Below are 57,671 nucleotides of genomic sequence, written 5' to 3' on the forward strand. Positions count from 1 at the left end.
CTTCAATAGGATCAAACAGTTCCGAGGCATCGCAACCCGATACGATAAGCACCCGGAAAACTACCTCGCCGCCGTAAAGCTCGTCGCCGCGAGGATATGGTGTCAGAGTTTATGAGTCGACGTCCTAGCGAATGCAGTTCGCCAGCACAGTAAATATGCTGTCGTTGTCAAGATTATCTTGTTGCCGGATCGGCCTGATTTTCCAGATCAACGATTTCGATATTGAGTTCGGGAAGCCGGACCTTGAGGGCGCTGATATCGCTCTTGCTGTGAACGGTTTTAAGCTCTTCAAGCTCCGCGAAGGTTGACTTCCCCATACGATCAGATTCCTCGGCTATCGAGGTTATGCTGTTTTTGGTTGATAAAGGCCATGTCGACAGGAACTGTCGGCCCCGAATTCGCAGGATCCAAATCGACTTCCCGCGACGAAACCAGTCAGTTTTGCGGCGCGCACGCCGGATCGCGCTCAGCCGAGTGTCTCGAAACGCAGTCTGTCACGGCGATCTTCTGCTTGCCATCCGACTGTCCCATCGCCGCGCCGACGTGGTTGGCGTAGTTGCCCCTGGTATGCGGATCGATGGCGGCGACCGGAGCAGCGAGGATCAGGCCGGCAGCGCTGCCAGCTGCTGCGGCGGCTCCCGTCGTGCCCGCAATGAGATGGTCTCCGAGACCCATCCGGCTGTCGGTCAGTGGCTGACCTTCGGAGATGCGAGCCCCAATGAGCCGGACGACTTCCGGGGACTCGGCGAACTTGCCGTGATGCATGCCGTCGCCTGCCTTGATCTTGGTAAGATCGATGACGGTGATCTCGTTGTTCGCCAATTCCTGCTTGTAGGGATCGGCCTCGGGGTCGATCGAACCGAGCCGGGGAATGTCGCCCCAGACCCTGCGCGAGAAGGCAAGAGCCCGGTCGTCACGGGATACGAACAGGGTGAACCGGGGGTGCTGGCTGCCCATGTCCTCGATTTGCGAGCGGAAGACGTCGACATCGACATCCGGAGCCGCAAGCATCACGTTCTTGAATTTGGCGGGCAGGCCGTCATTGCGGATCGCCATCTGGCGGAGAGCCTCGAGCGTGAGCCAGTTCCCCATCGAATGCGCGAGGATCGACACCTCCTTCACCTCTTTATCGGCGGCGAGGTACTGGAAGAGCGATTCCAGCGCATTGCGGGTGTAATTGGTGCTTTCTCGGTCATAGCCATAGGCAAGCAGGCTGCCCCGCGACGGCCATGTCACCAGGACAGGGGCGCTGTGGACGCCGGAATCATGGACGATCTGGGCGAAGCGATAGACGGAGTCCTCGAAGCGGTTGTTGAAGCCGTGAATGAACACGAGCACACTGCGGTCAGGGCTCTTCCTGACCGTGGCATTGAGCCAGGTCTTGGCTCCATCCCTGGTCAGCTCGTCCGCCTTCAACGTCGCGAAATCAGTGGCCGGATTGGACGGAAGTTTTTTCGGCCAGGCAACCTCGCCGACCTTCCGGACAGGCGGGATCGAGACCGTTATGTTCGCGAAGGCTGCCGCGCGTGCCCGCTCGCCCGTGAACATCTCCCCGGGCACTTCTGAACGGCCACGGGTGGTAGTGATCAGCATGTCAACCCGGCTCGTTGCAGGCATGCTGTCGGCGACCGGCGTCAGCACGCCTTTGGGATGCCCGCCGCATCCCGCAACGACAACGAGCATTCCGCAGACCACGATGCTTTGCAGAGGCCGGAAGAGTCCGGAGTGAATCGTGCGGCGATTTTGACCGGTCACTTGTTTCCCCATGTTAAGAGTGAGTCCCGCGAGATGCGGTATGCCGTCGATCAGCCGCCCCCGGCCCACACACAGAACTAGCTGAAGACAGAGCGGTGCGCCCGTAGCATCAGGGAGGTTACGGATCGGAAACGCGAGCAAGGACACGCATATCTCTAGCGCGACTTCGCATCGGCTGCTTCCGCTGCCGCAATCGATGCCTCCACGCCGTCCGGTATCGAAAATCCCGCCTTTCGAAGTCCCGAGACCAGACGGAGCTGGTCCTTTGGCTGGAGATTTCTCATCTTGAACTCGGCCTGGAGGTTGGGAACGAAATCCGGGCGCCTCCGCATGAACGTTTCGCCCGCTCGCCGGGCCTCATGCAGCATCCCGGCCTCCGCATAGATGACCGAGGCCACGGCGTGGAAGAGCGGGAATTTCTGCAGGTCGGCCTGTCTAATCCCGGCGACCGCGGCCGGATGGTCTCCAAGCATGTGGGCCGCGAGGGCGCGAGTCCCGTGGTAGTATCCCGCTCCACCTGGATTGAGCGCAATCGCACGGTCCAGAAGCGCCGCGCCTCGCTGCCATTGGCCGCCCATGGCCACTCGAGTTCCGAGCTCTCCCATGAGCTCGGTGTCGTTCGGGTTCATGGCGAGCGCCTGCTCTCCGGTGCGCATCGCCTCGGCATACTGCCCGTTGAAGAACAATGCGGTCATAAGCGCCTGAAGACCGCGAGTGTTGCCTGGATCAAGCTGGACGGCCCTGCGCGCCGCCTGAAGCGCCCGTTCCATGGCCGTCGGAGCGCCGGACTTCGGATTGAATTTGAACCGCTCCTCGTCGAGATGGGTAATCGACAGCATCGCCCACGCCGTCGCATAGCCTGGATAGCGGGCGACAGCGCTTGCGAGGCATGCACTGACCTTGGCGTGGCGTTCGACGCTCAGTTCGGCGCGGTATTCGTAGAAGCTAAGTGTGCACCTGTAAGCCCCGAGATCGTCCGGCGGAGGATTGGCGGCATCCGTCTGGGCAATAATGCCGTACGGCTGCGCAACGGCCGTCGCGACCTTGCTCGCTACATCGGACTGGATTGCGAACAGATCGCGCGACTGCAGATCGTTGTCATAGTCCTCCGACCATAGGATCGCTCCGTCGGAGGCATCGACGAGCCGCGCGGTCACTCGGATGCGGCTGCCAGAGACCCGCACGCCGCCCGCGAGCAGATAGCGCGCACCCAGCTCATCCCGGACCTGCGATACGTCTACGTCCGGCGGTAGCGATTTCGACGTCTCGCGACCGAATACCTTGATCTCCTTGAATCGAGGAAGTGCGGTCAGGAGCTCTTCCGTCACACCATCTGTATAGAGTTCTGCATTCGGCCCTTCTCCAAGATTCGCGAAGGGCGCGATCACTAGCGTTGGGCCATCGGGCACCGAAACACTGCCCGCTGAGGAAACCGACCCCGGCCGATCAATCGTCCAGTAGCCGAGGATCGCGGCGGCCGCGACTGCCACGACGCCTACGGTCAACAACACCCGGCCCCGCCGTCTCGCAGAGACGATGGGGCCGGACGCATCCGGAACCGCCGTCCTGTCCGATTCGGCACGCACGGCTTCCTTCCAGCTAAACGTCGGCCCATACCCGCCCTTGGGAACCTCTATCCGCAACGGATCGTTCTGCCCCGCCACCAGATAGTAGCGCTCGAGCGCCCGCCGCAGACGTGCCGCCTCGATACGCACGACCGGATCGTCCTGCGTGAAGCTCTTATCCCGCTTGAAGACCTCGATGGCGATCGAGTAGCCCTTGATCCGCTCGGCGCGGCCGGCGAGCGTCTCCTCGATGATATAGCGCAGGAGCGCGTCTCCTCGCCCGCCACCGTGAAATTCCTTGCTCGATACTATCCGCTCGAACTGGGCGCGAACATCATCCGGACCCGGACCCGGACCCGGACCCGGACCCGGAGGCGGGCGCGCGGCAACGGGCGAGGCATCGCTGGGTCCTGCTGCCTGAGCCTGCATCGTCGGCATCGAACTTTCCGCCGCATTAGCGTCTTCCGGCGAGCCTCGCTCAGAGAAGGTGGGGAGATAACCGCCCTTGGGAATGCCGATGACAATAGGATCGGATTTCCCAGCCGTTAGGTAATAGCGCTCGAGAGATCGGCGGAGGTGGCTCGCAGCGATGCGCACGATCGGATCGTTCTGCGGATCGAACGTGCTGTCCCGGCCAAACACTTCCACGGCAACGGTATACGCCTTTATCCGGCTGCCGCGCCCGGCGAGGGTCTCCTCGACGACATACTGCAGAAAGCGGTGCTCGCGGCCGGTCGCGTCGAACTCGGCGCTCTGCCGGATGCGGGCGAGCTGGGCGAGACACCTGGAGTCCGTGGACTGCGGTTTCTCCGCTTCCGATGCTGCAAGGTGAATCACGGCACCCCCGTACGTGAAAGAGAAGACGCCGGCCTTCCCGCCAGCCGGAGGACGCATCCAGTAGCACAAGCTATACATCAAGGGTGTGAAACGCAACTGCGACAACCGGTGATAGATCATCTTAGTGCGACGGTGACCGCAAGAACTTGGGGAAGCACTGCGCGATCGCCTCCCGGTAGCCGGCGGGCAACAGTTTACCACGTAAGTTACAGCAGTTCTCCTGCGCACATACCGAAACTCCGCATAGGCTGCCTGCTGATGGGAGCGGCGATGACCAAGATCAACGACCTGACGGGCAGGGAGCAGGCATTTTCAGCGGCGGCGCGCCGCTTCCCACAGGCCGAATTCACGGTCCGCCGTCTGATGAGAATGAGCGAGGATTTCTACGACTTGTGCGGTGAGCTCGCAGAGGCCGAGGACGCGCTGGCCCGGGTTCCGCAATCCGCCAGGCAACCTGAAGAGCGGCAGCGCGAGTGGCAGGAGCTTATCGATTGCCTCGCCAACGAAATCGGCCAGGCGCTTGCAGAGCACGGAGCGTGGAAGCCGGGTCCGGGGAGCCCCGGGTGAAGCGACCGCCCGATAAGTCATTGGCGATGCACCCAAGCATCGTTCTAGGTGAGAGAGAGTGACATGAAGCAACAGAATGTGGGTGCCAATCTCGTTTCCGGGACGAGACGTCGAGCGGGGGGACTGGCGGTCGCCGCAATGGCCGTCGCGCTGTCGAATGCGCCGTCCCGAGCCCAGAGCGTAATCAATCCGGATGCGGATTCCGTCCTGCGCGCCATGACCGATCAGTTGCAGGCACTGCAGGAGTTCTCTGTCGAATACGATACAGACCATGAGGTCGTCCAGCTGGACGGGGAGAAAATCCAGTACAGCGCGTCGGGGCGGATCGCGATGTCCCGATCCGCGGGGTTCCGCATGACGCGGCAGGGCCCGTATACGGACACTGAGATCAGCTTCGATGGCAAGGTTGTTTCCCTCTATGGCAAGCGGCTTAACGTCTACGCCCGGATCGACAGTCCTGGCCCCTCGATCGACGAAGCGGTCGCGGAGATTCAGGCGGCGACAGGATTTGACGCCGCCGGGGCCGACTTCCTGTCCGCCGATCCGTATGCAGCGCTAGCGGAAGGCGTGCTTTCGGGATCGTTGGTCGGCACCGCCTTCGTGGGCGGCATGCTGTGCGATCATCTGGCGTTCCGGAACGATGACGTGGACTGGCAGCTCTGGATCAGCAAGGGCGAGCAGAATCTGCCATTGAAATACGTGATCACCACAAAATGGGTGACAGGTTCGCCACAATACACGCTGCGGTTCCGAAATTGGGCCACAGGCGGCGTTAGCTCGAAATCGTTCGAGTTTAAGCCGCCGACCGACGCAAGGAAGGTGGACGTGGTCCACACTGATGTCGTTGGCGACCTGCTCCTGGAGGCACAGCAATGAGCATGAAACGGACGTCGCACAGATACATCTCGGCTGCGGCCATGATCGCCGCCCTTGTGACCGTTGACGGATGGACTGCAAGGCTGTCGGGCCACGGCGCGGTCTTCATCGGCAATGCCCAGGCGCGCGTCGGCCGGCCGCTGACCCCCGCCAGCGTCGCCGGCGTCGCGCGGCGCACCACGCGCCGGACGATACGGCGTTCGGCGATCTACGTGGCCGCCCTGCCTGCCGCATGCGTGAAGACGAGCGTCAGCGGTACGGTTTTATGGCAGTGCGGAGCAACCTATTACCAGCCCTATGGCGGCCGCTACGTCGTCGTCTACGTGGACTGATTCCAGCAATTAGCGAAAATCACATATCGAATTGATATTGAAGGACAGGATCATGAAAATCGCCCGCAAATACGGCCCCATTGCCGCAGCGTTCGTTGCCGCGTTGGCCGTCACGACATCGTACGCGCAATCACCGAGGCCTGGCTACAACACCAAAATTCCCGAGCAAATCCTGACGCCGGACAAAGTCGAATCGAGCATAGGGACGCTGAATTTCGCGGATGGCGTGCCCACCGCAGAGACCGCCGGGAAAATCTACGACTACCTCGACACTCTCCGCGGCGTCGAGGTCTTCCTCAATTTCATGCCGGCAGCGAGCCTGGAGGCCCTTCGGATGGGCAATGCCGAAATGGGCGCGACCAAGGCCAACCAAGCGCTCATCTTCGACCAACTGCTCGACTCCAACCCCCTTCTGCTCACCGGCAACACGGACACCGTCTACTGCTCCGTGTTCCTCGACCTGGAGACCGACGGGCCGACTGTCGTCGAGGTTCCGCCCGGCACCGGACCCGGCACTGTCAACGACGCGTTCTTCCGCTTCGTCATCGACATGGGCGCGCCCGGACCGGACCAGGGCAAGGGCGGCAAGTACCTCATCGTCCCGGCGGACTACAAGGGCGACCTCCCGAAGGATAAGAGCGAGGGCGGCGACTACTATGTGGCGCGCTCTCCGTCTCATGTGAACTGGCTGATCCTTCGCGGCTTCCTCGTCGACGGCAAGCCGGACGCAGCGTCAAAGCTGTTCCGCGAGGGACTCAAGGTCTACCCGCTCGCCAAGAAGAGCAATCCGCCGAAGATGGAGTTCCTCGACGGCTCGAAGGTCGCCTTCAACACGGTCCACGCAAACACTTTCGAGTTCTACAAGGAGCTCGACCACGTCATCCAGAAGGAACCGATCGACCTGTTCGATCCCGAATTGCGGGGCCTGGCGGCTGGCATCGGCATTCGCAAGGGCAGATCGTTCGCCCCTGACGATCGGATGACGAAGATTCTGACCGACGCCGTCGGCATCGGCAACGCCACGGCGCGGTCGATTGCTTTCCACAACCGCGATCCTCGCTCTCCGTTGTATCCGAACAGCCAATGGAGGAGCGGTTTCGTCGGCAGCGATTATCGCTGGATTGACCTCGACGGCGTCTCTGGCCGCAACAAGGATGCCCGCACCAACTTCTTCTATATGGCCACGGTAAACACGCCGGCAATGGCCGCGAAATTGATCGGCAAGGGGTCGCAATATGCCCTGATTACCGCCGACGCTACCGGTAACGCCTTCGATGGCGCAAAGACCTACCGGTTGAACGTACCGTCCAACCCTCCGGCAAAGGACTTCTGGTCGGTCGTGCTCTACGATCCCCAGACACGCTCCGAACTGCAGACGAGCCAGCCCTTCCCAAGCAGGAACAGCAAGCGCGACAAACTGGTCGCCAACGCCGACGGCTCGGTCGATCTCTACTTTGGACCCAAGGCTCCCGCGGGCAAGGACAGCAACTGGATCGAGACGGTTCCGGGCAAGGGCTGGTTCTCGCTCCTCCGCCTCTACGGTCCGCTCGAACCCTGGTTCGACAAGACGTGGCGGCCGGGCGAGATCGAAGAGGTGAGATAACTGCGAGGAGCGGCACATCCGGGTGCGGCGCATCTACGAACCCAAAGGAAGTCTAGAATGATTACGAAACGCGATCTGCTTCGCTCTGCTGCGATAGGGGCACTCGTCGCCGCGACGGCGAACTCCACTACGGTGATTGCGCAGGACAAGGCCGAATGGCCGAGTCCGCTGGAGGCCAAGGACATCGCCGAAGAAGGTTTCATCTACGGCTTACCGCTGGTGATGAACTATGCGGTCATGCAGGAGTTCGCTGTAAACAGGGACTCGGGTCAGTTCAAGGCACCGTTCAACGAAATCAACAACATGCACCAGGTCGCCAGCCCCGAGGATACGGCAATCATCACGCCGAACAGCGACACCCCTTACTCGATCCTCTGGCTGGACTTGCGCGTTGAACCGGTGGTGGTCTCGGTGCCGGCGGTCGACAAGGAGCGCTATTACTCGGTTCAGCTCATTGACGGCAACACCTACAATTTCGGATATATCGGCTCTCGCGCCACCGGGACCGAGCCGGGTTCCTATCTCGTTGTCGGACCCGACTGGAAAGGCGAGAAGCCCAAGGGCATCAAGCAGGTCTTCCGATCGACCACCCCGTTCGTATTCGCCAACTTTCGGACCCAGCTTATCAACGTAGAAGACATGCCGAACGTGGAAAAGGTGCAGGCCGGCTACAAGGCGCAGCCGCTTTCCGCATTCCTGAAACAACCCGCCCCGACCGCCGCGCCGGAGATCGCGTTCGTTCCTGCCACCACCGCCGGGATCAAGGACAACTTCTTCCAATATCTGGAAGCAGCCCTGCAATTCGTTCCTGAGACGCCAAGGGACCAGGCGATCCGTGCGAAGCTAGCCACGATAGGCATAGGTCCCGGCAAGACCTTCGAGTTCAAGGAACTATCGCTCGAACACAAAGCCGAGATGCTGATAGGCATGAAGCTGGGTGACGATAAAATCAACAAATGGCTGGCCAGCGGAAACAAACCCATCAACGGCTGGAACGTCAGCTCGCTTCTCGGCGACGAGGTCTTCTTCAACGGCGATTGGTTGAGGCGGGCCGGAGCTGCAAAGGCAGGCCTTTATGGCAACGATGCAGTAGAGGCCATGTACCCCTTCACCAGAACGGATGCGACCGGGGAACCGCTCGACGGCAGCAAGCACAAGTACACACTCACCTTTCCACCCGGCCAGTTGCCGCCTGTGAATGCGTTCTGGTCCGTTACGATGTATGACGGCAAGAGCCAGTTCCTGGTCAAGAACCCGATCAATCGCTACCTCATCAATTCTCCGATGTTGCCGGGGATGAAGACGGAGCGGGACGGCTCGCTGACGCTGTACATTCAAAAAGACAACCCCGGTGCGGGCAAGGAAGCAAATTGGCTTCCGGCCCCGGATGGCACAATCTATCTGGTGATGCGGCTATATTGGCCGAAGACTACGCCACCCTCGATCCTTCCTGCGGGCAAAGGGACATGGCAGCCACCCGGCGTGAAACGGGTCTCTTAGAGACATGCCGGCACGGTTCAGCCAATTGCGGGTGAAACTTGGCCTCGCCCCGGAAGCCCTGTCACGTGCCTCTTCGGCGCTTCGCCAGTCGGGAGTGACCGTAAAGCGTAGAATGATCGAGATTTACGACAGGCACGCGCTGGAGCGCTTCTGACGCGGCGCTACACGCGATGGTTAGAAGGATCCAATGCGATCTTCTTGCGTCCAGAGCCACGGAGTCGCATCTTTCGGTGAGTCCCGTCCCAGACGACTGCGGTTGGCTGGTCTCCTAACCACGTCACGCGCGGATGGGGGAACCATGTGCCGTGCCCCGGAGCACCGAACCACAAGTCTAGGTGCGTATCGGCAAGAGATCGACTGAAGCCTTGATTTGTTCCCTCGGGAAATAGATGATCGTTGTCAGGGGGCGTTCACGACGAGGGAGCAACTTCATGGGACAGTTGACGACGCGTGAACGTGACCTGGCCGCGGCAATACTGCTCGTCCTGGCTATTGTCGGTATTGCCATGGCGGCGGCCGGCCGGTTCGACCCGCTCGGAGTACACGGAGCGGTTGTCCTCTTTTATAGCCTTGCATTGCTGTACCTCATCATGTCCAGCTCGTTTGGACCTCCCCCGGACCCGTCGCGCATCTCGCGCTACTACGACGATCCCATCAAGGTCGGCGTCTGGTTCACACTGTTCTGGGCGATCTTCGGCATGTTCATCGGCGTCTGGGCGGCGGCGCAGCTAGCCTGGCCGAGCCTCAATTTCGACACCGCCTGGGCGAGCTTCGGGCGGATCAGGCCGGCCCACACGACCGGCGTCATTTTCGGGTTCGGCGGCAACGCCCTGATCGCAACCTCTTTCCATGTTGTTCAAAGGACCTCGCGCGCCCGGCTGGCAGATCAACTCAGTCCGTGGTTCGTGCTGTTCGGCTACAACCTCTTCTGCATCCTGGCAGTGACCGGCTATTTCATGGGTGTGACGCAATCGAAGGAATATGCCGAGGCGGAATGGTATGCCGACCTCTGGCTCGTCATCGTCTGGGTCACCTATTTCGTCCTCTACATCCGAACGCTGGCGCGCCGCAGGGAGCCGCACATCTACGTCGCCAACTGGTACTACATGGCCTTCATCGTGGTCGTGGCGATCCTGCACATCATCAACAACCTGGCAGTTCCGGTCTCGCTCGGCCATGCCAAGAGCTACACGATCTGGGCGGGCGTGCAGGACTCGATGGTGCAGTGGTGGTACGGGCACAATGCGGTCGCCTTCTTCCTGACGGCAGGCTTCCTGGCGATGCTCTACTACTACCTGCCGAAACGAGCCGAGCGGCCCATCTTTTCCTACCGGCTGTCGATCCTCAGCTTTTGGGGCATAACCTTCTTCTACATGTGGGCCGGCTCCCACCACCTTCACTACACGGCCCTGCCGCACTGGGTGCAGAACCTCGGAATGACGTTCTCGGTGATGCTGCTGGTTCCCTCATGGGCATCGGCCGGCAATGCCCTGCTGACGTTGAACGGGGCCTGGCACAAGGTTCGCGACGACGCGACGCTGCGCTTCATCATGATGGCCGCCTTCTTCTACGGGCTCTCGACCTTCGAGGGATCGTTCCTCGCCGTTCGTCCCGTCAATTCGCTTTCGCACTACACCGACTGGACAGTCGGCCATGTCCACGCAGGCGCCCTGGGTTGGGTGGCGTTGATCACCTACGGTTCGCTCTACACGCTCGTGCCGGCGATCTGGAAGCGCGAGAGGATGTATTCGGCAGCCCTCGTTGAGGTCCATTTCTGGCTCGCCTTCGCCGGCACCGTGATATACGTCTTCGCAATGTGGAACTCGGGCATCATTCAGGGCCTGATGTGGCGGACCTATACCGGGGAGGGGACGCTCGCCTATTCCTTCGTGGATTCCCTGGTGGCGATGTACCCCTACTACATTGCACGCGCCTTCGGCGGCCTGCTGTTCCTGATCGGAGCCGTTGTCGCCACCTACAACATCTGGATGACCGTTCGCGGCGTCCCTGTCCTGGCTGAACGACACGATGACGTTCCGGTCGCCGCACCGTTGCCGGAGGGCGCGGCAACGGGACCGGCGGAGTAGCAACATGCGCGAACTTATCCATCGAAAGCTCGAGCGGACGGCCATCGGATTCGTGCTGGCGATCATCTTGGCGGCCAGCGTCGGCGGCATCGTGGAGATCGCTCCGCTCTTCACCATCGACGAGACGGTGGAGGACGTCGAGGACATGCGTCTCTACACGCCTCTGGAACTGGCCGGCCGCAACATCTACATCCGCGAGGGCTGCTATGCCTGCCACAGCCAGATGATCCGCACGCTGCGCGACGAGGTCGAGCGCTACGGCCCCTTCTCGTTGGCGGTCGAATCCAAATATGATCACCCGATGCTCTGGGGATCGAAGCGGACCGGACCGGATCTCGCCAGGGTAGGAGGCAAATATTCCGATTTCTGGCATGTAGCCCATCTCACCAATCCGCGGGACGTCGTGCCGGAGTCGAACATGCCGGCCTATGCCTGGCTGGCGCGGGCGCCGCTCCGGCTGGACGACCTCGGCTCCCATCTGGAGGCGCAGCGACGCGTAGGCGTGCCCTATACCAACGAGATGATCGAGAACGCCGCGCGGGACGCCTTCGGTCAGGCGGTGCCCGACAGCGAGCACGCTTCCGGCGTGACGGAACGCTATGGAGAGGAGACGCAGGTCAGCGCCTTCGACGGGGTGGCAACTCGGGTCACGGAGATGGATGCGCTCGTCGCCTATCTGCAGGTCCTGGGAAGATTGACCAAGGCGGCATACCAGAACACCGTGGCGCCGGAACAGGTACCCGACCCCAGCGATTGAGCGAGAAAGGACAACGTCGTCATGGACGTGACCCACGAGACATTGGTGGAGGCGGCGAAGACCTGGGGGCTCTTCTACCTCATCGGGTTCTCGATCTGCGTGATCGTCTACGCGTTCTGGCCCGCTAACCGCGAGCGTTTCGATCGTGCCAAGAGGGACATTCTCGATGAGGACGACCAGCCATGGACGTAGAGGAAGTCGATCCGATCAGCGGCCGCAAGACCACCGGACATGAGTGGAACGGCATCAAGGAACTGGACACGCCGGTTCCCCGAGGAGTGCTGCTTTTCCTGGTCGTCACCCATGTCTTCGCGCTGATCTGGTGGGTGCTGCTGCCGACGTGGCCGCTCGGCACCACCTATACGAAGGGCCTGCTCGGAATCGACGAGCGGAATGTCGTCGAAGAGAAGCTTACCGCCGCGGCTGCAGCCAGGGCGGTTTGGGAGAAGAGGATTGATACGCTCTCCTACGAGCAGATAAGGGCGGACGAGCAGTTGATGGAGACTGTCCGCTCCACCGGCCATCAGTTGTTCGGCGACAACTGCGCCGTCTGCCACGGCGTCGACGGAAAGGGCCGGAGCAATTATCCGGATCTGACCGACGACGATTGGCTTTGGGGCGGCGGACCGGAGGATATCGCACAGACCCTCAGGGTCGGCATCAACACGCGCCATCCCGAAAGCCGCGTTGCGCAGATGCCCTCCTTCGGACGCGACCAGATGCTCGAACGCAATCAGGTCCGCGACGTCGCCGCCTATGTCTATTCGCTGACCAATCCCGGATACTCCACGCCTGAGAACATTGGCCGGATCGAGGCGGGCAGGGAAGTGTTCCTCACCACTTGCGCCGCCTGCCACGGCGAGGACGCGAGAGGCAGTCGGGAGGTCGGCGCTCCGAACCTGACCGACGCCTATTGGATCTATGGCGGCACGATGCAGGGTATCATCGAATCCGTCCACGGCGGGCGCCAAGGTCATATGCCGACATGGGACGAGCGGCTGACACCCGCGGAGATCAAGATTTTGGCGCTCTACGTCAACTCTCTGGGCGTGGAGAAGCCGTAATGACGAAAGCTGCCGCAAGACGAAACAGGTCGCTGCTAGCCTGGTGGGGTCTCGTCGCCGCGGCCATCTTTCTCGGTGCCAACGCCCACATGCTTTACATCGCGATCGACAGCGATCCCGGATGCGTCGCTCACCTGAAGGAAACGGGATCGGCTCCGGGACGGTACAGGGCCGCGAAATCATCCTGCTGACGTCATGGTGCACCCGTGGAGAGACATATGTCAGGGACTGGAAAGTTACAGCGGTGGGTAGGCGAGGTCTCAGGCATAGAGGAGACCTGGAACCCGAAGTGGCAACGCCATCTGCCGGCCCAGGCACCCTTTGGGTGGCTCGCGAAAGGTTGGCGTGATCTGATCACGTATCCGATGCTCAGCCTGAGCTACGGGGTAGCCGTCTTTGTGGTTTCCTTCCTGATCATCTGGCTCCTGTTCGCCACCGGACGCGACTATTTCCTGTTCCCCGCAGTTGCAGGTTTTATGATCATCGCGCCGCTGTTCGCGACGGGGCTCTATTTGAAGAGTTCGCGCCTCGAGCGATCCGAGCCGGTCAGTCTCGGGAGCATGCTGCGCGTCAGGCCGGTGGCCGGCGCCCAGGTGTTCTTTACCGGCCTTCTGCTCTGCATGCTCATGCTGCTGTGGATGCGCGCGGCCGTGCTCATCTATGCCTTGTTCTTCGGGGTGCGGCCGTTTCCCGGCCTGGGGCATGTCACGCAACTGCTGCTAACGACGCCCACCGGCTGGGCCATGCTTGCAGTCGGCATTTTCATCGGCGCGCTTTTTGCCGGATTTTCCTTCGCCATCAGCGTGTTCTCCATCCCGATGCTGCTCGACCAGCGCATCGACGCGTTTACGGCCATGGGCGTCAGCGTGGCGCTCGTCTGGAACAACCTCCGTCCGATGCTCGTCTGGGGCGCTATCGTGCTGGGACTGTTCCTGTTCTGCCTCGCCACCGGTCTGCTCGGTCTGGTCGTGATCTTCCCCTTGCTCGGGCATGCCACCTGGCACGCCTACAGAGCGGTGCGCTAGCCATGTCCTGCTGCTCGGGCATTGCTGTTCCAATCACCGCGGGCATCGGCGGCAACACAGCGCGCGCCGAGGAGATCCGGCTGGCGAGCCGCGACCTAGGCGACGGGCTTCGCCAGACCATTTTGACGCTGCCCGATGTGCATTGCGCCGCCTGCATCGCTGCCGTCGAAGGCGCTCTCCGAAAATTCCCCGGTGTCGAGCTTGCCCGAGTGAACCTGTCCGTCCGGCGGGTCACCATCAACTGGCGGGGCAATGACGACGAGTGTCCGGATTTCGCCGCTGCGCTTGCGAAGATCGGCTATGCTTCGCATCTGGCCTCCATCGAGGAGGAGACACAGGACCCGGTGCTTGCCTCCCTTTTGAAGGCGCTCGCGGTCGCGGGTTTCTCGGCGATGAACATCATGATCCTCTCGGTATCGGTTTGGTCCGGGGCCGATCCCGCGACGCGCCATGCGTTCCACCTGGTGTCGGCGGCGCTCGCTCTGCCGGCGATCGTCTATTCCGGGAGGTTCTTCTACCGCTCGGCCTGGGCGGCGCTGCGGCATGGTCGCACCAACATGGACGTTCCGATCAGCGTCGGCGTTCTCCTCGCCTTCGCCCTGAGCGTCTACGACACCCTTCACAACGCGGCCTTTGCCTATTTCGACGCGAGCACGTCCCTGCTGTTCGTTCTGCTGGCAGGCCGAACTTTGGACCATCTGATGCGGGGCCGGGCGCGTTCGGCCGTGGGAGCGCTTGCAAGGCTCTCGCCGCGTGGCGCGAGTGTCGTCCAGACAGACGAGGCGATTGACTACGTCCCGCTTTCCGAGATCCAGCCGGGCATGCGTCTGCTTGTCGCCGCCGGCGAGCGCGTGCCGGTCGACGGCGTTGTCGTCAAAGGCGCCTCGGAGCTTGATGCTTCGATCGTTTCAGGGGAGAGCGAGTGGAGGCGTGCCGCGCCGGGAAGCGCATTGCAGGCGGGCGTGATGAACCTCGCCAATCCGCTGACCCTCTTGGCGACCGCATCCGCCGACGGTTCCTTCCTGGCCGAGATGACCCGCATGATGGAGGCTGCCGAGAGCGGACGCTCCACTTACCGTCGCATCGCGGATCGCGCTGCAAGCCTGTATGCGCCAGTCGTGCATGGCGTCGCCCTCCTTTCCATGGTCGCATGGCTCTTTGGAACCGGAGACCTCCACAAATCCGTCACCATTGCGATCGCCGTACTTGTCATAACCTGCCCCTGCGCCCTTGGACTTGCCGTTCCGATGGTGCAGGTAGTGGCGGTAAGGCGCCTCTTTGAACGCGGCATCATGGCGCGCGACGGATCCGCATTCGAGCGGTTGAACGAAATCGACACCGTACTCTTCGACAAGACCGGGACGCTGACCCTCGGCGAGATGCGCCTCGTCAACGCGGGCGACATTCAGCCCCGGCTCCTGTCTCTGGCAGCCGCGATGGCGAGGGTCTCACGGCATCCCGCGTCCGTCGCCATCGCCTTGGCAGAGCCTCGACGGCCCGTGACCCCTGTGGAATTCGACAGCCTCGAGGAGGTTCATGGCTGCGGCATCGAGGGGCGGGCAGGGGACGCGGTCTACCGTCTCGGACGCCCGTCCTGGGCATCGACTGCAAAGCAGGTCGATTTGGGAACGTCGTCGACAACCGTGCTGTCGAAGGACGGCGAAACGATAGCGGTTTTCGCGTTCGAGGAAACCGTTCGTCCCGGTGCTCGCGAGCTTGTCCAGACGCTGCGCTGGGCCGGCCTTTCGGTGCGCATCTTTTCGGGAGATCGTAGTGCCGCGGTTTCGTCCATCGCCGGGCAATTGGACATCGAGGCGTTTTCGGCTGAGCTGCTTCCGGGTGAAAAGGTCGAGGCCATCAGGGCACTCGCGGCGACAGGCCGCAAGGTGCTGATGATCGGCGACGGTCTGAACGATGCGCCGGCGCTGGCGGCCGCGCACGTGTCGATCGCCCCCTCGTCGGCAACGGACGTCGGACGGAGCGCATCCGACTTCGTTTTTCTCGGTCAGAGCCTGCTGGCTGTCCGAGACATCATCCAGACCGCGGCGAGGGCCGACGTGCTGATCCGCCAGAACTTCGCAATGGCAATCGCCTACAACGTCGTCAGCGTGCCCTTCGCGATTGCCGGACAGGTCACGCCGCTCGCTGCTGCGCTTGCCATGTCGCTGTCCTCGATCGTCGTCGTTGGAAACGCGCTGCGCCAAGGTGCAAAGGTTAAAAAGGGGCCGCGCACCTTCGGCGCGACCAAACCAGCCACGGTAAAGATATGAATTATCTTGCTCTCCTCGTTCCGGTTGCCTTGGCGATGGGCTTCGTCGGACTACTGGCATTCTTCTGGTCGCTGCGCTCCGGGCAGTACGATGATCTCGACGGAGCGGCCGAGAGGATCCTGCTGGACGATGAGGAGGACGAGGGACCGTTGCCGGACCGGGTCCGGGACGGAACTGCCAGCAGACGCCAGCGTTCCCCGAAAGAGGACGGTGAATCGAAGCTCTACTCCGGAGTATCCAATGCCAAACACGGATGAACGTCTGGACAACCGCCCACTGGAGCGAGCCACGGAGGGGCCGGATACGACACAAAAAGAGGTTCCCGACCGGCAGATCGATCCGTCGGAGTCTGTCACCCTATTTGCAATTGCCCTTGGAGCGATCGGTGCTCTGGTCGGACTCGTCGCGGGTATCGTTTTCCTGTCGGGTTCCGCTTTGGGGGCTGCCGTCCTCAATTGCCTGATTGCGGTCCTTGCTGGCGGCTCTGCGGGCGTGGTCGCCGGGGGGACTGTGGGAGCTGCGATTGGCGTCATGCGTGGGGTCAGAGTGCCCAAGCAAGTTGACGGGTGACAGCCGCAATCACTTTGCCGCCTATCAAGTGGCCGCGGCGAAGGCGGATATCTCTACGACACCACGGTTGTTGATCTGGAACAATGGTTGGTTCCGGAGGCTCGTCTATTTGTAATCGCAGCGCCAGAATGGAGAATGGATGATGGCGAGACAAACGGACGGGATTGAGCCGGGCGCTGGCGCTGGTCGCCGCCTTCATGCTCTTCCTGCAGTCCGTGGTCCACGCCTTCGCCGGCCAGCCATCGGATATCCTACCATTCGACGCGTTCGGCAATTCGCTCTGCGTTATGGGCACCCCATAAAATTCAGTCAGAAAGCTCGCCGCTCTGGAAGCGATGGCTGACTGGCTTAGACCTACAGCGCCGCCGTCCCATATTTGAGCCCACACGGGTCGCTTCAGCACTTTGCAATCTTTTAATCGGATACGACTTGGGGAAACATGCAGTAAGTCCGCTGGCATTTCTTCGGGTCCGTCTTGCCGCTTTGCGCCGGTGACGCTTTGCTACGGGTCGGACATGATATCCATAGGGGAGCTTTCCGTCGGTGGCGGCGCTCAGAAAAAACCATAGGCATGTTTCAGGTCCCCAGCAGCTGCGCTTACTATCTTGGTCCTCATTCGCCCCAACCAGGCGAAGAACGATGAGAAAGTTTCGGCCAACCTGGCGCGGTTCACACCCACGCGAACTTCACCAGTTTGAATAATGTACTACACTTCTTGCCGAACGCCTGCTAAGATTACTTTCCTTTCCAGTATGTCTTGTTCCAAAATATAAAGAATTTAGTGCTCGGTAGCCAGATTCACAAGTCGTGAGAAGGATTTAGCCGATGTCAAACGCACACATTACGATTTTCGGAGACAGCAAATACGACCTGCGCTGGCGAAAATTTGGCCGAAATGCCTCGCTATGTGAGGGCGTTGCTCGAAAACTGCTCATGGCGGGCGCTCTTGTGGCGGCCACTAATGTCCCGTGCTGGTCACAAAGCGTGGCAGACACGGTCAAGCAGTACAGCAAAGAATCCATGCAGCAGGCCTTGCAGACCAGAGAGCAGTACGATGTCCATGGCCTAAGCTTCGACACCGGCCAGTCAACATTACAACCAGGTGCGAAGCCGCTTCTCGATGATATAGCGACCGCGCTCAAGAACTTCCCTGATTGGAGCTTGAGAATTGTCGGCCATACTGACGCAAGCGGCAGTGCAGAAAGCAATGAACGTCTTTCACTTGAGCGTGCCAACACGATCAAGGCCGCGCTGGTCGAACGAGGGATCGATGCCGGCAAGTTGCTGGCGGCGGGCGCTGGGCAGAGCCGGCCGATCGCTAGCAATGAGACAGATGAAGGAAAAGCGCTCAACCGTCGGGTCGAGCTCATGAGGTTCACCGACTCGGCCGAAGCCAAGAAGCTGCTCAAGGCCATGTCTGATTATTTGGCAGCCCAGAAAGCGATATCGTTCGCGTACGATGCAAATCTACAAGTTGTCACCAACAGTGATCAAAAACTCGGGCTGGCGAGTTCAGGGACTGTGACCCTCAGCCGGCCGGACAAGGTGCACACGACCCGTTCCGGCGGCTTTGTCGATGTCGAGTCCCTTTTCGATGGTAAGACGCTCACGCTTTTAGGAAAGAACGTCAATAAGTATACACAAGTCGAAATCCCCGGCACGGTCGATCATCTTGTAGACGAGTTGAAGGACAAGTATGGATTACCCTTGCCTGCCGCCGACTTGTTGTTGACCAATGCATATGACGAGCTGATCCAGGGTGTTTACGATTCGAAAGACCTGGGAAGCGGCGTCATCAATGGTGCCGAGTGCGATTCGCTCGCCTTCCGCAAGGACGATGTGGATTTTCAGATCTGGGTCGCACAAGGAGCACAACCTCACCCATGCCGCTTCGTCATTACTTCCAGACTGGTCAAGGGTGGACCGGAATACAGCGTCCAGATCAGGGATTGGAAGTCTGGGGATGGGGTTACGCTCGGTGATTTTAGCTTCAAGAACCCGACTGATGCCGAAAAGATCGATGTTAACGACCTGAAGGGTAACCTAGGCGAATTGCCGGAGAATTTTGTAGGAGGAGGGGGAAAATGACCTTTTGTAAACGCATGCTAATCATCTCTCTCACCTGGGCAGGACTTTGCATCGGTGATCTTGCGCGGGACCAGTCAGTTGTTTCGATCCCCAGTCTCGTCTCTTCTGCCGTTGCCAGAGTTGGTCGGCCGCTGACCCCGGTTAGTGTGGCCGGTGTCGCTCGGCGAACGACCCGGCGCTGTGCCGCGGGTGTCTATAATTGCTAGTGACGCGCTTTCGACCACCGCTCAGAACGGGTCTCGCTGGAGCGCCCCCTTGAAGCGCAGGCGGGGCTCAATGCACTCGCAAAACAACGGTTGTTCGCGAAAACGAAACTGATGCAAATAAAGCGTTCTTGCATCGGCGACAGTTTAAGCCACCGTAGAGCGGATTCCGGGGGAGAATTTCATGTTCAAGAAGCTTTGTGCAGAATTTCTCGGGACGTGTTGGCTTGTTCTCGGCGGTTGCGGGAGTGCGGTGCTTGCCTCCGCATTTCCGCAGGTTGGCATCGGCTTGCTTGGGGTCTCCTTCGCATTCGGTCTCACTGTTCTGACCATGGCATATACGGTCGGCGGAATTTCCGGCGGGCATTTCAATCCGGCCGTGTCGCTGGGGCTTGCCGTGGCCGGCAGAGTTCCGGCCGCCAGCCTGGTCAGCTACGTCATCGCGCAGGTCGCAGGCGCGATTATTGCTGCCGCGGTGCTTTACGTGATTGCTACCGGCAAGGCGGATTTCCAGCTGGGGAGCTTCGCCGCCAACGGCTACGGCGAGCACTCGCCGGGTGGCTATTCGCTGACGGCAGCGCTCGTCACAGAGGTCGTGATGACATTCTTCTTCCTCATCATCATTCTCGGCTCGACGCATCGTCGGGTGCCAGCGGGCTTCGCGCCGATTGCGATCGGCCTCGCTCTCACCTTGATCCATCTTGTCTCCATCCCGGTCACCAATACCTCGGTGAACCCGGCGCGCTCGACCGGACCGGCGCTGTTCGTCGGCGGCTGGGCGCTTTCCCAACTCTGGCTCTTCTGGATTGCGCCGCTTTTCGGTGCAGCAATCGCCGGGATCGTCTGGAAGAGCGTTGGCGAGGAGTTTAGACCGGTAGACTAGACCGGCTCGACGATGCGTCGCTGCCAAGCGCCCAGCGTCTTATCAGACGCACAAGGGGCGTTGTAGCATCTTGAATTGCTGCATGTTTCCTTGAATCAGTTCCCATCTAAGCAAACAATGCAGCCGAACGACAGGATTAGCCCGCACGCGGGGGATGGTGTATTACCGCATGCGAACTTTGCGAGTGTTCCCCTTTCCCTCAAAAGGAGAGCTGTCCGACCCACGTTTTACAAAGCGGGCATGTTTATCGTCGAGCGTTCGGCGAAATCACTCGAGAACGTCCCTGCGGCGCGTTTCGAATTCGTTACGCACCAGTGCGTTGCTCTGGATCGCATAGTTGCAGCGGGCGACGAATGTCTGTCGGCCAGACCAAGGCGGCGATCGAGCGGACGCGAACGTGCGCCTGAAATCTGGCGCGCGTTGCGACGAAGGCGTTCCGCGTACAAGCGCCTACCACTCCAAGGGCAAGGCGAGGTCGATCGCCCCGATCAGCCGCGACGAAGCCCCGAAAGCAGAGCGGGAGAGCAGTTTTCCGCCCTGCTTCCCGCCCCTAGCGTAAGCGGTCACGCTACGTGGGGCCGCTTGCGCGTTTACGCTCGAAATTATGAGAGTCCATCGCCCTTATGATTTTGAATTGACTCAATCCAAAATCATCGTGGCTTAGGGTTAAAGGCCTACAGGTGCCTTGTTCGCCGCCAGCTCGGCGGCCTTCCTCATGTTGAGCGCTTGCTGCGCGGCGGCGGCGTTGTCGCTTCCTCCCGAGACATGAACGGTTGGAACCGCGATTTTGATGCCGTTCTCATCGAATGCCTTCTTGATCATCATGAAGGCTCGTCGCTTTATAGTGAACTGCGCGCCCGGTTTGGTCATCAGCTTCATCCTGAGCACGATCGCAAAGTCGCCGAAGCTGTCGACGCCCTGCATCTTTAAGGGCTCAATCGTGTCGGCCGCGAACTCCGGATCCGCAGCCAGCTCCTGGCCGACCTTCTTGATGAGCTTCCGTGCGAGGTCTACGTCGGCATCGTAAGTGACGTTGAGAGTCATCTTGTCGATCACCCAGTCGCGGCTCATGTTCTGAACGGCTCCCAGCTCGCCGAACGGCACTGTGAAGATCGGGCCGCGGTGATGCCGCAGCCTGACCGACCGCAGGCTGAACGATTCGACCGTGCCCTTGTAGCTGCCGCTCTGGATGTACTCACCGACACGGAAGGCATCGTCGAGCATGTAGAAAACGCCGCTCAGGACGTCCTTGACCAGCGTCTGCGATCCGAATCCGATGGCAACGCCGAAAATACCCGCCCCGGCAATCAACGGTGCTATCTGCACGCCCAGTCCGGACAGGATCGTCAGCACGGTAACGGCGCCGATGAAGACAGCGAGCACGTTGCGGAATATCGGCAAGAGCGTCCGTAACCGGCCGCTGCGGGCGAGTTCATCGATGTTGGAACCGTCCTTCGGCCCAAGTCCCATCCGATAAGCGATTAACGCCTTTGACATCTGCCAAAGCAGGTCGGCGACCAAGAGGGCGATGATACCGTTGAGCAATCCCGGTATCACGATCGCGCCGGGTTCGCTGCCGGCGAGGGCTGCAGCTCTGATGCGCCAGATGTAGGCGAGCCATGCGACCGCGGCGGCGATCACCGCTGCCCTGGCACCCCTGACTATGACCACGCTCAGTACGATGCCGGGAGGCCCGGTGCGCTGTGCTCTGGTCGCTAAGGCCTGCGCCACATCGCCAACGCCGCGCACCAGAGGCGGTAAGAGCAGCGAATAGATGCCCAGCCACAGCAGTCCTAGCAATCCCGCTACCCAAGCCGACCAAAGCACGACTAGATAGAGGGTAAGCAGTGACTTGACGACAAGCGAAGCCGGCTTGTCGGGGCGCCGCCAGACGACCTCGACTGCGGTTACCAGAATGCCCAACCCGAACAGAAAGGCAGCAAGCCGGGTTACCTCATTGGAGAAGCTCAAAGCGGGCATGAGACTGACGATGGCCCAGCCGAATAGAAGAAACCCCGCAATAATGCTGATCCTCCAAAGCCAGAAACGACGGGCCGCATCGCTTTCAAAAGCTGACGACGGCTGATCGGCAATGCCGCTGGCGCCGCTCAAGGCAAACAGCAACTTGCCGATCGCTCGGACGACCCGAAACACGATGACGGCTAGAAGCAGCGCAAGGATGATCTTACGCAGCAAGGGTGGCCATTCGAATACCAGGAATGAACCGACGCTGGCCAAGGCAAATGTCAGCAAGGCAGCGATCTCGGACAGGATCTCTTGTCCGGCGTTCTCGTTTGCCCCGGATTTGCGTGCCCGGGCGAAGACCCTCCGGATCAGCCACTCGGCGCCGAGGCCAACGGCAATCAGAACGGCCAATATGCTGACCACCAGCCCGGGCCTGCCCGAGTTCACGTCGCGCGAGACAACAGCGGCGCCCCTTGCCAGCTCCTCTGGTATGCGGGGAACTGCGCCCATAAGCCCGTTGATGCGATCGCGGATGGCGGCCTCCCAGCTCGATATGGTCTCGACGGGCGACCCGGCAGGCGGCTCCGCGGCAGCCGAAGGGATCTTAGCCTCGAGCCATGTCTTCACCTGCGGATCAGAGAGCAGATCGAGGAACTGTTGTGCCTTTTCGGGCGGCAGGCCTACGGGAGCCTGCTGTGCCCAGGAAACTCCAAGCAGCATCCAAAAGAGGATTGGAGCGACGCCCAGTAGCAGAAAACCAATTCGAATGGGTTGTACGTTATTCATGGGGCGCTCCGGATTGATTTTTGGCGGGCAGCGCGACCAGAAGATCGGAGGTTTCGGCTTGACCGCGCGGCCAATTCTCGCTCTATCCGTCGACCTTTTCGGACGGCATCATAATGCCGGGGATGGGCAGCCCGCACGCAGTCCGCCCCTTCCTCGATCAGGGCCGCGTCATCCGTTTTCAGTCGCCGTCACGGTCGTCGTCATGGTGCGGGTCATCGTCATCGTCGAAATTGTCATGAGAAGGATCGACGACGGGGACTAGGAAGACATGTCGACCCTCGTCATCGGAATCCTCACCTGACTGAACAGCCGCCGTCCGGCTTATTTGCCAGATCTCAGTCTCCTCAGGGGTCGCCGTCCGCAAATGGATGTCCGCGACACCATCCCAGAGCGCGCGACCCTCATTCTGCAAGACGATCAGGTCCCGTAGGAGTCCCCTGTTTGCCAACTGCGCTTGCGCTTCAATGTCGTTGGCTGCGTCAAAAGCGGCGATGCCGCGTCCTGAAATCTCGGCGACGTATACGATCATTTCGAACCCCACTTGATCTAGCACCGGGGTTCCCATGTTCTCCTGGGTACCCTTGAAGTCATTCGTTTGGTGTGATGACGATTGCCCCGAACAGTTCCGGGCGCAGCGATACGAGGATCATCAGCGCCCAGCCGGCCTGTTGCCGATCACCTAGCCGGCGAGCGGCTCGACGGCGACAAAAGATCGCTTCAGCGTGTCGACAACGACGCCCTCGGCCGGGATAATCCGGGCAAACGCATAATTAACCGGTCTATCGAGCGTGCGACCGTCGACGACAAGTTCCGCGTTATAGTTCAGCACCTTCGGAGCGGTCTGCGCGCTGTATTCCCGACACTGCTCACGACGCTGGCGCATCACGTCTAGAAACAGGATAGAACGCTGCCAGGCATCGAGCGAATAGGCGAGTGTGTCTGCGAATGATGGAGTGGTCGGCTGAGGCATTCGGTCTACTCCTCGGCTTGAACGAAGGGCGGTCCCAGTCTCTGATCGCACATACACCAACACCGCCTTCTGCGCATTGATCTCCATCAAATCCAGGCGGACCGGGCGCGCTCCCGGCGGACTGGCTTAGGCGAATCTTTGGTGCAGGATGCTGCGCGTGATCGGGTGCTGTCATGTGTTCGGCCTCTGTTGCGGCCTTGTCGATGGCCGCGGGCCCGTATGGAGTTCGAGGATCAGGTCCACATCATTGGAACGCGCTCGAAGCGCTCCCCATGCGCCTGGTTCTCCTGATCCCGCCTCGCCGACGTTGCGCCATACCTGTCCTTTGACCTTCTCACGCCGCTAACGGCCTCACGCCCGTCCCGTTCAGGCGGGTACGGCCGGAGCTCGGTAGCTTTCTCCCTTCGTCAGCAGTGCCCAGGCGATACGGGCATTCTTGTTCGCCAGTGCGACAATCACCAGCATCGGCGGCTTACGCTCGAGCATCCGCCCGAGCCAGGAGCCTTTAGGAACCCCTTTGCGCTTGGCCCAGCGGACCACGGCGCTCGCTGCGATAATAAGAAGCCGTCGCAGGGTTCGCTCTCCCATCCTGGATGTTCGGCCCAGCCGTTCCTTGCCGCCTGTCAAGCGCTGCACCGGTGTTAATCCGACCCAGGCAGCGAAGCCACGGCCCGACCGGAACGTCTCCGCTGGCGGTGCAAGCGCCTCTATCGCGGTCGCGATCAGGGGGCCGATCCCAGGCACAGTCATCAGGCGCCGGGTCGTGCCGTCTGCCTTGGCGCGGGCAGAGATCTCAGCATCGAGCACGCAGATCTGCTCTTGCAAATGACGCAACCGCTCAACGAGGAGGACTAGGCAAGAGCGAGCGGCCTCCGGGACACTCGATGCAGGATCCTCGATTTGCTCGATGAGGCGCCCGACAGCGTTGCGCCGCCTCGCAGATCGCCTCTGCGTCCGACATGTCGTTCTTCTGCCGTTTAACAAAGGGCCTCACATAGACAGGTGCGATCAGCCGGACCGTGTGGCCGAACTTCCCGATCTCCCGACCGCAATAATGGGCGCCGGGCCATGCTTCCATCGCTACAAGGCAAGGCGGCTGAGCTGCAAAGAAGCCCAGTACCTGGTCGCGTCTTAGCTTCCTGCGGAACAAGACGTCTCCCGCAGCGCTCGCTCCGTGTGCCTGAAAGACATTCTTGGCCAGATCCAGGCCGATGGTGCTAACTTCGGTCATGGGCGCCTCCTCTGATTTGCTGAGCACACCTCCATTCTGGCATATCGGTGCCGTCGGGGGCGTCCACCCATCATTGGAAGACGCTGACCTTCTCGCCGGACTGCGCCACGACCGCATCCTCGCGCCTTCGTGCTCGATGGCCCGATCAACGGCATTGCCTTCACCGCCTGGGTCGAGCAATGCCTGGCACCAACCCTCGATCGCGGCGATATCGCCATCCTCGACAATCTCGGCAGCCACAAGGGCAAGCCGGCGCGCAACGCCAGCCGCGATGCCGGCGCCCATCTGTTCTTCCTGCCGCCTTACAGCCCCGATCTCAATCCGTGTATGGATGGCTCCTGCGAGTCAAGGATACAGTTGGTTCCAGTAAACAGGTCGGTTGCGGCCATGTATACGGCGTCTGATGTGCAGCGAGATTGCTGCGCGCCCCTGATGAATATCCGCTTGGAGAACAGGTCCCACTCAATCGAGCGCGCTCGAAGAGCTTCGGATTGATCGGGGCGTCCTGGTTCTTCGTCTCCGCTTGTTCGCCATCACCTCACGTTGCTCTGACCATTCCGAGAGCCATTCAGGTGGCTGAAGCCTGTGGCCCGTAACGCGTGCCGTCACGGAGGACTGCGAAGATTGTTCTTGCCATGCGATGCGCCAAAGCGATGGCGACGACCTTCGTCTTCTTCCGGATCAACATGCTTGACAACCAATCCGATCCCGGTTCGCGCTTGAGCCTACGTCTGAGCATGATCTGCGCCATCGCGCCGAGATACAATAAACGCCGGATGTAGCGATTTCCCATCTTTGAGATGCGGCCGACCTTTTGTTTGCCGCCGGTGGAATGCGGTTTGGGCGTAAGGCCAAGCCAGGCTGCATAGTCTCTTGCCGAACTGAAGTTGCCGACATCGGGCGTTGTCGCTGCGATAACAGTCGCCGAAAGTATGCCCACTCCTGGGATTGTAGCCAGCCGCTGGCTTGTTTCGTCTTGCTCGTGGGCGTCTTCGATCTCGCCAGCCAACTGTTCGATCCGCTTGTTCGTCTCGGCAAGTTGTTCGAAGAGCAAATCGAGGGACATTCGGGCCGTTGTTGGTAGCCTATCCAGTTGCTCCCTCAGTCGATCGACATTCTGCGCGCCTTTTGCCACGACGACACCGAATTCTGCCATATGGCCTCGGATCGCATTGCCAATCTGCGTGCGCTGGCGAACGAGAAAGTCGCGCGTACGGTGTAGGACGAGAACCGAAGTAAACGCCTCGCTCTTGATGGCGACGAAGCGCATCCAGGGGCGGGTAACAGCTTCGCAGATTGCAGCCGCATCCGCCGCATCTGTCTTCCCACGTTTTACATAGGGTTTAACATAAGACGGTGGCATTAACCGAACGTCATGTCCCATCTCCGGCAGCTTGCGGCCCCAATCGTGGGAGCCCGAGCAAGCCTCCATACCGATCAAGCAAGAGGCACGCTCTCAAAAAACGCGAGCAACTGGCTGCGACGGAGCTGGCGACGCACAAGAACCCGACCGTTCTTGTCGATACCATGGACCTGGAAGACGCTCTTTGCCAGGTCGATTCCAACAGTGGCAAGTTCAGACATGGATAGCTCCTTTGTTCAGGACAATGACATCCCGGACTATGCCGCAATGCCACGACAGAAGCAGGAGCCATCCACACCATCAATCGAGATGGTGTTCGCCAAACTCAAAACCCTGCTGCGCAAAGCCGACGAGCGCAGCGTCGACGCGACATGGAGGCGCGTCGGCGAAATCCTCAAAGCCTTCGGCCCGCACGAATGCGCCGCCTATCTCAGGCATGCAGGGTATGTTTCAATATAAACCTGAAAGACTCTAGCAGAGCCAGCCCTGTAACGCCCTCGGGCACGCGCTGTTCTGCGAGTGGCTTCTAGTCTAAGTCTATGAAATCATCTTGAGTGTACCTAGGTGTTGTCTCGGTGGTGCTTCATGCGTTCATAGAATGCACCTCAACTTCAACATTCACCTTAACAAGGGAAAAAACCAGATGGATAAAACCGTGCCCCGGCGCGGGGATCTTCGATTGCATCAACCGCGCTCAGCACGTAAATGGAAGCGTCTGTGAATTCGAACGCTCAGACGCTGGGCCTCTTCTTTCGTCGAGAGAGAAGGGGCCCTTTCGCGTCTAAGAACAGACCGACCCGCTATTCTGGCTCTGACCGCTCGCTCAAGGCTGATCGTCTGGCTCGGCCAACGTCGGTATGGGCTCGATCGGTCTAGCTGCTAGAGCTTTGAGATCCTCGGCGAGGCCGGCAAGCTGTGCCGCAACGTCCAAAAGATTAGTAGCGGCGCATTGTGCCGCGATCTCCGAGAGGTCAGAAGCCGGCTCGATCGGGCCGGCGCTCTTCGCTTCGGTATCGTCCATGTCCCAGTCCCTTTTCCATTGATGTGGATCAATGGCGAGGCCCGTCAAAGGCCGCGGGCCGGTGACGAGCCTCCCGGCCGCCTGCGAGGGGGGCAGAGCGACCAACATCAGTTTAAACCCGAACACTGCCGGCCGCCATGCGCCAGTGCGGCTTAGCCCGCTAAGCACCTCAACCCCTCAACGACAATCAGGAGAAACGAAGGAGCGCCATCACCGCTCAGGACTTTCGCGCTGCCGCAAAGGGCAGGGTGAACGAGAGCAACCTCGCGTCCATGCTCGTGGCGCTGGATAAGTACGGCGACTGCTTTGGAATGGATCGGCCGCACCGGCTCGCGCAGTATCTCGCCCAGCTCATGCATGAGAGCGGCGACTTCCGCTACGATCGCGAGATCTGGGGGCCGACGCCGGCGCAGCAGCGCTACGACACGCGCACCGATCTCGGCAACCCGCCGGGAAAAGATGGCGACGGGTACCTTTACCGCGGCCGCACCGGCATGCAGCTTACGCCATCTGTCATCGGCGGTGGCGCTTCGCTGCTCACCGTGATCGGCGGCATACCGTGGCAGAACCTTCTCCTGATCCTCGTCGCGTTCGGTGCAATTGCCGGCTTCCTCTACTGGCGCAAGAACGCCGATCGGAAGGCCGTGGCAAGGGTCGAGGGGATGGCGTGATGTTCTCCACTCCTCTACCGGCAGGGCGGCGACGACGTCAGAACCTCCATCGAAAGGCAGAACAATGAAGCTGGCCGCACTGCGGACGATGTCCGCACTCGCTTTGACCTTTGCCGTCCGGGGAGTGGGACTTCGGCACCGGCAAGTGCCGGGTGTAGAGTGGTGGACGGTTGGCTGAAACGCTTGACCCGCGTATTTTGGAGCAGAAGTATCTGTGAACGGCATAGCCAGTCAATTGGAGCGCGGTTGATCGCGGATCGATCGAGCGACAGCGAACTCAGCTCGCGTTCCCCACAAGCGGTGCCGTTTTGGGTACAGGAACCCTGCAGAATTCTAAGCGTTACGTAGGGGCCGCACGTAAGCACTTCGATCGATTCTTTTTGGCAGAAAGAAGGTCAGGTCTGTGAAAGCCCCAACGCTCGCCTTTGCGGTGCTTGCCGCAGCAATAGGTATGTCGCCGGCAAAAGCCCAGACATGCATAGGAATTTGCAACGGCGGTACGGGAGGCACCACCAACCATAACCTCTTCATCGAGAGAGAGTACCGAGACTTCCTGCAGCAGCGATATCCAAATTACGGCTCCCGCTATCGCGGCATGAGGCCCGACATCAGCATAGGCCCGGGTGCAACTGTTGGGGGTCCCCGGGTCGGAGTGCGTCAACAGTTTCGCCTTCGCCAACGAAGGGTAATCGACGCAAACAAGCATCTTCGCTGGTGCCAGGAGCGATACCTATCGTATCGACTGGCCGACGACACATTCCAGCCGTTCGAGGGTGCGCGCCGCCCGTGCAACTCACCTTACAACTGAAGGGGCGGGAACGGCCGCTCTGCGCGTGTCCGGCAGGACTTTCATGGCGAGCGTAATGGCGCGCGTCGGCTGTGTCTGCGCTGCGGCAGTTTGAGACGAAGGCGGAATGCGCCCGCCACGCCGAAGCGCAGCAGTAAATCGCACCAGACTACGAGGGCAGGGGATTGTCTGAAACACAGGAACCCGAAAAGATGGTGGCAACTCCGAAAAGGAGGTTTGAATACAACCTCAATACCCTTGTCATCCTATTTGGCTTTGCCGGCGGCCTCGTTGCTTGGGGCGCGACTTGGGAGAGGGTGAACGCCAACTGGAATTCGCAGGCAAATTCCATCGAAGGCGGCCGAAGCGGCGACGTCGATGAAGGCCGTCGAGAATACGCTCAACAGCCTCTATCCTGACGCATGATCCGCACCCGCTGGTGCACTGAAACTGAAAAGGACCGTTGCAGTTGGTCGACTTGTGCGATTGCCGCTAAGAGCAGCGCCTCTGAGATAGACCGGGCCGGTGCATTCAACACTTCAGAAACACCGCGCGCGTCATTGCCGCCTGCGGTATCTTACCGGCCGGCCCCTTCCGGCTTTGCCCTTGTAATCTTGTTTCAGTTTCTGAACAATGTCCAAAATAGGAAGGCCTGCTGGTAGGCGGAGCTGGATTTTATGGGAAAAGCCAACCCTCTTGTCGGGCCACTCCCGGTGAAATTGAGACTTGAAGCTGCGATGGCGCTTAAACGGTACAATAAGGCAGAATGCCACGCCGACCGACTTCGCCAGCGGAAGCACGACCTCGATGGGCAAGCGCGAGCGCTACTGCAGGAATGGGTTGATCGTCAGGCCGAGAAGGCGCCTGCAACAGAGCTGGACGCAGTTGCAGCCCGGTATCGGATAATTGTGGAGCAACGCTGCAGTCTGTTGCGTCAATTGGTCGACGCTGAACGCTCTCTCCTAGCCGCATTTGAGCGTGCACAAGCGGTCCTGCGGAAGCTCGGTTTTGGCCGGGCGTAGCTGCCTTAAAATCGAATGCCGTGCAGTGTCGCCCATTCTGTACTCTCGTCATCGCATCATGTACCGATGAAACTTGTGGTCCCTTACGCGCGCCGCACACGGAGGGTCTCCGAGATTGGCGGCCTGCTCGGCCATAGCGCAGGCGGCCGGCCCGGCGAGCGCTTGATGCGACGGCTCGGCATGCCGGTCAGCGACGACACGATCCTGCGGCAGCCGAAGCGGGATGCTGCGCTCGTTTCCCGGGATGCCACGATCCGGGTCGTTGGCATAGATGATTGGAGCTGGCGGCGATCATGGCGCTATGGCACGATGATCGTCGACCTGGAGCGCCGTTTGGTTGTAGACATCCTTGGCGACCGGAGCGTGGCGAGTGCAGCGCGATGCCTGAAGCGGCATCCTACTGTCGAGATCGTCAGCCGAGACCTATGCGGGCTGTACGGGCAAGCTGCTCGCGAGGGTGCGCCGCAAGCGCGTCATGTCGCTGATCGGTTCCATCTAATGCAGAATCTGCGGGTCGCAATCGAGGATCAGATGAGCCTTTCCGGCCGCGCCACTGGACGAGCATTGCTGCCGGATAAAAGAACCGGGGGCGCGCAAATCGATCTGATTCAGGATCCGCGCGTTGACGCAAGGCACCGCCGCCGGCGTCACGCTCATCGACAATCACGGCAGTTAGTGTTCGATACTGTGCACGCATTGAATGAGGAAGGTCTGTCCTATTCGGAGATCGCAGGTAGCACCGGCTACGGCCGGCGCAGCATCGCGAAATAGTTGACTTTCGAGACGGCACCCGACCGACAGAAGGCGGCGTTGAAGCCGACATCCCTTATATCTCGAGGCGTTTCTCGCCCAGTGCTGGAGAGATGGCAATCGCTGCGGACGGCATCTGTTCCACGATCTCAAACAGCGCGGTTACACGGGCAGTTTCTCGAATCTCGAGCGGCTTCTCGCAAGTTGGCGCCGCCCGGAGAGGTCCGTCAAGGACAGCGCGTCGCCGGCTCCGGTCCTTGGCATGCGCTTCCGCGGAATCTTTCGCAGCGGTGATCCAGGCAAGCTCAACAGGTGGATTGACGATGCCGTTAATTCGGGCTTGGTCGCAATTGAGCGGTTCGCACGCGTCCTGCACCGCGATCTTGACGCCGTCTGCAGCGCCATCGAACTGTCGTGGAGCAACGGCCAGGCGGAAGGCCAAATCAACCGCCTGAGGACAATCAAGCGTGAAATGTATGGCAGAGCTGGCCCGGAGCTGCTCAGGGCACGCATGCTGCCGCTTGACCAAAATTACCGCCACAAGTGGGGACGAACCCAATTGAATGCAAAACGACATCGATGGCGAACTCGTCCATCTCGAGGACCTCATGCTGGACGACGCGACAAAGGATGTCCGCACACCGACCCACGAACTGACCGTCGCCCCCGACGTCTTGAAATCTCGGCGGCGCATCAATACGCAGCCGCCTGGTCTGTCGGCCGCCGGCCTGCGCAGTCTCCGCGGCCGCGACTTCGTCTCCGGCTCGCCTGCAGCATCCTCGGCTGCGGATGGCACGGTAGAGGTTACCACGGATCCGGATGTCGATCGGTCGACAGGGGGAGGGGACGAAAGCAATGGCGACGTCAGTGGTTCGGCGCCGAGTTCGTCGCCATCGACGCGGTGCTGGCCTGACCCGATGCGGCCCATTGAACAGGCGACGCGACCCGGTTGGCCGGCACTCGGGAACGAGATCTGCTCGTCTACGATCTCGACTGGACGAGGACGCGCGGCTGGAAGAATGGCGCGGGGTGCTGCGGCAGGCGCACGACCTGCCGCCGGTGCTGCAGGCAATCGTTGCGCTCGATGCCTGGAATGTTTTGAGTGTCCTGCAGCATGCGCCCTGGCTCGGCCGCGTGCTGGCCGCCTCCATCCTCCGCCAGGCCGGGGTCACCGCCAGTGCGCATCTCGCCGCCATCAATCTCGGCCTCGAAACCATGCCCGTCGAACGGCGCCGGCATCGCGATCGCAATTTTCGGCTGCTTGCGTTGCCCATGGGCTGATTGCAGCCGGCGAGATCGCGCTGAAGGAGCACGACCGGCTGGCGCCGGCAAAAACGATGATGGAGCGAAGCTGAAGGGGCGCCGCACGTCATCGACATTGCCGGAACCGGTCGATCTGGTCATGGCGCGGCCGCTGGTGTCGGCGAGCATGGTGGCGAAGACGCTCGACGTCACGCCGCAGGCGGCGCGACGGATCGTTTTGGAGCTCGGCCTGCGGGAGATTGCACTCGTGACCGTTGATGACGCCGCTTCCCTGGTCCTTCGAATCGTAAACACCCTGCAATTGCCACTTGCTGGCTCCGACAAATCGGGAAGCAGCAGGCTATGGTCGCGGCGGCGGCGCGGTTCCGGGAGCGCCGCCGCCCGTAGGCATCGCAGAACGAGCCTTTTCCAGCAGCGACGTGGTCAGGTCTACACAGTCTTTCATCGATTCCCGCGGGTCGCAACGGACTGCTACTGTCGCGTCGCCGCTACGGAGCAGGAAGGCGGCGCCGCGCCGCGGGCCACCGCTCCCGCCGGAAACCTCGTCGGTGATGCTACGCAGCAGGTCTTCGATTTCGCGATCGTGGATCGAGCCCGGGTCGCGAGAACCGGTGTCGGGCGCGCTTTGACTCAAGGCTGGAAGCGGCATCAGCAGGAGGCCTGCCGTCATGAGAAGAAACTTGTTCATTTCACCTTCTCCTGGCTTCGTGCGCGGTTGGCGCGCAGGAATTCCCAAACCCGGCGTGGTGCACTCCGCCTGCGAGCAGGCACTGGAGCGCATAGCTCCTTTCACTTGCGGGCGCATTCGCCGGCGGGATCTGCTTCGTTACCCATCGCGAGTTTCGAAAAAAATCATGCGGTCATACGCATATCAAAACGGCACCATGGCCTAGTCCCGGCACACCCGCCTGCGAACGAAAGCCAGCCAGTCACCGTTCTCGGCCCGCAAGCTGCGGGTAATAAAGATGCAGTCTTCGTCATTTCCATCGGCAAGACGCTCCAACAGGCGTTGCCGCAGGAGACCGCGGCCTCCACCCTGATCGTCGCGGTCTCCGATCAGATCCATGAGCTCATCCCGGCGGTCCCGCCGCGCGGCGATCAGGTCCATGAGCCGCTCGCGCCGGTCACCGCGGTCGCCGATCAGTTCCATCAGGTCATCACGGCGGTCCCGCCGCGCGGCAAGGAGGTCCCGAAGCCGCTCGAGCCGGTCGCCGCGGTCGCCCATCGGATCGCCGCCGTCTCCGAGAAGATCTAAGAGCTCGTCCTGTCGCTCGGGGACAAGGTCCCGGATCAGATCGCGCCGATCGCTGCGGGCGCGAAGGGCATCCCGCAGGAAGTCGCGCAGGTCGCTGGCGCTGATGTCTCCGCCATCGTCCCCCGCACTCAACGACTGTGCAGAGGCCGGGGTTGTCGTTACACAGATCAAGGGGAAGGAAGAGGCAAGCGCAAGCGCTGCCGCTGCCATGCTAGGTAGCCGTGCCATAGGATTCTCCCGTCAGATTGTAAAAGACCGACTTATTTCGACACGTGAACGCACGCGGTCGTCGCTGGCTTCCGCCATCACGGCAGCTAGGGGCAGCCATTGATCGGAGAAGAACTCCGGCCGCCCCGAGCGTTACTCAACAGGAAGGAATAGTATCTATCCAATACTACCGGAATACTGGTCTCTCTTTGGGGCGAATATATGGCGACCTCGCCATCAAGCAGCGGGGCAACCTCAGTATAGTGAGCGGCGGTTTGCCCCCTAGGGGAAGCGCAACATTTTCTCTAGCGTGTCCGTCGTCTCGCACGCCCGTACTATAGTAGATCAGGATTGAACGAGCGAGGGTTGGAGAATCTGATCCAAGTGCAACAATGACGAGTGGAAGGTAGAGTATTACCCGCAATCGCGCAAATGCGCCATGAACACCTCGGCGGGCGTGCGGTAACCAAGGCACTTCCTGGGCAGTGAATTGAGATGATGGGCGAGGGCGACCAGTTGCGGCTGGTTGACGGCGGACAGGTCCGTATCGCTTGGCACAAAGCGGCGGATGCACTTGTTGGTGTTCTCGACTGCGCCTTTCTGCCACGGTGAATTTGGATCGCAGAACCAGCTCCTGGCACCGATCCCATCTTCCAGAGCCTTGAAGCCGCGAAACTCGGTACCCCGGTCGAAGGTGAAGCTCTGCCTGGCAAAGGCGGGCAGCGGTGAGAAGGCAGCAACGATCTTGTCGATAAGCGGCCGAAAGTGGCGGCTGCCATTCTTGATCATCACCGTGTAGCGGCTCTTGCGCTCGACCAGCGAGGTGACATTGGCTTCACCGAGGTCGCGCCGGAAGATCAGGAGATCGCCCTCCCAATGGCCGAACTGCGAGCGATCGGCAATAAAATCAGGGCGTTGGTCGATCCTGCAGTCAACCGGGATCAAGCCATCACGGGGCTTGCGGGAGCGCGGGCGGCGCTTGCGGCGGCCTTCCGGCAGATGCTGATAGAGCAGCAGCGGATAATCTTCCTTGCCATAAATGAAGCGGTAGATCATTTCCCGTGCAGATACGCAGGGCGCTCACACCGTCGGCAAGCAGGCGGCCAGCGATCTGCTCCGGCGACCAAAGTGCCTTCAGCTGCTCAATGACCAGTTCGCGTAATTCAGGGTGGCGGCTGAGCTTGCGCAGCCGTCGCCGAGGCTCCTTGGAGATGTCGTTGGCGATGCCGCTGTAATAGCCGCTGTATTCCGGAAACTCGGCATCATGAAAGGTATTGCGCTTCAGTTCACGATCGATTGTCGATCGATGCCGACCGAGTTGGCGGGCGATCTCAGCAATCGGCACCTTGCGTTCGAGAAGCTGATGCACGCGTCGGCGATCGGGAAGGGTGAGCTGCAAATAGCACTGCGACATGCAAAAATCTCCAAGGGGTAAGCCATTGTTTTTGTTGCCATGTCGCACTTGAAAATAGAATGCACCGAATAACCATAATTCAAAACCTGGCGGCGGCATCGCGTCGTTTGCCCGGCACGCGCATTGCAGATCAGGGGAGTTGTCGATCTGCGACGAGAGCTTCAGGGGATGTGCGAGGACCTTTCAGCCGCTGAAAACGCGTTCGTCCATGCTGATCAACTGCCGTTCGGCGTTCGTGGTTGACACTCGGCGGCTTCGTCGGGGGCGTGATCTTCTGGGGCGCCTTCAACACCGCCTTGGAGCTCACCAACACCGAGGAGTTTTGCGTCTCCTGTCATGAGATGCGGGCCAACGTCTATGAGGAGCTGACGCGCACTATCCATTTCTCCAACCGCTCGGGCGTCCGGGCGTCCTGTCCCGACTGCCACGTGCCGCATGAGTGGACGGACAAGATCGCCCGCAAGATGCAGGCCTCAAAGGAAGTGTGGGGAAAGATCTTCGGGACCATCAACACGCGCGAGAAGTTCCTCGACCACCGCCTGGAACTCGCCAAGCACGAATGGGCGCGGCTCAAGGCCAACGACAGCCTCGAGTGCCGCAACTGTCACTCCTCAGCGGCGATGGACCTTTCCAAGCAGACGCAGCGTGCAGCAGAAATCCATACGCGCTACCTGCTGCCGGGCAGGGCGACCTGCATCGACTGCCACAAGGGCATTGCCCACGAGCTACCGAACATGCAGGGGGTTGAGCCCGGCTGGAAGCTGCCGCCCGAACTCGAAGGAGAGACGCTGCCTTCTGCTTCCGCGATCGATGAGCTGAAAAAAGTAATGAATGACTCCCACACGGTAGCCTTTGGCAATTGATGCTTGCAAGTAATGGCGAATTGTTCCGGACGATGGAAGGTTACTTGCACCGTATCAATTTTCATTTGGCTGGAGAGTGCACGCCGGTCACAGACCTTCATGAAGAGGTTTGATGTGCGAAAAAGGCGGACGGCAGCCTTTCCGGTGCAATTTGACCATTGTTGATCACAATCAACGACTCAACCGAAATGACAGCGTAGAGTTATTCAGCATGCGGAGTAACTTGGGCCACCGAACGAGCGTCGCCGACGCGCCGACGGAATAGCTACTTATTTCGCCATCCGGCTTGTGGCACATCGGCTTACGCTGCTGAGAAACATACAGGATCCGTTCTGACGGTCCTATATCCAAAAAAATTGGAGATCGGGATGCGAGCAACGTGGGTAATTCCGGTAGCCGCTCTGGTGCTCCTACTCGACAGCTCCGATGGATCGGCTGACCAACCAGGCAAATCAGCTGACCAGCCCACCAAATACGTACCCAGCGTTGGCGAGATCATGACTAAAATAGATCTCAACCGCTCTAAGCTTTGGTACTCAGTCAAGTTAAGAAACTGGGCTTTGGCCGGCTATCAATTGGAACAGGTAAAGACAGGCTTCGATGACGTTTCTCGCCATCCTGACAAGTCCAACTTCGATTTCGCTAACACGCAAAAGATCGCAAATTTGATCGAAGAGGCCATTGTCGCAAGAAGTGACGAGCAATTTCAGCAGTCCTTCGCCCTGATGACAACCGAATGCAACGACTGCCATAGGGCCGTTGGAAAGCCTTTTCTCCACGTTGGAGCGCCAAAGATCCCTTCCCCTTACAGCGACAAGATGCTCGAGCCGGGAGCCTTCCGCTAACTTGATTTGCTTTGGCGCGATATTGGAGGCCCCTCGTCATGCGATCTTGAGCAACCACTAAAGGCATAAATTCTGAAGGGCTCGATATCCCACGAGTTCAATCCCGCGAGCGCCATGCAACTCGATGAAGCCCCTGTGCTTCAGCTTTGTCAGCGAGCGCGAAACCGTCTCAACCGTCAGCGCGAGATAGTCCGCCACATCGACTCGGGACATGGACAGCTCGAACCTGCGTGAATAGTCCGAGCGCTCCGACATCTCGAGCAGGAATGCCGCGACGCGCTCAATCGCACTTTGACGACCGATGACGAGCTGATGCTCTTGTGCAGCGGAGTAGTTTTCCAGCGCCGCGGAGAATAGAGCTGGCCGAAAAAGGGGTTCTTCCTGAAGGCTGATGCATCTTACGCCGGTGACCCCAATCGCTTCTGCATGCGAACTGTGCCGGTCCCGACTTTGCAGGCCAAACCAGTTGCCAACAAAATGGAATGCAAGGATCTGTCGCCTTCCATTCGCGGCTAGTCTATAGACGCGGACCGCGCCGAATTCGACCCGATAGACTTGATCGGCGCGTTCTCCGAAAGAGTAAATGCACTGTCCGTCAACGAAGCTGCTGATCGACGCCAACGCTGCCTCGCCTGCCTGTGGGGGAATGGCATTTATATGCCTGCCCCAGGATACCGATATCGAGGTATTCATTGCTCCACTCCCAAAACTTTGGGCCGCCCAGTTCGGAGGCTCCCGCCGCTGTTCCCTGTCGTTAAACCGCGTAACAACGCTGCCCTTCGCTGAGCAGACAAATGCCTCCAGTCAAATGAACCCGTCCGCCGGGCCAAGCGCTTCAGCAATTTCTGCTGCCAAGCTCTCTATAAGCCCCTTGAACTCGGCGCGGCGCTCCTCGCGAACATGCACAGGAAGCTGATCGACGGCCGCGAGTGCGTTCTCAGCGGCTGCAAAATCCTCGCACATTCCCCTGAAGTCCTCATCGCGCATCGACAACTCCCTGATTTGCAGGGAGCGCGCCGGAAACCGCCGCAATGCCGCTGCCATGCAGTGTTTCCAGTCCGGTTCCCCATTCATTGCGCTGCTCCACCTTTGGTTTCAAAGATGTTTTTTATCTCGTCGGATTGTATTGCGCTCTGCCGGGGTATGGACGTAATATACGAGAGTATACGGGGCAGTTTTTTGCAATCCTACGTTTTGCCCATGAGGGGCGGACATGACAATTGCTGACAGGGGGAGCGTCCGAGCCGGATCGCCCACCGCTCTCCCTACGAACACGGAAATTCTTTCACAACTCGATCGAATACGGTTAAGCGCCGAATTCGACGTGCCGGACCGAGCGCGCAAATTCCTGGCCTACATTGTCGGAGAGGCAATTGCGGGTCGTGCCGACCGGATAAAGGCCTATTCCATCGCCACCGAAGTGTTCGGGCGGGATTCTTCTTTCGATGCTCAAACGGATCCAGTCGTACGGATCGAAGCAGGTCGTATCCGACGCGCCCTCGAGCGCTATTATTTCGTTGCTGGGAGCAACGATCCGATCGTGATTAAAATTCCCAAGGGCGGCTACGCGCCCGCCTTCGAAAAACGGGACGGTGCGCCGTACCCCCTAAGCTTCGGACAGGCCCCAAACGTTCAGTCGCGTTCCATTCCGCTTGAGCAGACCGCGCTGTGGGTCAGTGTGGCCACAGTGGGTCTCCTAACATGCGGTTTGCTAGCAAATGCATTTCTCGGCTCGGCGGCAACGACAATCGAGAGCCTCACGAAGCCTGGCGGCACTCGACCAAACATTCCGAAGCTGATGGTGATGCCGTTTGAAGACCTTTCACAAACGCCGCAATCGGCGATGATCACACGCGGGCTAACAGATGAGGTCATCAGCAACATCGCCAAGTTCAAGGAGATTGTTGTGGTCGCCGGGCCGGCAGCCCCGAACCCTCATAGCGCCGAACGGGAATACCCGGCCTTTGCGTTAGAAGGCCGGGTCCGGCTCGATGGCGACAAACTTCGGCTGGGCATACGGTTAGTCCAGCATTCCGATGGTTCAGTCGTGTGGGCGAACACCTATGACGAAGTACTACAGCCGCGTAAGATCATCGAGTTGCAGCAGAACGCCGCTGCTGCAGTGGCTAGCGCAATCGCACAACCATACGGCATTGTTTTCCAGGCCAACGCCACACACTTCATGCGCTCTGTCCCGGGCGATTGGCAGGCTTATGCGTGCACCCTGGCCTACTACGGGTATCGGGGCGATCTGAATCCGCAGACACATGCCACCGTTCAAGAGTGTCTTCAGCAAGCAACGACACAGTTTCCCGATTATGCGACGGCATGGGCACTACTCTCACTGACCTATGTTGACGAGCTTCGCTTTCGATATCGTCTGCACCGATCGACGACCGTGTCGCTCGCGCACGCGATCGAGGCTGCGGCGCGTGCGGTGGAACTTGACCCTCAGAACGTTCGCGCACTGCAGGCGGAGATGCTTACATTATTTTTCCGGGGCGAAGTTAACGCTGCCCTGACGGTCGGCGCGCGCGCTTATGCTATCAATCCCAACGACACTGAGCTCTCGGGCGAATATGGGTTCCGGCTCGCCCTGTCTGGTCAGTGGCGTTCGGGGTGCGACCTTGTATCGAAAACCGTAGCGAGCAATCCCGGGCCGGTTGGATATTTCGAGGCCGCACTGGCGGTCTGTCGCTATATTGAACACGACTACGTCGCCGCCGAACGGTGGGCCCGATCGGCGGACCTTCACGCCAATCCTGTCTACCATGTCATATTGCTTGCCATCCTTGGAAAGCTCGGCAAGATGGATTTGGCTCGTACCGAGAGAGAATGGCTTGAAACCAACGTGCCTGGCTTCCTCGAGAACGCACGCAAGGAAGTCGCATTACGAATTCACCGCCCGGAAGACCAGCAGCATTTCATAGAGGGTTTGCGTCAGGCGGGCGTATCGATTCCCGGAAAATGAGGTATCGCCCCAAGGGGAACAGGACAACAGGACTGCGTCTTTTCACGTCGGATTCGGTAGTCTGGATTCCCCTAGCCGCAGCCCTTCCGATCCCACGGTGTCCGTGTTCATCCAGATTAATAGTAAACTGTGGAACACGCTGAGAACGATCGGCCCCAGGAACAGTCCTATCAATCCGTAAGAAAGCGTGCCTCCGAGCACACCCAACAAAATCACGAGTGTCGGTGTGGAAAGTCCGCGCGCGACCAGGATTGGCTTCATGACATTATCGATGATGAGGAGCGGTATCAGCAAGATCGTAAACAAGGCAGCCATCCCGAACTCCATTGAGGTCCACGCCCAGACGATTACCGGCAGCAGAACCAACGCTGGTCCAATCTGAATGATGCAGAGGATAAGGACGACGAAGGCGATTGCACCGGGTGCAGGAACTTTGAAAAGGCTCAGGATCAAAACACAGAGAAAGGCTTGCAAGAGGGCGACACCGATCACACCCCGCGCCACGTTGCGGATCGTTGCCGCTGCCAGCTGCAGAAAGCCAACGCCTCTATCCCCACCCATTCTGCTCGCAAAGCCCTGCGCACTGTTTGCCAGCCGTGCTCCGGACCCGAAGAGAAAACCGGCGACAAGAACGGAAACTACAAAGCTGAGCAGGTCGGCACCGATCGACGCGATCTTGCCGAGCGCCTTGCTGCCCGCTTGCAGGAGCGAAGGCTTGATCTGTTGCAATACGGCTTCAAGATTGTCGGAAGCCAAACTCCAGACGGAATAGATGCGCTCGCCGATAAGCGGAAAACTGCGAATACTGTCGGGTGGCGCCGAAATCAGCAGAGATCGATCATTGAGTCTTGCAAGCACCACCTGTACTCCCTCGGCAAAGCTGATCGCAATGGCTGCGAGCGGAGCGACGATAACGAGCAGCCCCAGCATTGTAATGACGAGCGCCGCCACGCGGGGCCGGTGACCGAGAATAGCTGAAAGCGCAGCATAGGCGGGATAAAGGGCTACAGCCAGGATCGCGGCCCAGATAAGAATAATCGCAAACGGCGCGATCAAGGTAAAAGACCAGTAGGCGAAAAGTCCAACCAGGCCGATCCGCGCGATCTCCGTGATTCGCGGCTCGATAGACGGCCGCGCGGCGGGATTAACCGAGTCCGGGTTTCTTTTGGATGATGGATTGTCGTCCATGGCGCACCTCGCCTGTAATGCCGGAAACAAAAGCTCATCCGCTTGGTTTTTGAGGCTTGTGCGTTCGATCCGGTCGCACAGGGCAATTTCAGCTGGAGCAACGCAAGTCCTGTCTTCCGCACCGATCGTTCCGTCGCGGGGGCCAGGTCACCCTCATGCAGCAAAAGATGATCGTTGATCGTACGCCGCTTATCGGTAGCACAGCAGTAACATACCGTAGCATACGTCAATCAACGTTCCGGCTTTGCGCGTTTCGTCGTACACAGAACTTCGCTCATGGCAGGTTTTACAAGCGCGTGAATGATGAGGAATTGACGGGACCGCCCGCAAGTTACCTATCGATATTGACCACGATCAATGCCACCGACGCATTCTGGTGTAATATTAGACTTAAGGAAATTGAGGTGATTAGTCCCCTTTTCTACTTGCCTTAGATTCAAGCATTTTTGCCGCAGCCAGCGGCTTCTGCCACTTTATAGGAAAGGGGGGAGCGCAGAGATGGAAGATTCCTTGCATCCGGCTGCGGTTGCCCATCTGCCGCCGTTCATCACCGCGCCGGGTCAGACCGACGTTCTTTTCAACGTGATGATCGTCTTCGTCTTGCTGATGGTCTTTGTGGTCGGCATCCTTTACCTGCGCCTGCACGCTTTGCCCGAGCACATGGCGCATGGCGCCAGCAAAGTGCAGTTGCAGATCGTCGGCGTCTTGGCGCTGATCGCGCTCTTCACCCACAATCACTTGTTCTGGATTGCGGCTCTCCTACTTGCCATGGTCGAATTTCCGAACTTCTCGTCTCCAGTCGAATCGATCGCTCGCTCCCTGGCAAAAATGGCCGACCGCCACGATGGAACCGACGAACCCGGGACGAGCGCCCAGCCGGCGGCGATGCCCCCGCGAGCCAACGAATCCCACGCAAGCCCGCCGCAATGGGTGCCGCTCGAGATAGAGCCCGTGGCAGGTGGCAATAAGGCGGAACGGAGGGGGTGAATTGTGCTGGAATTCCTGATCTGCTCGCTGCTCACCATTTTTCCGGACTACCTCGTCCGCCGCTATGTCCAGGGCAAGCGTGTCGGCCGTGAGATAAATCTCTATTCCATGTGGTTTGAGCTCCGATACGGCATAACGGCCTGCCTTATCCTCACCATTTCACTGATCACAATGATCTTCTACTTCCATCCATCTACTAGCAACGTCACCGCGGTGTTCCGCACGGTAACGATCATGCCCGAGTCAACCGGGCGAGTAGCAGAGGTTTATGTTGACCTCAACGAGAAGGTTTCTGCCGGTGCTCCCCTCTTCCGCCTCGACGATTCCGAGCAACGGGCAGCACTTGAGACCGCCCGCCGACGCGTCGCCGAGATCGAGGCAGAGGCAATTGTTGCGCAGAGCGAACTGGCCTCCGCCGACGGCCTTATCGCCCAAGCCGAGGGCGACTATCTCCAGGCGCTGAATGAACTCGAGACGCAGGTCGAATTGAACCAGCGCAACCCTAACATCGTCGCAAGGCGCGAAATCGAGCGCCTTCAGGTCGCTGTCGACGGTCGCGATGGTGCGCGTGCCGCGTCGATCTCCAACAAGCGGACCTTGGAAACGAAAATCGCCTCACTCCTGCCGGCGCAGAAGGCGAGCGCTGAAGCGGCGCTGACCCAAGCCCAGGTGGAGCTCGACAAGACGATCGTACGGGCTGGAACCGCCGGCGTAGTCCAGCAGTTCGCGCTCCGCGCTGGAGATATTGTCAATCCGATGATTCGCTCGGCCGGCATCCTGGTTCCCGAGCAACGCCGCATTGGCTTGATCGCTGGCTTCGGCCAGATCGAGGCACAGGTGATGAAGGCCGGGATGATTGCCGAGGCGACCTGCATCGGCAAGCCGTTCACCATCATCCCGATGGTGGTGACGGAGGTGCAAGACGTTATCGCCGCCGGCCAAATTCGTCCGACCGACCAGCTCGTCGACGCGCAGCAACTTGCCAGTCCTGGCACGCTGACTGCCTATCTGGAGCCGCTCTACGAGGGACAGTTCACCGGCGTACCACCTGGAAGCAGTTGCATTGCCAACGCGTACACGAGCAATCACGATGCACTACATGCGCCCGGCATCAGCACACCGCATTGGCTATTTCTGCACGTCGTCGATGCGGTGGGATTGGTGCACGCCATGATCCTCAGGCTTCAGGCCCTGCTCTTGCCGGTCCAGACGCTAGTCTTCAAGGGCCATTGAGAAGGTCGGCTCCGCCGCGCCCAGCGCAGACGTCAATACCTGTCGGGCACTCAACCGCAGCTTTAATGCCGATCGGGGCAGCGCCCCCTATGCAATAGAGGAGGGGACAATGGACAAGCACACCGACGACAGGAAAAAGAACAATCACTGGAAAGCGGAGGACAGGAAATCCGCTGCGACCCAGGCCTCCGAAACGCGGTCCGGTGGAAACTATGCAAAAGAGCTGGCCCGATTGCAGGAGGAGATTGCTCATTTGCAGGCTTGGGTGAAGCAGACAGGGGCTCGGATCGTCATCGTCTTCGAGGGACGAGACGCAGCCGGCAAGGGCGGCGTGATAAAACGGATCACTGAGCGAGTCAGCCCACGCGTCTTTCGTGTCGTGGCCCTACCTGCCCCGACGGATCGTGAGAAGACGCAGATTTACATGCAACGCTATATACAGCAGCTTCCCGCGGCTGGCGAAGTCGTGATCTTCGACCGATCCTGGTACAACAGACCCGGCGTCGAGCGCGTAATGGGCTTCTGCTCGGAGAAGAAGGCAAAGCGCTTTCTGGAGATCGCTCCCCGGTTCGAGGCAGCGATGATTGAAAGCGGAATAGTGCTGCTTAAATATTTCCTCGATGTAAGCGAGGAGGAACAGGACCGCCGATTCCGGCAACGCATCAATGATCCGCTGCGCCAATGGAAGCTATCACCGATGGATGTCGAATCCTATCGCCGCTGGTGGGACTACACTCGAGCCTATGACGAGATGATCAGGATGACAGACACCGACGATGCGCCATGGTGGATCGTCCCATCGGATAATAAAAAGCAGGCGCGCGTGAATTGTATCGCTCATATTCTTTCCTCAATTCCCTACGAACGGGTGAAGTTCGAGGAACCCGACCTCGGCAAGCGTCAGAAGCGGCCGGCTGATTTCGAAGGAGATACGCGCCGCCGCACGGTGCCAAACCTCTTCTGAGCACGTCCGGCGCTGTGCGTCTGCGGTCGTCGGCGGCTTGCCGTATCTTGGGCTACGACGCGCGCCAGCCGAGCAAACATTCCACTCGCTCGAGCCGGCAGAATCGTTTCCATTTAAGCTGGAACGGCTCAAAGCGATGCTGGACTTGCGTGTCATCCCCCGAGGGCCGAGGCTAAGGCCACCAGAATCAAACCAATCGCGACCATCGCAAGCGCCAGACCCACTGGGTTGCCGGAGTGACGTCCCAGAGTATACCCGGCCAGAAACAACAAAGCAGTGGCTATCGCGTTGGACACCTTCACTGCGGCCAGGGCGTTTGTCATGACGATGAACGGAAGCACAACCGGAAATGTGCAAAAGAAGACCAACAGAAAGACACCTAGCGCGCTGATGACATCACGCGTGGTGGGTCGCGCGCGCACCTCATCGTCAGGGAGGCTGGCCAGGTGCCGGCGTATCCGTTCCAGGTCTTCGGACGAAAGCGCTGGCAGAATGATGCCCGGCAGCGCCTCTGCCACGATACCGCGAGCCGCTTTAACGTCATCAGCTGTCCGCACACGGTGAACCGTTCGCTCCGAAAGCTTGCGCTCAGCCATCGAGCTCATGAAGTACATGACGGCGTCAATGATACCCCACGCCAGATTGCAGCCGACAGCTCCAACCAGCATTGACCGCACATCCGCTCGTCCTGCATCCGTGGTGCTCAGCGAATTCGTGAACGTCATGACCATGATCAATCCAAAGAGCACCTCGTTGGAGCGGTCAACAGGATTGAGGACGCCGTAGAACAAATGCTTCGAGCCGCCATTACCCGGCACTTTCTCGCTCATTGGGTCACTCCTGGGGGCAAGAGGAACAGCGTCAACGCAAATATGGCGTAAACCGCCAGTGCCATGACGCCCGCATACCACGCTGCGTGCCCGCCATTAGACAGAAGGGTCGCCGCCATGGTCGCCACCAGCATCATTGCCACCGCGCCGGGCCAGAATTCGAGCGACATCGGCTGGGGCCCAATGAAGTAGCTGACAAGGACGAGTACCGGCGCAACGAACAGAGCGATCTGCGCAGCGCTGCCCAGCGCGATGCCAACGCTGAGGTCCAGGCGATTTGCGCGCGCCGCTGAGAACGCCGTGGTCATTTCCGCAGCTCCGCCAACCAGGGCGATGACTATGAAACCAACGAAGGCCGGTGTCAGTCCTAGATGTTGCGCGGCAGCTTGCACCGACCCGACGAAAATCTCGCTGACCATTGCGACGAGGAGCGTGACGACAATCAAAACGACGATCCCGATCGAAAGCGGCCAAGGCTCCTCTCCCGCCTCGGCCTGACCGACGCTTGCAAACAGTTCCTTGTGCGTCTTCAGGGAAAACACCATGCCAAGTCCGTAGACGGCTATGAGCAGGATCGCCAATCCTAGGCTCAACTGCTGGGAAAATTCCGCTGCCGGGGTGCGGTCCAAGCCGCTCGTGAGCGAGGGTACCAGGATTGCAATCGTCGCAAGGAACAGGAGGCTCGCCTGAAAACGTGCATTCACCCTGTTGAATTCCTGCAGATGATGTTTCAGGCCGCCAATGAGAAAAGCGCCTCCAAACATGAAAAGGCTATTGGTGACGATTGCGCCCGCGATTGAGGCTTTGACGAGGAGATACTGCCCGGCCTGCAGAGCGGCGAGCGTAATAATGAGCTCCGTCAGGTTACCGAGCGTGGCATTGAGCAGGCCACCGACCGCATCGCCGGTCTTTGCCGCCACCGATTCCGTGGCGCGGCTCAAGAGCGCAGCGAGCGGTACGATCGCTGCGATCGCCACGAAAAACAATAACGTATGAGCCTTCGGAGCCATCCGCTCCAGGAGAATGACCACAGGTACGAAGAAGATCAACGCCAGGAGTGGAGATCGTCGAAGCTCCCGTAAGACCGTTTCAATTGCAGATCGCGACTGCTTGGTGGACCTTTTCACCTCGAAAGTGCGCATCCGTATGGTCCTCCGGCCCTGAAGGGCTCGTGACTTGGTTTCCGAGTGCATGACGCAAACGGGGCGAACTGCATTTCGCCGTTACGCAACTACTAAGCATGATCCGAGGACTGACGACGAACCACCCGATCTCATCATTGCGCCGTTGCTCGACGAAAGGACGTTTGACCGCAACGGGGTTCCAGGAGAGGCTCTCGTGGAAGCGCTTCACTCAGGCAATGTCGTTTGCCGGAAGAAGGTCACGATCGTATCGTCGGGAGGTCCGAACCACTCGCTGAAGAATGCCGGGAAATCTTCCGATCGGTAGGTGCGGCTCAACGCTCGGTCAACGACGACACGAAAATCCTCGTCGTTGCGCGCCAGCACAAGCGCAAGCGGTTCGTAGGTGAAATGGCGCTTCAGTACGATGAGATCGCCGGAATTTTCGCCGCGCGCGGCGGCGTCGAGCAAGAGCGGCAGGTCGCCGAAGAGTACGTCGGACTCGCCGTTCAGAATATTGGCGATTCCCTGATCATAGCTCTCCACAGCAGCGATTGTCGCTGAAAGCTGAAATGTCTTTATCCGCTCCGCAAGCCAATCCTCACTGGTAGTACCTGCGATCGGGGAAAATGTCTTCTGATTGAGTACGGTTCTTGCAGGGGATCCCCGCCAAATGGGCCGGTCAGAGGGGCGACCCTGCGTCAGAACCTCGCGCAGCGCAAGGGGTGCGCTCGCATTCAGTACTGCACCCGTCCCGCTCGGAAAGATCGCTATCGAGAACGAAACCTCTTTTCTGCGCGTCAAGGTCACGGGTGACGCACCACAGAAGAGATCGGCCGAACCTTGTCGTATGGCGTGGTCGGCAGCCTCCCTGGTGAGCTCAATCCACTCGACCGCAAGATCGGCAATCCCAAGTTCACGTTTCAGTTCCTCGGCCACCTCCATGCACAGGCTGACGGCGTAGCCGGTCGCGCTCTCCCCTTCGGCCTTGAACGAGAATGGGCGCGCGGTCGCATCGTAGCCCAGTTTGACGGTGTTGCTGCTGCGGACGCGATCAAGCGTCTGTGCTTCGGCGCTCGCCCACATGCTGACGGTCACTGCTCCTAGCGTCAGCCCAAATCTGACTATCCGTCGTCCCGTTTGACGTCCTTCGCCCGGTGCGGCTTGCATGTTGCATCCTCCCAACGCTTCTCTTGACCTCACGCTGTCTTCACAATTCCCGGTCTTGGGGTGAAGCGAGGCGCGATAAGGCCGTAAATGATGAAGGCAATTCCAGTCACGAGCATACCGCCCAGCACGGCATCCTTTCCGGACGCATAAATCGCAAAGACGCTATAGAGCATGCCCACGATCGCGATCGAAGAATTCAAGCGGAACTTGCTTTCTGCAACGCCAGCCGCCCTCATCATGACGAAGAGTGCGGAAAGGGAGATAATGTAGGGAAGCACGTTGGTGACGACCGCCAGATTGACGAGCGCTGCGAACTGCTCGTTGAGCGTGGGTGAAATCGTCATGAGCGCCAGCAGAGACTGAACAACGCCCATGACGATCATCCCGGTTACAGGCGCACCCATCTCGTTCACCCGCGAAAAAAGGGACGGAAACATGCGCTCGTCCGCGGCGGCCCGCGCCGTCTGCGCGATGGTGAACTGCCAGCCGAGTAGCGAGCCGACGCAGGCGAGAACAGCCAGCGCCATGACGACTGATCCGATGGCGGGGTTGAACATCGTGGCAAAGGCAAGCGCGAACGGTCCCGTCGACGCGGCAAGCTCAGCGTTCGGCACGATACCCTGAATGACTGTGGTCGAGAGAATGTAGATAATAGCGGCACCGAGCGTCCCGAACAGGCAGGCAAGAGGAACGTCCCGCTTGGGATTTTCCACCGCATCGGAGTTCTGTGCAGCCGATTCCATCCCCAGGAACGCCCAGAGCGTCAGCGAGATGCTCGATCCCATGCCTTGAACGAGGGTCAGCCCATTGGGATTCCAGGCAGCCGCGAAAACCTCCGAACTGAACCATGCCCAACCGATAACGCAGAGCAGCCCTACGGGGAGGATCACTCCCCATACCGTGATTGACCCGATACGGCCCGTGACGCGCGGCCCGCCAAAATTGGCTACAGTCGTAAGCCACAGGAGGATGATCAGGCTCACGCAAGTCGCAATCGGCGTGGACGTCAGCCACGGGAAGAACCCGGCGAGATAACCGACGGCCGAAATGCCAATCGCGACATTGCCGACAGCGAGCGAAAGAAAGTAGAGTAAGAAAACGAGGAAATAGCCCGGTTTACCGTAGGCATCCTCCGCATAAGCCGACATCCCTCCGGGACGCTGGTTGAATAGACCGGCTTGTGCAAATCCGTAAGCGATCGCCATCGACCCGACCGCGGTCACCAGCCAGGACAGAAGTGAAATGGCGCCGACCTGCGCCATGTTCGCCGGCAGCATTATTATTCCCGAGCCCATCATGTTCACCGCAACGATAAAGGTGAGCTGGACCAGGTTCATTTTCTTCTTCGACGCAGCTTCCATGGCAACGTTGAGCGAATGTTCAGTCATGACCTGATCCTCCCTCGGAAGAGGCGATTACTCGCGCACGGCGTAGGTGTAGAATTTGATCTGGCCGTCAACGCGCTCCTGAAACACACCCTGGACCTCGTAATTGAAGCCGGGGAAGCGGTTGAAGGACTCTTGGAATGCCAGGAAATAGTTGTGCATCGGCCGCGCCCTTTCGTCCCAGCGCTCCCCGGGGACTATGACGCCTATGCCCGGCGGATAGATCAACGCGAGCGTGGCCGAAATCCTGCCGAAAGCCTCGTCGAGTGCCACGTAATCAACTTCGTTTGCCACGAGGGCTTCATAAGCCGCTTTCGGCGTCATTGCGGGCTCGGGCATGCTCTCCGCCCGGAAGCAGAGGCGCTGCAATTCCTTGACCCCTGCTTGCCGATAGAAGTCGTGCATCTCTGCGCAGACCTGCCGGAGTGTGTATCCTGCATAGCGCTCTCTGTTCGCCGCAAACACGGTTGGTAGAACCTCGGCCAAAGGTGCGTCCCGATCCCATAAGTTCTTGAACTTCACCAACTTGGCTATCAGCGTGTTGAGCTTGCTCTCGTCCTCGGCCGGTGTGAGCAGAAACAGTATGCTGTTGAGGTCGCACTTCTCGGGAACGATGCGCTGTTCGCGAAGGTAATTGGCAACGATCGTTGCTGGGATGCCGAAGTCTCGATACTCCCCGGTCGCACGGTCTATGCCTGGAGTGAGAAGCGTGAGCTTGTTTGGATCCACCATTGCGTAGCCATCGGAGTAGCCGGAATATCCATGCCATGAAGCCCCTGGACGGAAGCGCCAGCACTGCTGTTCCCGTTTGATGACCTCCGTCGGGAGCGCCTCCCAACGGGACTCGACAACATCCTCGGTATGTTTGGAGCCCGAGATCGTGACCACATCGGGTACGAAGGGGTCGAAGAACCACTGCTCCTGGGGCCCCGCACCCGACGACTCGTAGTACCGGGTGAATTCTCTGAGCTTCTTGCGTGCCTCGATACCCAGCTCGATACAGCGATCCCAGAGCATTTCACCAGCCTTGCCCTCGTGGATCTTGGCATTGACGTCCAACGAGGCGAATAGCGGGTAGAATGGTGAAGTCGAAACATGCATGAGAAGCGACTCGTTGAAGCGCTTATGTTCGACGTAGCGGCGCTGATCACGGATGTGCTCGTCGCGCTTGTGAATCTGCGAGGCTTGCGAAAAGCCCGCCCCTTGCTTGTGGACGGATTGCGTTGAGAACAACCCCGGCATTTCGGCATCAAGCGTGTCGATCCGCATCGGACTGTGGTCTTCAAACAACGGGTGGAAAGCGTTGTAGCCGATCCACGCCTCGTCCCAGAGTACGTAGTCGCACAGGTGTCCGATCTGTTCCAACACCTTGCGGACGTTGTAAATAGTGCCGTCATAGGTCGCAAGTTGGATGCAGGCGAGTCGGAACGGTCGCTCTGCACTGGCTCGCGTCTTGTCCTCGACCAGGGGATGCCTTTCGATCTGCCGGCGCAGGCTCGCTTCGTCCCAGGCGTCCCAGTCCACGGCACCGATCATCCCGAACGAGTTGCGTGAGGTCGGCAGGTAAACTGGTATCGCTCCCGCCTGCACCAGCGCGCCCTGATGAAGCGATTTGTGATTGTTGCGGTCGAACAACACGAGGTCGCCTGCGCGCAGTACCGCGTTCGTAACCACTTTGTTCGATGTGCTTGTGCCGTTCAGAATGAAGTAGGTCCGGTCCGCGCCGAAAATCCTTGCCGCATTCTTCTGCGCCTCGGCCGCCGGCCCTTCATGGATTAGCAGGTCGCCAAGGTCGACGTCGGCATTGCAAAGATCGGCGCGAAATATGCTTTCGCCGAAATAATTGAAAAAGAGCTGGCCTGCGGGCGACTTCCGGTAAAACTGTCCGCCTTGGTGTCCTGGACAGTCGAACGCGATGTTGGCTTCTCCATCGTACGCCATGAGGCCGCCGAAAAACGGCGGGAGGAGCGTCTTGCCGTAATTGACCAGACTTGAAATGATCTGCTTTGCGTAGAACGCCGGTGTCTGCTGCCCAAGATAAACGAAGCCGTCCACTTCACCGGCCATTTTAATCGCCGCAATGTCCGCAATGCCGTGGGAGTCTGCGAGGGCCCATAGCGGCGTGCGGAATCCGATGTCTCTGACCGCACGGACGAACTTGCGGGCATCTTCGAGCCGTCCGCCCTCGACCGTCCCAATATAGGCACCAACCGAAGCGTCCTCGGACACGTCGGCGTTATAGCTGCCGCGCAACTCGACTTCGAAATTTTCCGCGACAATGTGCGCAAGAAGTCTCTTCGTTTCCAGATTGCTTTCGTCGACGAATGCCACGACCTTGAGCAGCTTGTGGAATGGAATGGGGACGGTCGGAGCCTTCACATCACGCGGTATCATCTTGTCCCTCCTCGACGATGCAATCCACGAGATATCTCCGTCCACTCGGGTTAGCGACGAAACGGAGTCCGTGGATGTCCGTCTCAAATCCCGGGAATTTCCTGTCGAAACTCCGGGCGTAGACGAGATAGTCCTGGATCGATCTTGTGGCTGCAGTGATCCGCTCGCCAGGCATGATGAGCGGGATGCCCGGAGGATAGGGTACAATCATGACTGCGAGTGTCCGGCCGATCAATTCGTCGATATCGACGCTTTCGACGCACCCCTTGACCAGGCGGTTGTAGGCGTCTGCCGGGCGCAGTGCCATTTCGGGCAGCACGGTGTACATCTCGCGCTGGGCATTCGGCACGCCATCGCTGCGGTACACGTCGTGAATTTTCTCGCAAAGATCTCTAAGGCCCATTGCACGGTAGACGTCCGGATGGGCTGCCGCGAGGGCGGGAAGGGCGCGTGAAAGAGGCGCATTGGCATCATAGAGGTCTTTGAAGTTCAAGAGCTCGGTGATCAGGGTGCTCCACTTGCCCCGTGTGATCCCCATGGAGAAGAGCACCAGGAAAGAGTAGAGGCCGGTTTTCTCGATTTCGATCCGGCGAGAAGAAAGGAACTTCGTGACGACTGCAGCCGGAACACCATGCTCGAGCATCGCTCCGCCCGCATTGAGTCCGGGCGAAAGGATCGTGACCTTGATCGGGTCAACCATAACGTGATTCTCAGCCAGGTCTTCGAAACCATGCCAAGCGTCACCGGGCTTTAGAAGCCAATCCGACGTGGCGTCGCTCGGGGCCCGATCCGCGATGGGGGGCTCCCAGACTTCGAACCACCAGGAATCCTGCATCTGTGTCCGCACGGCGTTGACGGCTCGGCGGAAACTCATGGCTTCGTCAATGGTCTCCTGTACCAGCGCCCGCCCGGCGGGCTGCTCCATCATGGCAGCAGCCACGTCGCACGAGGCGATGATCCCATATTGCGGCGATGTCGATGTGTGCATCATGAACGCTTCGTTGAAGCGTGTGATGTCGAGTTGCTTCGCCACGGCATGCTGCACATGAAGCATTGAAGCTTGAGAGAAGGCGGCCAGCAGCTTGTGCGTGGACTGGGTTGCGAACGTGATGGCTTCTTGCGAGCGCGCGGGCTTCGTTGAAGAGATCGCGTGATAACCATCGTAGAATTCGTGAAAATTGGCGTAAGCAAACCAGGCCTCGTCGAAATGCAGTACCTCCACCGCATCGCCGAGCGCCGATTTGATTCCATCTACATTGTAGCAGAGCCCATCATAGGTGGAGTTTGTCACTACCATCAGGCGCACTTTACCGTTCGTCTCACTGGCAAACGGACTGGCGACGATCTTGTGCGCGATTGCCTCTGGGGTAAACTGCTCCTTCGCAATCGGTCCGATGATGCCGAGGCCGTTGCGTGAGGGCGTCAGGTAAATCGGCGTTGCACCCGTCATGATCAGCGAGTGCAGGATAGACTTATGGCAGTTTCGGTCGCAGAGGACGAGGTCGTTCCGAGTGACCATACCCTGCCACACGATCTTATTGGCGGTCGATGTGCCGCCGACAACGAACAGCGTCTCATCCGCACCAAATATGCGAGCGGCATTGCGCTCACCCTCGCCAATCGGCCCAACATGATCGAGGAGCGAACCAACGCTGCCGACGGACACAGAAATGTCCGACCTCAATGTGTTCTCTCCAAAAAACGTATAAAAGAGCTGGCCAACCGGGCTCTTGCGAAACGCCACCCCGCCTCCGTGCCCTGGCGTGTGCCAGGAATAGGCGCCGTGAAGCGTGTATTCCATCAACGCCTTGAACATTGGAGGCGGAAGCCTCTCAAGATAATTCTGCGCCGCGCGCACGATCGCGCGCGCCATGAATTCCGGAGAATCCTCGAAAAGACGCATAAAGGCATTGGCGTGGCGCAGCACGGGCGCCGGCACCATTTCCGCCGTTGTATCGTCGCCAAACAGAAAGATTGGCAGCAGGTTGTTCCGGGAGCGTTTCGCGGCGAGCAGCTCGGCTAAAATCTCCCAGCGCGTCGTACTTGATTCCGTCCCGTCGACTGAAATCAGCCAGCAAGACTCGGTGTTGAAGACGTTCACGAGGCGGCGTGCATCCTCATAGGTGAGCCCTGCAACGACCCGATAACCTTCCTTTTCAATCGCCTCTGCGAGGCTGCGCATGCCCCGCCCGGCCGCGCTTTTACCCTCGTAATCTTCATCGATGACAGCGATGGGGAATGCCTTGTAGAACTCCATGGTCCCAGGCTCCTGCGGACGCGGCGGCGAATTCAAAGCTTTCGTTGTAATTCGTACACGCGCGACGCCGCCGCGTCGTTGATCCCGATCAAACCTATGACCGCGAGCTTATATTCATCCCGGAATGGTCGGATAATCGTGTTCGATCGGGCACCGACCGACGGATCGGCGGCGGCGACACCAACGACGCCGGCAGGGCTCGTGCTCACTCTGCCCACCTCTCGTCTGCGGTAAAGGCGACTGTCAACCAGCGATTGTGGCCTTCGTCGCCAATAGCAATCCCAATCTCATCTCGAATTCGGTCCCACGACTCTACCGGTTGAGGAGGAAAGTTGCTGGGCACGATGAAATGAAGCTCTATCTGCTTGGCGCGCCCAACCCTGGCGACATAGGCCCGGTAAGAAAGAAAGCCCTGCTTCCGAACCGTTTCGTCCGCGATGCGCTCCACCCGAGCCCTGAGCTCGTTTGGGGTGATCAGCAGGATATCGGCGAGAGCCGACTTAACCGTACCGATCGGCAGGGGAATGATGACGATGCAGACAAAAGCTAACACCACGGGATCGACGTATAACGTCATCCAATGCAATGCCGTTTCCTGGACCGCATGGCCGATTATGAAAGCAACGAGCAGCGCCGAGGCGATGCCCCCTGACATGATCCAGGCCTTTACATCAAGCGCGATGAAATTCGATCGAAGCCCGCGATTAGCTCGCGCACCGATCACCGCCATCATCGCACAAACGAACACGGTGACGGCAGCGTAGGCAATGGCGAACCCGAATTGGAGCTGATGCCCCCCTTTCAGAACGCTGGTCAGCGCATTGATCAAGGCATAAACGGCGATGGCCATCAGCAATGTACCGTTGAGAAGCAAGACGATCGGCTCGAGGTGCCAAAACCCCATCGTGAAACGATCCCGCATCCGGCCGGACAACGCACCGCCCGTTGCCGATACTGCAATCAGTCTGGAAACCCAAAGCGCCAAGACAGTCATTCCGGCATCGGCGAGCGAGTAGACGCCGTCAAATGTGATGGAGAATGATCCGGACAGAAGTCCCAGGATAATTCCGAATGCCGCGACGACAACGGTGGCGGCGATGGAAGCCCGAAGGAAGGTCTGCTCGTTGCACATATCGCCCTCGAGGTACGGAACGAACCACACACCGGTACCAGGCGCTGCTGCTTGCCTCAATCGGGATGAGGAAAAGTGCACGCGGTTCTCCGCCCGCATCCGCTTTAAGTCATCGCAATCGATTACGCGTCAGGTCACGGCCAGGATCATTGGCCGAAATCACCCGGCACGAAGCTCCGCCGTCGCTGCCATATGTAAACGGGGATGCTCAGCAACAACAGCACTAGTCCATAGAGAACAGGCTCCGCACCACAGCCGTAAAGCGTGAAAATTGCAAAAGTGAAACCAACAAGCTCGATAAGGGTTACACGCGGTATTACAGTACCTCCGCTAACACGAGCGGAGACGAGACTGCTGGCAAGAGCGCAGAACGCATAAGGTATAACGGCGGTCATTGTGCTCAAGCCGACGAATAGACGATAAATGGATGAGAAGCCCTCGGAACCGGCTGCCTGAACGAGAACGAGAATCGTCGCCAGAGTCGCCGAAACGACAATCCCCGTGGCCGGCACATGTCGCGCCGAGAGCCGGCTGAACAGCGGTGGAAACAATCCGTCTCGCGCCGCCGCCATTGGCACCTGCCCCATCAGCAATGTCCAGCCGTTCAGCGCTCCGATTGATGACAGGACAACTGCGAGAGAAATCGCTAGCTCACCGGCCGGTCCCCACATTCTCCTGGCTGCCTCGGAGAACGGCGCCACCGAGTGGACGAGCTCCTCTCTCGGCACCAACCCCATAACGACAATGGTGCCCAGAACGTACAGCGTTACAGCAATGGCGATTCCAAGCACCGTTGAACGCGGGATCGTACGTTCGGCGTCGCGCACATCGCCAGCGGGCACCGTGGCAGATTCAAGCCCCAGATAGGCGAACATGGTAAGCGGCGCCAACGCAGCGCTCGCCTGAAGGAGCGGCTGGCCGCTTGGATTGAAGTCGGCAAAGTGAGAGAAGTCGATGTAAAACAGGCCCAGCAGCGCGACGGCCCCGAACGGGATCATCTTAGCGTAGGTGGTGATTTCCGAAAAGAGCCCGGCCGCGTGGACGCCGCGTAAGTTGACGAGCACGACAAGCCAGATCACGCTCAACGTGAGCAGCGTCGCCGTTCCGCGCCCTCGGAGGAACGGAAAAAAATCGATGACCACGCCGGCGAACGCCACGGCGATAACGGGCAGGGACGCCCAGATGGAAATCCAATATCCCCAAGCGATAAGAAAGCCCGGAAAGTCTCCATAGGCAAGGCGCGTATATGCATAAGGCCCGCCGACTGCCGGAGAGAGCTTTGCGAGCCGTGCGAACGTCAGCCCGAGACAGATCGCACCCGCTCCCATCACGATCCAAATCACGATAGCGAGATTGCCGTAGGGAGCAACTGCCGCCGGCGAGAGGTAGAAGCCGGAGCCAACCATGTTACCGACGACGATGGCGGTACAGGCGGCCAGACCCAGGCTTTTGCCACTTGACGGTGCTGACATTTGCTCAACCTTTCGAGAGCGGGCCCAGGAAGTTAGTAATGATGAGCGCTGACCTGCGTTGCCGGTGTGGCGCGGAGAGGCATGTCGGAACTGGAATCTAATAGTGGAAACTGCTCCATTAACTGTTTCGATCGCCTTCGCTTGCGGGTAGCGCACTCCGCGGGTGCCGTGCTCCTTTCCATGCGGATCAGGTTTCCCGGCAAATTTGGAGCTACACCTTCCGGGCTGACTTGGGCCGATTTTCATCAAGGTGAAAGAAAGTACCAATTCAGCAGCGCATCTGAGATTGACAATGCTCGATGCGGCAACAGGCTGCGTCAACGTCGCTTCGAGCACTCGACACCGCCGCGCACGGCCGGGACCAATGCCTTCTGACCCGTATGGGTGCCATGCTCTCCTCCAGGCGGCGGAGCAAACCGCGCGCATGCATGCTCTACCGTGTGCAGAGCATGCCACTCGATGGATCCTCTCGCATTGATCGCAGTCAAGTGTGCTCGCAGGGCGATACCTACTTAGTTAGCCTCCTGGCAGGCGCGCATGGCCTGCATTGCAGCGTCCGTTCCGGCAAGGCTCAGCGCAAAAGGCTTTCGCCCGTCCGGCGTGATTGTCAGCGTCTTCATCTTGGCAAGATCGTAGATGAAGTCTGGATTGTTGACCCACACGTAAGCTCCATCAAATCCCTCCAGCTGCTGACCGGTTGCCTCCCCGCTGAATTTCTGGCCGTCAACGTCGAATATTACGGCGCGTTTCTCGCCACTGCCAACGTTTGCAGCCAACTTTGTGTAGAGTGCCATGTAGCCGCGTCTGCCGGTCGTCTCGTCTATGCCCATCTGAATCTGCATGTCGTTACCCAACTTCTTCGCGATCAGGCAGCCGGGGCCCATGTCCCCTCTCACAACGATATCCCAGCCTGCTGCGGTGCCGTACTTCTTCATGTCCTGTGCCTGGACCATCGTTCCACTGCACAGAAGACTCACTGCCGTCGCCGCTACGATGCGCGTTTTCGAAGTTACGTTCATGACATTACTCCTCCTTGTTTCAGCCCTGCCGGTACGACCAGGCTGTTTCTGATGGCGGGTATGAAATCTTTTACCTACCCGAGCCGGACACCGTGCTGGCCTGCCGTCTGCCGGGGGGCAATATGATGTGCGTCTTCCAGCGCGAGCGCGGCGCCGATTCAACGAGCTTCATTGAATGTGCGGTATCCTCAATCGGTGACCACACTCCATTTTTCATCCGGATCGAAACGATCTATGAATGGCACGATTTCCTCGGTGCTCGGACCAAGGTCCCGTTCATAGACGATGCCCTGCTGATTGATGACGAAGGTCTTAACCCCGGTTTCCGCATAAGCGACCGGCCAACTGACAAGCGCGAATCCAGCGATCATGTTGCCGTTGATGGTGTAATCGTATTTGCCGCCGGCGATATTGTCGCCTTGTGACGTCAGAATTCGGAACCGGTAACCGAAATAGCCCTCTCCAGTCCTTGCCTTTTCCAGCGCGGCCTCGCTGATAGCGTCACCGACCGGGCTTTCGCCATCCCCCTGGTCTGACGGCCAGTAGAGCCCATCCGTCTGGCCCGGGCTGCTGATCAGCTTCTGGGCGTATTCCAAAACCCCGTCCGCATCGCGGTCCTGGGATACATAGTCTCTCTGCGCCTCGACATAGGCGCGCGCCGTCTCGATCGCCTCCAACTCGTTCTCGCCAACGCGGCGATTGACGATCTCCTCAAGTCCGACATAGGTATCGAAAGCCCATTTGCCGGCCTCGTCCTTGACGATAGGAAACGGCAGTGGCCAGAGCCGGTCGCCGATGACGATGATCTTGCGACCGTCAAGATCGCGCACGACAATGTTGCGGGCCGCACCCTCGCGAATGAGACCGAAGGTCTCCATCGATCCTTCGCCCGCCTTCAGTTTCGCGGCGTTCAGGCCCAGAAGTCGTGCCAGATCGTCGAAATCATTGGCGGCAAGGACCGACTTGAAGGCTTCCACCGCCTTCGCCGGATCGTCGAACACCGGCGGCTCTTCCGCAGCGGCATAGTCGTAGACGCTTGCTGGTCCCTCTGCCTGCGCGAGAGCAGCATCGATCGCGCCCAGGAGCGGCGCAAGCGAGGCCGCCGATCCCACGAGGAGTGTGTGTAATAGCTTGATCATAGTCCTGCTCCCGT

Annotated in this window: 47 protein-coding genes and 11 pseudogenes; 32 read left to right on the forward strand and 26 right to left on the reverse strand. The window is 59.6% G+C overall.

The window, feature by feature from the left end:
• A pseudogene (locus tag CN933_RS29640) lies at window positions 1-115 on the forward strand (IS5/IS1182 family transposase); the annotation flags it as partial.
• A 58-nt stretch (window positions 116-173) separates the two neighbouring features.
• On the opposite strand, the gene CN933_RS31660 reads toward CN933_RS29640, so the two are convergent.
• The 3 genes from CN933_RS31660 to CN933_RS29650 form a co-directional block, all read right to left on the reverse strand.
• Entirely contained in the window at window positions 174-317 is a 144-nt protein-coding gene (locus CN933_RS31660; protein WP_180980850.1) for a hypothetical protein, read from the reverse strand.
• A gap of 118 nt (window positions 318-435) precedes the next feature.
• The gene (locus CN933_RS29645; protein WP_180980851.1) at window positions 436-1,902 is read right to left on the reverse strand and encodes an alpha/beta hydrolase; all 1,467 of its coding nucleotides are present in this window, start codon (window positions 1,900-1,902) and stop codon (window positions 436-438) included.
• Between the two features lie 8 nt (window positions 1,903-1,910).
• A complete protein-coding gene (locus CN933_RS29650) occupies window positions 1,911-4,157 on the reverse strand; it encodes a tetratricopeptide repeat protein (RefSeq protein ID WP_102763276.1) in 2,247 nt (748 codons plus the stop codon).
• A 258-nt stretch (window positions 4,158-4,415) separates the two neighbouring features.
• Here CN933_RS29650 and CN933_RS29655 point away from each other — a divergent pair, with 258 nt between their 5' ends.
• From CN933_RS29655 to aqpZ, 18 genes and pseudogenes are all read left to right on the forward strand, one after another.
• Complete coding sequence (locus CN933_RS29655; protein ID WP_041169800.1) at window positions 4,416-4,724, forward strand: hypothetical protein; 309 nt, start codon at window positions 4,416-4,418, stop codon at window positions 4,722-4,724.
• A 63-nt stretch (window positions 4,725-4,787) separates the two neighbouring features.
• A complete protein-coding gene (locus CN933_RS29660) occupies window positions 4,788-5,600 on the forward strand; it encodes a DUF2092 domain-containing protein (protein WP_015242542.1) in 813 nt (270 codons plus the stop codon).
• A complete protein-coding gene (locus tag CN933_RS29665) occupies window positions 5,597-5,932 on the forward strand; it encodes a hypothetical protein (protein ID WP_010967309.1) in 336 nt (111 codons plus the stop codon). The genes CN933_RS29660 and CN933_RS29665 overlap by 4 nt, the downstream gene beginning before the upstream one ends.
• 52 nt (window positions 5,933-5,984) lie before the next feature.
• A complete protein-coding gene (locus tag CN933_RS29670; RefSeq protein ID WP_102763305.1) occupies window positions 5,985-7,535 on the forward strand; it encodes a DUF1254 domain-containing protein in 1,551 nt (516 codons plus the stop codon).
• A gap of 57 nt (window positions 7,536-7,592) precedes the next feature.
• Window positions 7,593-9,035: a DUF1254 domain-containing protein gene (locus tag CN933_RS29675; RefSeq protein ID WP_102763277.1), complete on the forward strand. Its 1,443-nt coding sequence runs from the start codon at window positions 7,593-7,595 to the stop codon at window positions 9,033-9,035.
• 25 nt (window positions 9,036-9,060) lie between these two features.
• Window positions 9,061-9,189 (forward strand): annotated as a pseudogene (locus CN933_RS32150) (helix-turn-helix domain-containing protein); the annotation flags it as partial.
• A gap of 277 nt (window positions 9,190-9,466) precedes the next feature.
• The gene (gene ccoN, locus CN933_RS29680; protein WP_102763278.1) at window positions 9,467-11,122 is read left to right on the forward strand and encodes a cytochrome-c oxidase, cbb3-type subunit I; all 1,656 of its coding nucleotides are present in this window, start codon (window positions 9,467-9,469) and stop codon (window positions 11,120-11,122) included.
• Window positions 11,123-11,126: 4 nt separating this feature from the next.
• A complete protein-coding gene (gene ccoO / locus CN933_RS29685) occupies window positions 11,127-11,879 on the forward strand; it encodes a cytochrome-c oxidase, cbb3-type subunit II (RefSeq protein WP_102763279.1) in 753 nt (250 codons plus the stop codon).
• Between the two features lie 21 nt (window positions 11,880-11,900).
• The gene (locus tag CN933_RS29690; protein ID WP_014531879.1) at window positions 11,901-12,071 is read left to right on the forward strand and encodes a CcoQ/FixQ family Cbb3-type cytochrome c oxidase assembly chaperone; all 171 of its coding nucleotides are present in this window, start codon (window positions 11,901-11,903) and stop codon (window positions 12,069-12,071) included.
• Window positions 12,062-12,943 carry a cytochrome-c oxidase, cbb3-type subunit III gene (ccoP, locus tag CN933_RS29695; RefSeq protein ID WP_102763280.1) on the forward strand — a complete coding sequence of 294 codons (882 nt, stop codon included), beginning with the start codon at window positions 12,062-12,064 and terminating at the stop codon, window positions 12,941-12,943. Before CN933_RS29690 ends, ccoP begins: the two co-directional genes overlap by 10 nt.
• Window positions 12,943-13,134 (forward strand): hypothetical protein, encoded by a 192-nt coding sequence (locus tag CN933_RS29700; RefSeq protein WP_017263166.1) that lies wholly within the window; start codon window positions 12,943-12,945, stop codon window positions 13,132-13,134. The genes ccoP and CN933_RS29700 overlap by 1 nt, the downstream gene beginning before the upstream one ends.
• A 27-nt stretch (window positions 13,135-13,161) precedes the next feature.
• Window positions 13,162-13,968 carry a DUF2189 domain-containing protein gene (locus CN933_RS29705; RefSeq protein WP_027988665.1) on the forward strand — a complete coding sequence of 269 codons (807 nt, stop codon included), beginning with the start codon at window positions 13,162-13,164 and terminating at the stop codon, window positions 13,966-13,968.
• Between the two features lie 2 nt (window positions 13,969-13,970).
• Window positions 13,971-16,238 (forward strand): cation-translocating P-type ATPase, encoded by a 2,268-nt coding sequence (locus CN933_RS29710; RefSeq protein WP_102763281.1) that lies wholly within the window; start codon window positions 13,971-13,973, stop codon window positions 16,236-16,238.
• Window positions 16,235-16,495: a cbb3-type cytochrome oxidase assembly protein CcoS gene (ccoS, locus tag CN933_RS29715; protein ID WP_088895989.1), complete on the forward strand. Its 261-nt coding sequence runs from the start codon at window positions 16,235-16,237 to the stop codon at window positions 16,493-16,495. Before CN933_RS29710 ends, ccoS begins: the two co-directional genes overlap by 4 nt.
• Entirely contained in the window at window positions 16,479-16,808 is a 330-nt protein-coding gene (locus tag CN933_RS29720) for a hypothetical protein (protein ID WP_088895990.1), read from the forward strand. Before ccoS ends, CN933_RS29720 begins: the two co-directional genes overlap by 17 nt.
• Before the next feature lie 933 nt (window positions 16,809-17,741).
• The gene (locus CN933_RS29725; protein WP_033050743.1) at window positions 17,742-18,896 is read left to right on the forward strand and encodes a DUF2092 domain-containing protein; all 1,155 of its coding nucleotides are present in this window, start codon (window positions 17,742-17,744) and stop codon (window positions 18,894-18,896) included.
• A complete protein-coding gene (locus CN933_RS32155) occupies window positions 18,893-19,102 on the forward strand; it encodes a hypothetical protein (RefSeq protein WP_080590575.1) in 210 nt (69 codons plus the stop codon). Before CN933_RS29725 ends, CN933_RS32155 begins: the two co-directional genes overlap by 4 nt.
• Window positions 19,103-19,283: 181 nt before the next feature.
• Window positions 19,284-19,982 (forward strand): aquaporin Z, encoded by a 699-nt coding sequence (aqpZ, locus tag CN933_RS29735; protein WP_017276524.1) that lies wholly within the window; start codon window positions 19,284-19,286, stop codon window positions 19,980-19,982.
• A gap of 666 nt (window positions 19,983-20,648) precedes the next feature.
• On the opposite strand, the gene CN933_RS29745 is transcribed toward aqpZ, so the two are convergent.
• The 4 genes and pseudogenes from CN933_RS29745 to CN933_RS29765 form a co-directional block, all read right to left on the reverse strand.
• Window positions 20,649-22,733, reverse strand: a complete 2,085-nt coding sequence (locus CN933_RS29745) for a mechanosensitive ion channel family protein (RefSeq protein ID WP_027988668.1) — start codon at window positions 22,731-22,733, stop codon at window positions 20,649-20,651.
• Between the two features lie 178 nt (window positions 22,734-22,911).
• Window positions 22,912-23,298 carry a hypothetical protein gene (locus tag CN933_RS29755; protein ID WP_027988669.1) on the reverse strand — a complete coding sequence of 129 codons (387 nt, stop codon included), beginning with the start codon at window positions 23,296-23,298 and terminating at the stop codon, window positions 22,912-22,914.
• A gap of 117 nt (window positions 23,299-23,415) precedes the next feature.
• Window positions 23,416-23,703: pseudogene (locus tag CN933_RS29760) on the reverse strand (DUF3141 domain-containing protein); the annotation flags it as partial.
• 366 nt (window positions 23,704-24,069) lie between these two features.
• A pseudogene (locus tag CN933_RS29765) lies at window positions 24,070-24,934 on the reverse strand (IS110 family RNA-guided transposase).
• Between the two features lie 71 nt (window positions 24,935-25,005).
• Between CN933_RS29765 and CN933_RS32160 the strand changes: the two are divergent.
• Window positions 25,006-25,258: pseudogene (locus CN933_RS32160) on the forward strand (transposase); the annotation flags it as partial.
• A gap of 244 nt (window positions 25,259-25,502) precedes the next feature.
• On the opposite strand, the pseudogene CN933_RS29775 reads toward CN933_RS32160, so the two are convergent.
• Window positions 25,503-26,518: pseudogene (locus CN933_RS29775) on the reverse strand (IS110 family RNA-guided transposase).
• On the opposite strand from CN933_RS29775, the gene CN933_RS29780 reads away from it, so the two are divergent.
• A complete protein-coding gene (locus CN933_RS29780) occupies window positions 26,517-26,756 on the forward strand; it encodes a hypothetical protein (RefSeq protein WP_017276517.1) in 240 nt (79 codons plus the stop codon). The pseudogene CN933_RS29775 and the gene CN933_RS29780 sit on opposite strands and share 2 nt — an antisense overlap.
• 364 nt (window positions 26,757-27,120) lie before the next feature.
• Here CN933_RS29780 and CN933_RS29785 read toward each other — a convergent pair whose 3' ends face one another.
• Window positions 27,121-27,318: a hypothetical protein gene (locus CN933_RS29785; protein ID WP_026030075.1), complete on the reverse strand. Its 198-nt coding sequence runs from the start codon at window positions 27,316-27,318 to the stop codon at window positions 27,121-27,123.
• Between the two features lie 248 nt (window positions 27,319-27,566).
• Here CN933_RS29785 and CN933_RS29790 point away from each other — a divergent pair, with 248 nt between their 5' ends.
• The 5 genes and pseudogenes from CN933_RS29790 to CN933_RS32165 all read left to right on the forward strand — a co-directional run.
• On the forward strand, window positions 27,567-27,989 hold the full coding sequence (locus CN933_RS29790) for a hypothetical protein (protein WP_180980852.1): 423 nt from the start codon (window positions 27,567-27,569) through the stop codon (window positions 27,987-27,989).
• Between the two features lie 451 nt (window positions 27,990-28,440).
• Window positions 28,441-28,797, forward strand: a complete 357-nt coding sequence (locus CN933_RS29795; protein ID WP_153416653.1) for a BA14K family protein — start codon at window positions 28,441-28,443, stop codon at window positions 28,795-28,797.
• Between the two features lie 191 nt (window positions 28,798-28,988).
• Window positions 28,989-29,196 (forward strand): annotated as a pseudogene (locus tag CN933_RS29800) (hypothetical protein); the annotation flags it as partial.
• Between the two features lie 683 nt (window positions 29,197-29,879).
• Window positions 29,880-31,068: pseudogene (locus CN933_RS29815) on the forward strand (ISL3 family transposase); the annotation flags it as partial.
• 55 nt (window positions 31,069-31,123) lie between these two features.
• Window positions 31,124-32,052, forward strand: a pseudogene (locus CN933_RS32165) (RHE_PE00001 family protein); the annotation flags it as partial.
• Between the two features lie 99 nt (window positions 32,053-32,151).
• Here the strand turns inward: CN933_RS32165 and CN933_RS29835 are convergent.
• From CN933_RS29835 to CN933_RS29845, 3 genes and pseudogenes are all read right to left on the reverse strand, one after another.
• A complete protein-coding gene (locus CN933_RS29835) occupies window positions 32,152-32,499 on the reverse strand; it encodes a hypothetical protein (RefSeq protein ID WP_027988678.1) in 348 nt (115 codons plus the stop codon).
• 201 nt (window positions 32,500-32,700) lie between these two features.
• Complete coding sequence (locus CN933_RS29840) at window positions 32,701-33,294, reverse strand: hypothetical protein (protein ID WP_027988679.1); 594 nt, start codon at window positions 33,292-33,294, stop codon at window positions 32,701-32,703.
• A 393-nt stretch (window positions 33,295-33,687) separates the two neighbouring features.
• Window positions 33,688-34,687, reverse strand: a pseudogene (locus tag CN933_RS29845) (IS30 family transposase).
• 233 nt (window positions 34,688-34,920) lie between these two features.
• Here CN933_RS29845 and CN933_RS29850 point away from each other — a divergent pair.
• A pseudogene (locus CN933_RS29850) lies at window positions 34,921-35,550 on the forward strand (NapC/NirT family cytochrome c); the annotation flags it as partial.
• 368 nt (window positions 35,551-35,918) lie between these two features.
• Window positions 35,919-36,395: a hypothetical protein gene (locus CN933_RS29855; RefSeq protein WP_027988681.1), complete on the forward strand. Its 477-nt coding sequence runs from the start codon at window positions 35,919-35,921 to the stop codon at window positions 36,393-36,395.
• Window positions 36,396-36,452: 57 nt separating this feature from the next.
• On the opposite strand, the gene CN933_RS29860 is transcribed toward CN933_RS29855, so the two are convergent.
• Both CN933_RS29860 and CN933_RS29865 read right to left on the reverse strand, forming a co-directional pair.
• Entirely contained in the window at window positions 36,453-37,088 is a 636-nt protein-coding gene (locus CN933_RS29860) for a helix-turn-helix domain-containing protein (RefSeq protein WP_015242498.1), read from the reverse strand.
• Between the two features lie 111 nt (window positions 37,089-37,199).
• Window positions 37,200-37,469 (reverse strand): hypothetical protein, encoded by a 270-nt coding sequence (locus tag CN933_RS29865; protein ID WP_015242497.1) that lies wholly within the window; start codon window positions 37,467-37,469, stop codon window positions 37,200-37,202.
• A gap of 139 nt (window positions 37,470-37,608) precedes the next feature.
• On the opposite strand from CN933_RS29865, the gene CN933_RS29870 reads away from it, so the two are divergent.
• Window positions 37,609-39,366, forward strand: coding sequence for a hypothetical protein (locus tag CN933_RS29870; protein ID WP_102763283.1), 1,758 nt, complete (start codon window positions 37,609-37,611; stop codon window positions 39,364-39,366).
• Window positions 39,367-39,408: 42 nt separating this feature from the next.
• Here the strand turns inward: CN933_RS29870 and CN933_RS29875 are convergent, their stop codons facing one another.
• The gene (locus tag CN933_RS29875) at window positions 39,409-40,554 is read right to left on the reverse strand and encodes an AI-2E family transporter (RefSeq protein WP_015242495.1); all 1,146 of its coding nucleotides are present in this window, start codon (window positions 40,552-40,554) and stop codon (window positions 39,409-39,411) included.
• 498 nt (window positions 40,555-41,052) lie between these two features.
• Between CN933_RS29875 and CN933_RS29880 the strand changes: the two genes are divergently transcribed.
• The 3 genes from CN933_RS29880 (at window position 41,053) to ppk2 (ending at window position 43,738) form a co-directional block, all read left to right on the forward strand.
• Window positions 41,053-41,541 (forward strand): hypothetical protein, encoded by a 489-nt coding sequence (locus CN933_RS29880; protein WP_015242493.1) that lies wholly within the window; start codon window positions 41,053-41,055, stop codon window positions 41,539-41,541.
• 3 nt (window positions 41,542-41,544) lie between these two features.
• Window positions 41,545-42,774 carry an HlyD family secretion protein gene (locus tag CN933_RS29885; RefSeq protein ID WP_015242492.1) on the forward strand — a complete coding sequence of 410 codons (1,230 nt, stop codon included), beginning with the start codon at window positions 41,545-41,547 and terminating at the stop codon, window positions 42,772-42,774.
• A 109-nt stretch (window positions 42,775-42,883) separates the two neighbouring features.
• Window positions 42,884-43,738 carry a polyphosphate kinase 2 gene (ppk2, locus tag CN933_RS29890; protein WP_015242491.1) on the forward strand — a complete coding sequence of 285 codons (855 nt, stop codon included), beginning with the start codon at window positions 42,884-42,886 and terminating at the stop codon, window positions 43,736-43,738.
• A gap of 152 nt (window positions 43,739-43,890) precedes the next feature.
• Here ppk2 and CN933_RS29895 read toward each other — a convergent pair whose 3' ends face one another.
• From CN933_RS29895 to CN933_RS29940, 11 genes are all read right to left on the reverse strand, one after another.
• On the reverse strand, window positions 43,891-44,568 hold the full coding sequence (locus tag CN933_RS29895; RefSeq protein WP_015242489.1) for a VIT1/CCC1 transporter family protein: 678 nt from the start codon (window positions 44,566-44,568) through the stop codon (window positions 43,891-43,893).
• Window positions 44,565-45,710 carry a calcium/proton exchanger gene (gene cax, locus CN933_RS29900; protein ID WP_088218041.1) on the reverse strand — a complete coding sequence of 382 codons (1,146 nt, stop codon included), beginning with the start codon at window positions 45,708-45,710 and terminating at the stop codon, window positions 44,565-44,567. The genes CN933_RS29895 and cax overlap by 4 nt, the downstream gene beginning before the upstream one ends.
• A 207-nt stretch (window positions 45,711-45,917) precedes the next feature.
• Complete coding sequence (locus tag CN933_RS29905; RefSeq protein ID WP_015242487.1) at window positions 45,918-46,859, reverse strand: amino acid ABC transporter substrate-binding protein; 942 nt, start codon at window positions 46,857-46,859, stop codon at window positions 45,918-45,920.
• A gap of 29 nt (window positions 46,860-46,888) precedes the next feature.
• Window positions 46,889-48,247, reverse strand: coding sequence for a putrescine-ornithine antiporter (gene potE / locus CN933_RS29910; protein ID WP_095918800.1), 1,359 nt, complete (start codon window positions 48,245-48,247; stop codon window positions 46,889-46,891).
• A gap of 27 nt (window positions 48,248-48,274) precedes the next feature.
• Complete coding sequence (gene speC, locus CN933_RS29915; RefSeq protein ID WP_088201184.1) at window positions 48,275-50,638, reverse strand: ornithine decarboxylase; 2,364 nt, start codon at window positions 50,636-50,638, stop codon at window positions 48,275-48,277.
• Window positions 50,625-52,895 carry an arginine/lysine/ornithine decarboxylase gene (locus tag CN933_RS29920; RefSeq protein ID WP_102763284.1) on the reverse strand — a complete coding sequence of 757 codons (2,271 nt, stop codon included), beginning with the start codon at window positions 52,893-52,895 and terminating at the stop codon, window positions 50,625-50,627. The genes speC and CN933_RS29920 overlap by 14 nt, the downstream gene beginning before the upstream one ends.
• 32 nt (window positions 52,896-52,927) lie before the next feature.
• Complete coding sequence (locus tag CN933_RS31670) at window positions 52,928-53,104, reverse strand: hypothetical protein (protein ID WP_014989908.1); 177 nt, start codon at window positions 53,102-53,104, stop codon at window positions 52,928-52,930.
• Window positions 53,101-54,027, reverse strand: coding sequence for a cation diffusion facilitator family transporter (locus CN933_RS29925; RefSeq protein ID WP_015242484.1), 927 nt, complete (start codon window positions 54,025-54,027; stop codon window positions 53,101-53,103). Before CN933_RS29925 ends, CN933_RS31670 begins: the two co-directional genes overlap by 4 nt.
• Before the next feature lie 146 nt (window positions 54,028-54,173).
• Window positions 54,174-55,499, reverse strand: coding sequence for an amino acid permease (locus tag CN933_RS29930; RefSeq protein ID WP_102763285.1), 1,326 nt, complete (start codon window positions 55,497-55,499; stop codon window positions 54,174-54,176).
• A gap of 512 nt (window positions 55,500-56,011) precedes the next feature.
• A complete protein-coding gene (locus CN933_RS29935; RefSeq protein ID WP_010967356.1) occupies window positions 56,012-56,518 on the reverse strand; it encodes a hypothetical protein in 507 nt (168 codons plus the stop codon).
• Between the two features lie 188 nt (window positions 56,519-56,706).
• Window positions 56,707-57,657: a DUF2950 domain-containing protein gene (locus CN933_RS29940; RefSeq protein WP_010967357.1), complete on the reverse strand. Its 951-nt coding sequence runs from the start codon at window positions 57,655-57,657 to the stop codon at window positions 56,707-56,709.
• Between the last annotated feature and the right edge of the window lie 14 nt (window positions 57,658-57,671).

Source organism: Sinorhizobium sp. M4_45, from assembly GCF_002885915.1.
GTDB lineage: Bacteria > Pseudomonadota > Alphaproteobacteria > Rhizobiales > Rhizobiaceae > Sinorhizobium > Sinorhizobium meliloti_A.

Excerpts from the sequence above, each read along its gene's own strand:
- CN933_RS31660 (WP_180980850.1), bottom strand. The coding sequence starts at position 317 with ATGGGGAAGTCAACCTTCGCGGAGCTTGAAGAGCTTAAAACCGTTCAC.
- CN933_RS29655 (WP_041169800.1), top strand. The coding sequence starts at position 4,416 with ATGGGAGCGGCGATGACCAAGATCAACGACCTGACGGGCAGGGAGCAG.
- CN933_RS29660 (WP_015242542.1), top strand. The coding sequence starts at position 4,788 with ATGAAGCAACAGAATGTGGGTGCCAATCTCGTTTCCGGGACGAGACGT.
- CN933_RS29665 (WP_010967309.1), top strand. The coding sequence starts at position 5,597 with ATGAGCATGAAACGGACGTCGCACAGATACATCTCGGCTGCGGCCATG.
- CN933_RS29670 (WP_102763305.1), top strand. The coding sequence starts at position 5,985 with ATGAAAATCGCCCGCAAATACGGCCCCATTGCCGCAGCGTTCGTTGCC.
- CN933_RS29675 (WP_102763277.1), top strand. The coding sequence starts at position 7,593 with ATGATTACGAAACGCGATCTGCTTCGCTCTGCTGCGATAGGGGCACTC.
- ccoN (WP_102763278.1), top strand. The coding sequence starts at position 9,467 with ATGGGACAGTTGACGACGCGTGAACGTGACCTGGCCGCGGCAATACTG.
- ccoO (WP_102763279.1), top strand. The coding sequence starts at position 11,127 with ATGCGCGAACTTATCCATCGAAAGCTCGAGCGGACGGCCATCGGATTC.
- CN933_RS29690 (WP_014531879.1), top strand. The coding sequence starts at position 11,901 with ATGGACGTGACCCACGAGACATTGGTGGAGGCGGCGAAGACCTGGGGG.
- ccoP (WP_102763280.1), top strand. The coding sequence starts at position 12,062 with ATGGACGTAGAGGAAGTCGATCCGATCAGCGGCCGCAAGACCACCGGA.
- CN933_RS29700 (WP_017263166.1), top strand. The coding sequence starts at position 12,943 with ATGACGAAAGCTGCCGCAAGACGAAACAGGTCGCTGCTAGCCTGGTGG.
- CN933_RS29705 (WP_027988665.1), top strand. The coding sequence starts at position 13,162 with ATGTCAGGGACTGGAAAGTTACAGCGGTGGGTAGGCGAGGTCTCAGGC.
- CN933_RS29710 (WP_102763281.1), top strand. The coding sequence starts at position 13,971 with ATGTCCTGCTGCTCGGGCATTGCTGTTCCAATCACCGCGGGCATCGGC.
- ccoS (WP_088895989.1), top strand. The coding sequence starts at position 16,235 with ATGAATTATCTTGCTCTCCTCGTTCCGGTTGCCTTGGCGATGGGCTTC.
- CN933_RS29720 (WP_088895990.1), top strand. The coding sequence starts at position 16,479 with ATGCCAAACACGGATGAACGTCTGGACAACCGCCCACTGGAGCGAGCC.
- CN933_RS29725 (WP_033050743.1), top strand. The coding sequence starts at position 17,742 with ATGGCGGGCGCTCTTGTGGCGGCCACTAATGTCCCGTGCTGGTCACAA.
- CN933_RS32155 (WP_080590575.1), top strand. The coding sequence starts at position 18,893 with ATGACCTTTTGTAAACGCATGCTAATCATCTCTCTCACCTGGGCAGGA.
- aqpZ (WP_017276524.1), top strand. The coding sequence starts at position 19,284 with ATGTTCAAGAAGCTTTGTGCAGAATTTCTCGGGACGTGTTGGCTTGTT.
- CN933_RS29745 (WP_027988668.1), bottom strand. The coding sequence starts at position 22,733 with ATGAATAACGTACAACCCATTCGAATTGGTTTTCTGCTACTGGGCGTC.
- CN933_RS29755 (WP_027988669.1), bottom strand. The coding sequence starts at position 23,298 with ATGGGAACCCCGGTGCTAGATCAAGTGGGGTTCGAAATGATCGTATAC.
- CN933_RS29780 (WP_017276517.1), top strand. The coding sequence starts at position 26,517 with ATGGATAGCTCCTTTGTTCAGGACAATGACATCCCGGACTATGCCGCA.
- CN933_RS29785 (WP_026030075.1), bottom strand. The coding sequence starts at position 27,318 with ATGGACGATACCGAAGCGAAGAGCGCCGGCCCGATCGAGCCGGCTTCT.
- CN933_RS29795 (WP_153416653.1), top strand. The coding sequence starts at position 28,441 with ATGTCGCCGGCAAAAGCCCAGACATGCATAGGAATTTGCAACGGCGGT.
- CN933_RS29835 (WP_027988678.1), bottom strand. The coding sequence starts at position 32,499 with ATGAACAAGTTTCTTCTCATGACGGCAGGCCTCCTGCTGATGCCGCTT.
- CN933_RS29840 (WP_027988679.1), bottom strand. The coding sequence starts at position 33,294 with ATGGCACGGCTACCTAGCATGGCAGCGGCAGCGCTTGCGCTTGCCTCT.
- CN933_RS29855 (WP_027988681.1), top strand. The coding sequence starts at position 35,919 with ATGCGAGCAACGTGGGTAATTCCGGTAGCCGCTCTGGTGCTCCTACTC.
- CN933_RS29860 (WP_015242498.1), bottom strand. The coding sequence starts at position 37,088 with ATGAATACCTCGATATCGGTATCCTGGGGCAGGCATATAAATGCCATT.
- CN933_RS29865 (WP_015242497.1), bottom strand. The coding sequence starts at position 37,469 with ATGAATGGGGAACCGGACTGGAAACACTGCATGGCAGCGGCATTGCGG.
- CN933_RS29870 (WP_102763283.1), top strand. The coding sequence starts at position 37,609 with ATGACAATTGCTGACAGGGGGAGCGTCCGAGCCGGATCGCCCACCGCT.
- CN933_RS29875 (WP_015242495.1), bottom strand. The coding sequence starts at position 40,554 with ATGGACGACAATCCATCATCCAAAAGAAACCCGGACTCGGTTAATCCC.
- CN933_RS29880 (WP_015242493.1), top strand. The coding sequence starts at position 41,053 with ATGGAAGATTCCTTGCATCCGGCTGCGGTTGCCCATCTGCCGCCGTTC.
- ppk2 (WP_015242491.1), top strand. The coding sequence starts at position 42,884 with ATGGACAAGCACACCGACGACAGGAAAAAGAACAATCACTGGAAAGCG.
- CN933_RS29895 (WP_015242489.1), bottom strand. The coding sequence starts at position 44,568 with ATGAGCGAGAAAGTGCCGGGTAATGGCGGCTCGAAGCATTTGTTCTAC.
- cax (WP_088218041.1), bottom strand. The coding sequence starts at position 45,710 with ATGCGCACTTTCGAGGTGAAAAGGTCCACCAAGCAGTCGCGATCTGCA.
- CN933_RS29905 (WP_015242487.1), bottom strand. The coding sequence starts at position 46,859 with ATGCAAGCCGCACCGGGCGAAGGACGTCAAACGGGACGACGGATAGTC.
- potE (WP_095918800.1), bottom strand. The coding sequence starts at position 48,247 with ATGACTGAACATTCGCTCAACGTTGCCATGGAAGCTGCGTCGAAGAAG.
- speC (WP_088201184.1), bottom strand. The coding sequence starts at position 50,638 with ATGATACCGCGTGATGTGAAGGCTCCGACCGTCCCCATTCCATTCCAC.
- CN933_RS29920 (WP_102763284.1), bottom strand. The coding sequence starts at position 52,895 with ATGGAGTTCTACAAGGCATTCCCCATCGCTGTCATCGATGAAGATTAC.
- CN933_RS29925 (WP_015242484.1), bottom strand. The coding sequence starts at position 54,027 with ATGTGCAACGAGCAGACCTTCCTTCGGGCTTCCATCGCCGCCACCGTT.
- CN933_RS29930 (WP_102763285.1), bottom strand. The coding sequence starts at position 55,499 with ATGTCAGCACCGTCAAGTGGCAAAAGCCTGGGTCTGGCCGCCTGTACC.
- CN933_RS29935 (WP_010967356.1), bottom strand. The coding sequence starts at position 56,518 with ATGAACGTAACTTCGAAAACGCGCATCGTAGCGGCGACGGCAGTGAGT.
- CN933_RS29940 (WP_010967357.1), bottom strand. The coding sequence starts at position 57,657 with ATGATCAAGCTATTACACACACTCCTCGTGGGATCGGCGGCCTCGCTT.